This window comes from Mesorhizobium loti CJ3sym, assembly GCF_000472785.1.
In the GTDB taxonomy this organism is placed as follows: Bacteria; Pseudomonadota; Alphaproteobacteria; order Rhizobiales; family Rhizobiaceae; genus Mesorhizobium; species Mesorhizobium loti_E.
This window is the reverse complement of sequence record NZ_KI421462.1, coordinates 209,969-267,639: the sequence shown is the minus strand read 5'-3', so window position 1 is coordinate 267,639 and position 57,671 is coordinate 209,969. Positions and strand designations below refer to the sequence as shown.

The window sequence follows — 57,671 nt, the reverse complement described above, 5'->3', positions numbered from 1 at the left end:
TGAACCGAGCCCGCTTTTTCTTCGCCAGGCTCCGGCGGTCTCGGCCATCCGGCTTCGCCCCCTGGCGCGGGCAGCCTGTCGGCTGCTGACGGTCGCCGCCCTGTCGGCCGGCGCGGTTTGTTCGTTGGCCGTTCCCGGCGGCGCGGGGTGGGCGGCACTCCCTTCTAGGCCCGCCGCGGCATCCCGCAACCCTTCGCTTCGCTTCGGGTCCTCCTCTTCGTTCCGGTCCTTCGGATGCGGTCCGCCTCCGACGGCGGGCCTTTCCGGTCGCGTCTCGCCGCCCACCCCGCTTCCGGGGAAAGGCGCGGGATTGAAGAGCGGAGGACCAGACGATGCGTGCAAAACACCAGCGTTCCGGCAGCCGAGAGGCTGGCGCGGGCAGGGGCGGGCGCCCGGGCGCCAGCCTTTATCAGGAAATCACGGACCGCATCATTGCCGAACTGGAGCGCGGCACCGTGCCATGGGTCAAGCCATGGGGCAGCGCAAAGGCCGACCTCGGCCTGCCCAGCAACGCGGCCACCGGGCGCCGCTATTCCGGCATCAACATCCTCATCCTGTGGGGCGCCGTCATCGAGCGCAGCTATCCCGGCCAGAACTGGCTGACCTTCCGGCAGGCGCTTGCCCTTGGCGGCAATGTCAGGAAGGGCGAGCGCGGCACAACAATCGTGCATGCCGACCGCTTTGTCCCAAAGGGCGAGCAGGAGCGCGCCAGGACAGACGGCGACGAGCCGCAGGCGGTGCCTTTCTTGAAGCGCTTCACCGTCTTCAACGTCGCGCAGTGCGACGGCCTGCCCGCGCACCTTTACCGCAACGTCGAGCCGCTGCCCGAACGCGAGATCATCCCCCAAGCCGAGGCGCTTATTCGAGCAAGCGGCGCGGATTTCCGCATCGGCGGCGATCGCGCTTTCTACATGCCGGGCAGTGACACCATTCAGGTGCCGCCGCAGCCCGCATTCTTTCAGCAGATCGACTATTACCGCACCTGCTTCCACGAGCTTGGCCACTGGACGGGCCACCCGGCGCGGCTGGCGCGCGACCTCTCCAGCGCCTTCGGTTCCAAGGCCTATGCGCGCGAGGAACTGGTTGCCGAAATCACCGCAGCCTTTGTCTGTTCGACCCTCGGCATCGAGCCGAGCGTGCGCCATGCCGACTATATCGGCGCATGGCTGACGATGCTGCGCGAGGACAATCGCGCCATCTTCCGCGCCGCCAGCCTTGCCTCCAAGGCCGCCGATTTTCTTCTGGGCTTCAACGCCGAGGCCCAAGGCGCGCAACAAGACGAGATCGCGGCATGAGCGCGCGCGATCCCGACACCCTGCAGACCGAACCGAAACCGCGAGCAGACGCTCATTCCCGGTGTCCGGCCGCTCACCACGCGCGACCGCCTTGCCCTTTGGCGGACGCGCCGATGCGCCCGCGCGCGGCGCAAAAGCCGCTCGATATCGGGCTGTTCGATGACGCCAGAAATCAACTCGAACCGTTTTGAGAGGAGTTTCCCATGATCCTGATCACCGACGAGCTTTGCGCCCGGCTGCTCGCCAATGGCGCAACCGACACCGAAACCGACCATGTCCCGGTGGTCAAACTGTTCGATCCGACCGGGCCAGCAACCTGGCTTCTCACTGAACTCGACGCCGACGGCGACACCCTTTTCGGCCTTTGCGACCTCGGCTTCGGCTTCCCCGAACTCGGCAGCGTCAGCCTTGCCGAGCTTGCAAGCGTCAAGGGGCGGCTTGGCCTCGGCATCGAGCGCGACCTCGGCTTCAAGGCCGAGTTTCCGCTCTCCGTCTACGCCCAGGCAGCGTGCAGCGCCGGCCACATCACCGAAGCCGAGCGGTTGCTGCGACAGGCGGCAGAGGCCCTTGGCAACGCCCATTCCAAGCTTCCGCCCGACACGGCGGAACAGACGCGCCGCTAGGCGCGAAAACCGTCCCGCCGCGCCGGCTTGCAGCCTCTGCGGCGGGAAATCCCACCCCTCAACCAAGGAGACAAACCATGCAACTTGCCCACATTCCGCTTGATAAGCTCAACATTTCCGCGCTCAACATGCGCCATTCCAAACGCGCGCCCGACGTGTCGGATATCTTGCCATCGGTTCGCGCGCGCGGCGTCCTGGTGCCGCTTCTGGTGCGGCCCAACGGCACGCCGGAAAGCTTCGAGATCGTCGCCGGCCGGCGCCGCTATTTCGCCGCGAAGTCGCTCGCCGACGAGCGCGGCCAGCGCAATGCCTTGCCCTGCGCCATCATGGAGGACGGCGACGACGCCGACGCGCTCGAGGCCTCGCTGATCGAAAACTTCGCCCGGCTCGATCCCGACGAGGTGTCGCAGTGGGAGACGTTTTCGCGGCTGATCAGGGAAGGCCGCACCATTCCAGATATCGCCGCAACCTTCGGCGTCACCGAGCTTCTGGTCAAACGCATTCTGGCGCTCGGCGATCTTCTGCCCAAAATCCGCGAGGCCTATCGGCGCGAGGACATCGACGCCGAGACGGCGCGCCATCTGACCATGGCCTCCAAGGGGCAGCAGAAGGATTGGCTGGCGCTTTATGCCGACCCCGAGCAATACGCGCCGCAAGGCCACCAGTTGAAGCAATGGCTGTTCGGCGGCCAGTCGATTTCCACCAAGATGGCGCTGTTTGCCATCGAGGACTATCCGGGCCTGATCGTCTGCGACCTGTTCGGCGAGGACAGCTATTTCGCCGATGCCGACCTGTTCTGGCAAAAGCAGAACGAGGCCATCGCCGCCAAACGCGATGCCTATCTGGAAGCCGGCTGGCCCGAGGTGGCCGTGCTCGAACCGGGCCAGCATTTCCAGTCTTGGGACCACGAAAAGACGCCGAGGAAGAAGGGCGGCAAGGTCTTCATATCAGTCTCGCATCGCGGCGCGGTCGAGTGCCATGAGGGCTGGCTGTCGCGCAAGGAGGCCCGCCGCGCCCGCGCGCAAGGCGAGGGCGGCGAGCCCGACGAAACGCCAGCCAGGCCGTCGCGGCCGGAACTCACCGGGCCGATGCAGAACTATGTCGATCTGCACCGCCACGGAGCCGTGCGTACCGCCATGCTCGACCATCCGGATGTCGCGCTGCGCCTGATGGTGGCGCATGCCATCGCAGGCTCGGGCCTGTGGCAGGTTCGCCGCGAGCCGCAGCGCACCGCCAATGAAGCGGTGGCGGCAAGCATTGCCGCGTCCAGGGCCGAAGCTGTATTCGCCGAAAAACGGCGCGCGGTGCTTGCGCTGCTTGGGCAGCCCGACGAGGAGGGTGCGATAGCCGGCGGCAATGGCGACGCCTTTGCGCTTGCCGCCGTCTTCGCCCGTTTGCTGGCACTTTGCGACGATGACGTCATGCGCGTTCTCAGCCTTGCCATGGCCGAGACGCTCGAAGCCGGCAGCGCCATCGTCGAGGCCCTCGGCAACCATCTGGGCATCGACATGGGCGCGTGGTGGCAAGCGGACGACGCCTTCTTCGACCTGCTGCGCGACAGGGAGATCGCCAATGCAATGCTGGCCGACCTCGCCGGCAAGCCTGTCGCCGACGGCAATGTCGCCGAGAAGGTCAAGACGCAAAAGAAGATCATCCGCGATTGCCTGTCGGGCGAGAACGGCCGCGAGAAGATCGACAACTGGCTGCCCAACTGGATGAAATTCCCGGTCGAAAGCTACACGAAACGCGGCGGCTTCCGCACCGCCGATCAATGGGCGAGCGTCCAGCCGCTGTTCGTCCGCCAATAGCTGCCAAGCCGGGCGGCGGCTCTTTCTAAGTGCCGCCGCCCCGTTTGCCTGCCGCTGGAATATTGGCTGATGCGCACGGCGATCCGAACAGCTTTTGCCACGCACAAGGCTATTGTGCGTTGCACAAAATCCGACGCGCGCCTAAACGTCCTTCCGTTGCGGGAATCGGGCTTGGACCAGCGGCGAGGCAGTGAGAACCGATGCTTCGTCGATATCATATTGCATTCATAGCTGAGGACCTTCATGACCCTTTCGAGCCCTGACAAATCCGGCGCCGCCAGTCTCGAGGCCATCGCGCGAAACGGCGGCGTGCTGCGCCGCATCGCCGTGCGCATTCCGACCTATCTGTCGGACATTCGCGAGAACCCGGCATGGCTGCCGATGTTCGTGCTCGCCCGCACCATGCCGGCGCGCCGGATGCACTGGCGTGGGGCAAAGCCGGTTCGCGTGTCGCAAAATGCCCACGACACCATGTTTGCCGGCGTCGATCGCCAGGAAATTGTCGAGGCGCTGCGGTCGGACGGGTTGTTTTGCGGGCTCGTCCTGCCGACTTCCATCCATGAGGAGATCGCCGCCTTCGCCCGCTACACGCCTTGTTTCGGCAATTTCGATCGCCGTCTCGAATTCATGGCTGAGGACCATGCCGAGGCCGAGAAGCGTTTCGGCCGCTCGCTGCTCAGCGGCCACTTTTTCGAACACATCCTCGGCTGCAAGGCAGCGGTCGCCATCCAGAACGACCCGCTGCTGCTCGACATCGCCGCGCATTATCTGGGCGCTCAGGCGAAACTGATCACCACACGGGTGTGGTGGAGCTTCCCGACCGGCCAGGCCTCCGACGCCGACAAGAACCGTGCCTCGCTCGGCAAGTATCATTTCGATCTCGATGACTGGAGGATGCTGAAATTCTTCTTCTACCTGACGCCGGTCGACGAAGGCACCGGCCCGCATGTCTATGTGCGGGGCAGTCATAACCGCCGCGCCATCAAGCATCAGCTGACGCTGCTTGTCGGCCATCCGGCGCAGGAAGTTCTCAAGGTCTATGGCGATGACAGCCCCGTCACGCTGACCGGCGAAGCCGGCCTCGGCTTCGTCGAAGACCCGTTCGGCTTTCATATGGGCACCGTACCGTCGCGCACGCCACGGCTGATGATGGAAGTCGGCTTCGGCGTCTCGCCGCCCTCGCGCCGGCGCTTCCATGGCGAGCCGGTTATTCGCTGATCTCGCAAAAGTCCTGAAACAGCCTTCCCCAGATCAGACGCCTGGTTCTTCCTTGGGCTGGCTGGTGCCATGGCGTCGTCATGGGATCAGCTGGCGCATGACGGGACTGGACAGATACTTAAGGAAAATCAGCCAGTTACGGGCCTGGTGCAAAAATCGCACACGAAAGTTCTGCTTCTCTCGCTTTTTCGTTCCCACGATGAAGCAACCGACAGCCCTTTTCGGACGCTCTTCTGCCGACGATATTGACCGCTTCAATGCTGCCGGCGGCGCTCGCCAGTCGGACGACGACGTTTGAATGCTCTTTCGCTAGGGTGAGCGCCCTGAGCCAATCATCATGCTGCCGGCGAACCACGTACCGGCGGCTCAAAACGACGTATTTTGGGCTTTCCGCGGCGCCCTCCTAGCGTTCTCATTGACAGGAGAGACATCGAATGATGGAATGTCCTTGGTCCTAGGACAGAGGACAAGCTGCAATGATTGGAATGAAAAGTCAGGATATCGTGGTGCTTCTGAAGCTCGTGAGCTTGCAGGAGCAAGGAGAGTTCGCGGGCCATGGGGAACAGCGTAGGGGCTTTGCGGGCGAGGACCCCTTCTCTGTTCGCGGGCTGGAATCCCTAACAGGTATCAGCAAGACGGAGATCAACGCCTCCTTAAAGCGCAGTCTCTCATCGGGGTTGGCCATTAAAGACCGGGATACGGGACGGGCCAATCCTCACCGCCGCAATCTCTATGAATTTATCGTCCACGGCCTGAAGTTCGTGTTTCCCGCGAAGGCAGGCGCGATGACGCGCGGTATTCCGACGGCGTTCGCCGCGCCGATGCTGAAGGGGCTATTGGTCAGCGGAGGCGAGTACATACACATATGGCCCTATGCCCAAGGGCGGGACATGGGGCAGTCGGTTGCACCTTTGTTCAAGAGTGTGCCTGAAGCAGTCCAGAAAGATGAACGGCTCTACGAATATCTTGCTCTCGTTGATGCCATCCGGCTCGGCAATCAGCGCCAAGCGGGCCTGGCTGGACAGCGGCTTTCGGAGAGGTTCCTGAAAAAATGACGGTCCGAGGCCAATTGCTCCTGATGCTGCAGACGGTGGCGGAAGCTTTGGGGGAAGACTTCCGGGAACGGCTGGTCTTTGTCGGCGGGTGCACAACCGCTCTTTTTATAACAGACGAAGTGACCCTTGAGGATGTGAGGGCGACTGACGATGTCGACCTCATCGTCGATCTTGCCGGTTATGGAGAGTGGGCGCAGTTGCGGGAAGAATTGAGGCAGCGAGGTTTCGCTGAGTCCCCCGAGGACAACGTCATCTGCCGGATGCGGCTGCGGGACCTCAAGGTCGACTTTATGCCGGACGATGCCGGCATACTCGGCTTCACTAGCCACTGGTACGCAGCTGGGATCGAAACGGCAGTAACCCATGAATTGACCGATACGCTCAGGATCAAAAAGCTTTCCCCGGAACTATTTGTCGCGACAAAGCTGGAAGCTTATCTCGGGCGCGGCGCAGGTGATCTGTTCATGAGCCGTGACATGGAAGATATCCTCCTCATTGTCGACGGGCGGCCGGAGATCGTGGACGAGATTCTTGCTGCAGAGGCCGAAGTCCACCGGTTCATCGCCGAACAGTTCACAGTCCTGCTTCAGAACGGCGACTTCGAATATTTCCTTGAGGGAAATGTCCGCGGCCCGGCAGGGCGGACCGATATAGTGCGAGACCGGTTTGTCGCCATTAGTCGTGGCGCCGGTTGAAGAGGATGGTGGCAGCCAGTGCAGGAGCACGTGTGATGATTTCGTTGAGGTCGGCAGCAAGGGCGTGACGCTCGAATACGAACCGCACTTCGGTGGCAATGCCTGGGTGACGCGGGAGCTCAAGGCGGCGGGCAAGGTGACGCTGAGCCGGGTCTTCTTCTTCCGCAGTTCCGACCTCGTGGCGGAGACGGCGCACGGTGCCGCTCACGACGACGAGGCGGACGAGGACGATCGACCGCTCTATCGGTTTCGGTTCGCGACCACAAAAGACGGATATCACCGCATTCCCGGGCGGATCCTGGGGATCGACAACGATGTGCTGATCGTCGCGGAGGGGATCGCGCCGGACCGGAAGGTCTTTGTCGCCGAGCGCAATATCAGCATCTTTCGGCGCATTGCAAAGCTGAAGCCCGGCAGCGAAATCGTCGTTGGCGGCGACCGGGTCGACAGCATCGCCGTCGAGGCCTTCGGCGAGCTGCTCGAGATACGCCTGTATCGTGGCAACAGCGTTCCGACCAAGGAGCTGTCAGGCACCATCATGCAGGCCGAGAAATACCTGTTCCACCTCTCCAAATGGGGCGTTGAGGGGGAGCGCGAACTGTCGAAGCGATACGGGTCAGCACTTCCCGCCGGCCTCCAGATCCGGGTGACCAATCCCAAGGCGCTGCTTCTGCTCGGCCGCGATCGCCGAACGGACGGCACGGGCGGGCTCACCGAGAACCAATCGTTCGACCTGGAGGTGATCAAGCGGAAATATGTGAATATGATGGACATCGTCCCCTACGACGATCTGCTCCGCCGCCTCGACAGAATCATCGTCTCGCTGACGGAGCGCGCGGGCTCGGCCGGATTGGGGCAACGCGCTGACAAGCGTGGCACAGACCGGCGGGATTCAACCGACAGGTGCGCGGGCGGCGGGGATGCGTCGGGAGCTGATGCGTGCTGAAGGGCGTTTCGACCTCTTTTGCTCGGCGGAGTTGAGGCATGTTCGCGGGCACGAAAGGAGACCTCGTCCATGAATGCCCAGGAACTTCTCGACAAGATTAAGGAACTGCCCAACAAGCCGGTCGATGTGCCCACGCCGCCGGCGATCGAGCTCGTCGCCATGGTGGTGCGCTGGGGTCGCCATCTCAAGCAGTGGAAAGCCACCACGCTCGCCGACTTCGCGCGTGTCTCGCTGTCGACGGTCGAGCGCGTCGAACGCGCGAAGAAGGTAAGCGACGAGGCGCTCGACCGCATCGCCCAAGCGCTCGGCCACGCGCCGGGCGCGTTCACCACGCCGCGCCTGCCGATCGGTCCGGACAAGGCGGCCGAACAACACCTCGTCGAGGCGTTTGGCCATCTCGAACCGGTGGCGGTGTCGCCGATGAAGACGCACAAGGCCATCCGCGATGCCGCGAAGTGCGACGCCTATCTCATCCACCGTCCCGGCGTGCCCGACACCCATGACGACCACATCGCTAATCTCGGCGAATGGCTCGATCTCGCCTCGTTCATCCTCTCCGACATCGTCGAGGAGCCATTGTCGTCGGGGCGAGGGCGGCGCCAGCTCTACAATGACATTCTTGCCGCGGTGTCCGAGCTGGAGCGCCGCGGGCTGACGGTCCTGTCCGGTGTCATGGCCGCGCCCCAGCCGGGCATGCCTGACTGGAAGGTCGCCATTGTCTCGGTGACGCCGCGCCTCACCGATCCCGGCGCGCCGAGGCGTCGTCGCGTCCTGGTCGACCGCCGGACGGTCGCCGTGACGCCGGGCTGGCTCACCGACGATTAGGCGATGAGGGCGAGGCGCTCGGTGATGAACTGGGCGATCTCAGCGGGATTGAAGCGTCGCGCGTCGACGTAGCCGTCGGTGCGGAACACGCCATCGACGGCGCCGTCGTCGACGCGCACGTACATGACGCGCTGCTCGTCCCGAGCCATGATGATTTCGCGGATCGCGCGGAACTCGACGCCGCACCAGTCCTTGCGCTGATAGTCGGCGCCGATGAAGACTACGATGAGCTTGGAGCGGTTGCGATAGATGTCCTGCAGCAGGGTGTCGAGCGATGGCCGGGCAAGCTGGGAGACGTAGTTGTTGTCGTAGAAATAGGCGTTGGGGCCGAGACTCGCCTCGAGCTCGCGGGCCACCTGCTCGACCAGCCCGCGGGCTTCGCCGGGAAACGAGAGACCAACATCGAAATGGTGCTGGGTGATGTCGACGGCGCGGCTGGCCTGCCGCGTCCACGAGGGCAAGGCAATGCCCCGCGCAGCGTGCAGTTCTTTCGGCAGGTTGACGTCCTTGATCGCCCAGTGCGTGCGATTCATCTCCCATTTGCCGATGTCGAGCTCGAAGGCGAGGGCGTCGAAGTCGGCCGCGCTGAAGGACGATAAACGAGCGATCTTCGCCGCCGCCGCCGCGCACGCGCAACGCGCCGTAGACTATCTGTTGCGCTTCAGCGCCTCCGAAGCAGCCGCCGCGTGAGCGGCGGCCTTCTGGACCGAAGCGTCTACAGCATGCGACGGCTGGCCATCGTTGCCACGCCGAGTGTCACGTTACGCGTCGGCGTGGGTATCGGCGCGCAAGAGAACATCGTCAAAAATAACGCCGGCCTCATCGCTTATGGCTGACAGGGCGACTTGATAGCGTGCATACTCGCCGGGCGCGAATTCCACTCCGAACCGGTCGACGACATCCTTTTGGGAAAGCCTGAAGCCGTAGGTGCGTAGCGACCGGCGCCCATTGGTATCGCGCGTCGAGACCGCAACCACTTTCCAAAAGACAAGAGGATACTGCACCGGGCCGGTCCCGAAATCTTCGGATGGATCGTTCGGGTGCAAGATCGGACCCGCTATGATGCAGGCGCGCGTGTCACCTGATTGCAAGTCGCGTTGAATGTGGTTTTCGAAACCGCCCCACAAGCCTTGAACTCCCGGCCATTGCTTTCCCGGTTGGGAGCGATTGAAGGCCGCGTGCTGCGGCGTGCAATTTGAGAAGTGAAACGTGTCGGAATTGGCAAACTCGATTTCCGTCGGCGCATCACCCCAGGCATTGTCTTCCCTACGCACGATATGACCCCGGTCGATCTGTTTGGCGGGCGCGTAGATGTCGGGATCGCCCAACTGGTATTTCTGGGGAATTCGCGGGTCAAACACCCAACGATCTTGACCGAAGAAGGCGCGGCCGCTGGAGGTCCTTTTCGATGCATCGTAATCGACATTCACCGCCGACCACATCTGCATGCGCCGGGAAGCGTTCATCGCCAGGCTGAAGTGATGGTACTTGAGCACGACGATCTGGCCATTCTCCTTATACATCTCCTGGTCCCGCTCCTGCGAAATGCGAGGCAGCGGCACGGTGATATCGTTTTCGAGAAAGTCAGGGTTGTAGCCTTCTCGATCGTCGTAATTGGGGTCGAAGCGCAGTGCTTTCTCGAGCGCCTCGTCTGTCGCGACTGCGGCCGTCGCCTGTGGAAGCTGTGATGCCGGCACACCGCTACCAACGAAAATCGTCACTGGTCCGGAAAAATTCATGGTAACGCCGCCCATCACGTTTCCTTTCGTGTTTGCGAAAATTTTGGAGGGATCAGGTAACACAGGACTAAGGGCTTCTGGCGCGCGAGGCGTCGCTAGCTTCGCGACCTCATCGGTAGGATCGGTCGTGTTGGCCAGCAATTCGTCCAAAAGATGCTTGGAGGCGGGCGTGGTCGGTACAAGCCCGCCGAAGGCCTTTACCAACGCACTTATGCGCACACCCTCATTCGCGATCCAGTCTATCCCGTCATCCGGCTGGCCAGGTGACCATGCCGAACCGTCCTTATTGAGAATAGTATTGCCACGCATTTTTGGAATGGAGGCGTGGTGCAAACCGACGACCTCCCACATTTCCGAATAGCAGGCCGAGCCCGACGATCCTTCCTCGGTGTCGGTCTCGTACCGGAGGAAACCGTCCTCCCGCAGCTCGAGCAGCCGGCAATTCTCCATCGCATAGCGTTTTGGCCCGCCATCAGGATATTCGATCATCCGGATAGGCATTCCGGGCAGGATCTTTGACCGCGATCCGTTGATCGCCAGGAAGTTGACAGAGGAGAGAAGCTCGCCGGTGATTGCCTTCGGCTTCACCGCGACGAGCGCGAAATCGAGATCCTCCGCCGAGAAGAAAAGGGCGTCCGGATCAAACTCGAAAATGATGCCGCGGGCGACACCTGATGCCGTCTCATCATGAAGAAAATTTGCGCCGGTTCCTCGTACCGAGCCGGGATCCGGAAACACATGCCAGTTTGTCAGAAGAACGTTAGGTGAAACCATGAACCCGGTCGCAAACCCGACCGGGTCGACCTTCGGATCGACGTTGGCCACGATGCGGGCGACCGGCCGGCCAGCGGCTCGGGCAGCATCGTCTGGCGGCAAGGTGTACCAGTCAAGGGTAGGCCCCATCTTCCGCTCGACGAACACCGGAAGACGGCCTTGTGCCTTCAGTTCACTCGCCTGATCAAAGCTCGAACGGCGAGCGTCGTAGCGCGCCTGTTCCGAAGGCGTCACTTGCGTCGTCGCGGGCGTTGGGGGTTGCGCTTTCCATCGTTTTGCAGCCGCAATCATTACCGCGCGGCGGCGCTCGTCGAACAAATTAGTCGTAACCATGGGAGATTCCTTCCTCCAAGGAAATAGGGAAAGTCTAGCGGACTCTATTTGATGATAGTGATTAAGAGATTCTACGTTAAACGATTAAACTTCAACGGATGAATAGTTCAAACGATTTAATATTTAAGCGGCTAACAGATTTGCAAACGATGGTCATTATGAACTCGCTCTTCCTCTATAAATTTCTAAAAAAATCCAAACCTCCTCTTACGTCACTATGCAACAAAGAGTAATGTGCGGTCAATGTGAAGAATAGAGTTCTATGGCGGGATCGCTTGTTCGGCTGTCTTTGGCGGCAGGAGCTTCGGTGCCTGCCTGCGCATAGGGGGACCTGAAGGTCATTCGATCACGTAGAGATCACAAAGCGGTGACTTTCAGTGCCGCCGCTTCAACGGGTGCAGAGCATTCTTGGGGGAGATGTCCATGACAGCGCGTACCAGACCGGACACGAAGTTGCGTGTCGCTCACTTTGCCGCCGCCGCTCGTCGGTTCGCTCCGGGCCTTCTCATTTTGGTTGGCGTTTCGGGCTGCGAAAAAAATCTCTTCCAGGCGCCACCCCATGGTGGCACTGCCGATGTGCCACCGGCACCCGTGTCGGACAGCGTTCTCACGCTGTTGGCGCAAATCCCGTACGAGACGCTAGTGCAAGCAGCCCAATCGAAGATACCGCAATCCGTTCCAGTGCAAGGAGATGGTCAAATCGGATGTGTCGGTATTCCTCATATTAATCCCGGACACGTGGGACATCATACTGAGTGCCGTTGGATCGGTGTCCGTATTTGCGCTGAAGTACCAGATATTACCGCTCCGAGCCTTGGCACTACGAACCAATGCGCCGAATATCATTGGCACGCTGACATCAAAACGGATGGCCCTCTTGTCGTGGCCCAGGCGGGCAATGGCGTTCACGTCGAACAGCCGCTGTTTGTCAGCGGTCAGGCCGGCGTAGGCGGCGACCTTGCCAAACTGCTTTCGCTTTCCGGAAAGAACTTCGAGGCTCGGCTGGTCCCCGGCGTCGATCTGCAGCTCGACATGAACGATAAGTGGTGCCCCGTGCTCACGGGAACCCCGACCGGCAGATGGGTGAGCAGTGCTTCGGTGGAAGTCGTGGGCAAAAACTGTCTCGGCTTTGATTTTGGGAGCCTAGGCCACCCAGAGGTCTGCGCAGGGCCAATCAATCTTGGACTGGCTGACGTGTTGAACGGCCAGATCAATGACCACCGCGCCAAGATACAGGATGCCATCACCAAAGCTCTGCCTTGTGGTGCGCTTCGGTCAAAGGTTGAGGCCCAATGGCACGCCATTGCGATCAAGATCGACCGCCCGGATAGCACGCCCGTCTATCTCAACATCGTCCCCACAGCGGCGAGCTTTTCGGGCCTGGTCGGTGAAGCGCAAGGCATGAAGATGACCGTGCGTGTCGCAGCAAAGACCAGTCTTGCCGCAGAGCCAGTTGCCACACAGTCCCTGTCTCTGCCGCCATTGGGCAAAACATCAGCCGATCGAAGTCAAGCCGATATCACCGTGCAAGCAGCTGCTCCCTACGGATTGCTATTGGACGAGCTGTCAAAGAACCTTAAGGGTCGCGATTTTCAGCAGCAGACACCGGCCGGCGCCGTCGATGTGAAGGTCGAGGATGTTGACCTCTATCCTAGCGCCAGCTCTGTCGTGGTGGGCTTGAAGGTACAGGCAAAGCTGCCGGGCGAGTTCCTGAATACGACCGGCTGGGTTTACCTCTCAGGCCTACCCCGCGTCGAGAAAACTGGAACAGCGATCTCCATCAACGAATTGCATTTCGCGACCGTCCTGGACAACGCTTTCTGGAAGGCTGCACAATCCCTGTTCGAAACCCAGATCCTGGCAGATTTAGAGGCTCATTCGAGAGTCGATCTCAACAAGCAGTTCAACGACGCGTCCGATGAGATTTTGAAGGCCGTTCACAATACCAACGTTCCGGGATTGAAGATTTCCGCTGACACGCCGTCGATCGAACTACTCGATATCACTGTCGGGCCAAAAAATCTGATTGCCAGTGCGCGCCTCAAAATGAATTTCGATATGGCGCTATCAGCTGATTTAGTAGGTCAATAGCCCGTATGCCGAATGAGTTGCAATCTCACGAGTTGACGATGCATGGGTGCAAATAGGCTGTCGCTGACCAAGGCCAGGGACGGCCCACCAAACGAAAAAGGGGTGCAAATGACGCAATCGCAACTTAGCAAGGTTTGGTTTGTGTTCAGTGCGCTGCTTCTCTACTACACCCTGAATTCTTGGGTGGTAGCGCAAGGCGGGGAAGAGATTTTCGGTGCAAAGCTGGTCATGAAGGCGAGGGTGCCTGCAGTAATGATCGCAATCCCGATATGTTCGATTTTGCTCGCACTAACCTCACTTGTTGGACGCGTCTATGCCCCACGCGGCGGCTCGCACTGGCATGCGCGGATACCGGTTGTCGGCTTCGACGCGATCGAGACGGGCTCGCGAGAAGGCCGCGTCTATCAAGGCGCGATGATTGTGGTTTTCTCCGTGCTGCCCGCGATCGCGCTGGTCTATTTCTGGTGTACGTTTCTCTCCGCGACGGTAATGCTGAACGACGGCAAGAAGGACCCAGGCGCCAGCCTTTGGGATTGGTCGGAGCTCCGGACGCTGAACGATCCCGCTCGTATCTGCACTGAATTTGACAAGGGGCTCGACAAGCCGTGTATCGGCAGCGCGACGGTGCTGCCGGGCCTTGAGCCAACAATCTTTGGCGCGCTAACCCTCGCGGGCATTATTGCGCTCGCGATGCACTGGCGTGCTGTGGCGATGGGTCAACGGCATGAGGCCTCACCGATCACGACCCAAGGCAAGCAAGAGTCAGCGGATTGAAACTGTCAGTCAGTTGCGGGCGACGAAAGAGGCTTGCGGCTCAGCAATTCCAGCAAGGCGACCTGGCCGGTAACGGCAGATCCGGCAACCCACGCCAGCATCACCCACTCGGAAACGGACATGCCGCCGGTTTCTGTCCGACAAACTGTCCGCAGGCGTACATGGCGGCAATGGGGATGCTCACGGCGATGACAAGAAGTCCGATTGTTGCAAAGAACACCATCTCTCTCATCCCCGCCGCCTCTACGGCGTTTGCACTGTAGCCGCATCTTGCCCAGCGCCATCAACAGAGTGTCTCGCAAGCAATTCCGTCGCCATCGCGATCCAGCTTGCCGCCCCATGGACAGTTGTTGAGATACCATTGGGCTTCGTCGCAAGAGCTGATTTGCGAGCATGTCCGCCGCGGTTGGCATGAAAAGCTTTGCGCTACCTGTGGGCGGCTGCTGATGCCGAGTGGCTGGCTCGACGGCCTCGCATCACCGGCGTGCACAGCCCGCCATTCCCAGGGCGCCTGAAACGTTCCGAGCCAAAGACCGAGCTTCGCGGCCTCCGCCTTCGCCTGCTGCGCTGAATAGGCCCCGTGGCTGTAGCGGGGCCAATCCAGAGCCTGGCCGTGCTCGACCATCCAGGAGGCGACGCTGACGCCATCCGCGCGCTGGCAATCACCGACAAACCGGTGATATCGGTCCCAAGTTACGAAGGTGCAGTGCACCGGCCTGGAGGCCGCTAGAAATGCGTCCAGTGCGTCGGCTGAGCGGCGCCCGCAGGAATAGTCGAATCCCTTGGCGTCGCTGCAGTACTGCTTGCTCTCCGGCGCGTCGATGCCGTTAAAGCGGATCCGCTGGCCATGGACTTCGATCGTGTCCCCATCGATAACGGACGCGACGCCAGCGATCGGCTCCGGCTTCGACCCGAACCAGTTCGAAACGCCAATGTCTGGTATTCGGTCGGTGTGCTGCATGGCTGATTGCGTGGCTAAGGCGGTAGCGGCAGCCACTGTCAGAAAGACCAGTTTCAACGGCACGCTTGCGCGACGCCAGGCGCGTGATCGACCCACGCCATTGCCCTTGCGCCCCTGACCCGAGCGATTTTTGTAGCGAGATTTGTCCAAGCTATTCTCCCCATCACTAGAATGCTATCAAATTTGGCGCTGGTCTAGGTTTGGCGGGTGACAAGGGTTGAGAATCTTTCTGTATGGCCGGGCGCTGATCGATCGCGTTAACACAGTGTGTCAATAACTCTCTGGAGCAAACGGTAGCGGCCTCAAAGTACGCGGATGCGAAAGACCATGGCCGGCCCGCGCTGGTTGCAAGGAATCGCTCCGGGGACCGAACCACTACTTTAGTTTGCACGCAGCGCGTCGATGTACTATCGAGCACATTCAGAATGGGTTTTTTGCATTCTGCTGGGTGGGGCAAGCCGGATATGACAGACGCCGATTGCGGGATTGCTGCGCGCTGAAGCGCGCGGCGTGCCGCAAGCATGTGTTTTCCAGGGTTGGATCGTAGGGGTAAAGACGTTGGTTGCGAGGTTTGAAGCGCTCGAGAAGCTGCGCAATCGGATAATGGAAGCGAACCACGACTATAGGGTGGGGGCAGACATTTTCCCGAGTCTCAACGTCGACAAGATTGCCCGGGATATGGACCTCGACGATCAGGGAACGGCGCATGGCGAAAAAGACCAGCCATCGTCCTCGTCCAAGGCCCTCGACGAGGTCGAACATTCCATCGTCGAAAGGGTGCAGGACGAGAAAAAGGCGGCCCACCAGATCCTTGAGGATCAGCTTCACCTCTTCTCCGGCCGCGTTGCGAACCTGGGCCTTGAGGAGCAGTTCGGCCTCCTTCAGCAAGCCAATACTTCAAGCCTGTCCGACTTCAAGGGAGAAATAGCGGTCGGTTTGGATACCCTTCACGCCAAGCGAACCGACCTTCACGAGGCAACCACGGAGCTTTCCAGCTTCCGCAAGAACCACCGCTTGGAACGCGTTGCCAGGCTGCAGCAAGGAACAGCCCATCTTTTCAGGGTGGCACTCCTTATTTTCCTCCTGCTGGTCGAGACGTATCTCAACGGATCCTTTCTGGCCAAGGGCAACGACCAAGGCTTCCTCGGTGGTGCCACGGAAGCATTCGCCTTTTCCTTCGTGAATATCGTGTCCGCGTTGATTTTCGCCATCTTCTGCGTGCGCTGGGTGACCCATCGGTCTTGGGGAGGGAAGCTTGTCGGAACCGTTTTCATCCTGCTCTATGCCGCTATTGCACTCGGGATCAACTTGCTGCTTGCGCACTATCGTGAGGTCAGCGGAACGCTCGCCGACGGAGCTGGCAACATTGCGGTCCAGAGAATGCTCCATAACCCGCTCGGGCTTGAGGAGGTGAGATCGTGGATGCTCTTCCTGGTCGGTCTGCTCTTTTCTATCATCGCCTTCATCGACGGCTGGTTCGTTCTCGATCCATATCCAGGTTATGCCGGCGTGGAAAAAAGGCGCCGGGAGAGACGGCAGGATTACACCGATACCAAAGCCGACCTCATAGACCGCCTCATCGAATTGCGCGACGACCACAATACCAAGGTCGAAGACATCTTGAAGGGGCTAAGCAGCCGTAGGAGAGAACACGCTGCAATCCTATCCAGCCGTGCGCGGCTTTTGGCTCTGTTCAATGAACATCAAGAGCAGCTCGAGAGGAGTTGCAACCAGCTGCTTTCAAAATACCGCGAAGCAAACATTCGGGCGCGCAAAACTCCCGCTCCAAAACACTTCTCCCAGCCCTTTAAACTCCAAAAGACCAAGCCCATTGTCCAAAACGATGGTGAGATCAAGGATAGCGATCTTGCTTCATCAATTGCCGCGGCCCAGCAGGCGCTGAACGAGCAGATGCTGCAGGTGGGCAAGGAATGCGAGTCCGGGATCGAAAAGTATCGCGACCTCGACAAGCTGTATCCGGAGACGCTCGATGGCCAGGCCTAGAAGCCGTCGCAGGGCAGGGAGCTCGCGCGGGAAAGGCGTTGGAGCGATTGTCGGAGCAATCCTGCTTGGACTTGCCTCGCTCGCAATGTTTTCCGGCTACGTCTGGCTCAACGTAAAGGCCCGGGACGTGCTGGAAACAGACGCAAAGACGGGCTGCCCGACAAAGGCGGGACCGAACAGCGTCACCGCTGTTCTTTTTGACACCTCTGATCCCGTCCCGCAGGCGACCATGGAGGATCTTGCCAACAAATTCAGGCAGATTGCCGGCTCAATCAAGCAAGGCGGCTACCTCTGGGTTGGCACCTTGACAGCGGTGCCTGGCGACCTGAAAGAGCTGTACGCGCGATGCAATCCGGGAGACGGCTCAACGGTTGACGTCTGGACCAGCAATCCCGGAAAGCATCAGAGAATCTGGGAAGAGGCCTTCGACAAGCCCCTCAAGGAACTGCCGGAGCACTTGCCGGCGGATAGCCAGGCTGATCAGTCGCCGATCATGGCTGGCATCCAGAAACTGAAGCTCAGCCTGTTCGACAACGGCATGTTCGACAATGTTCCAAAACGGTTGGTCCTCGTGTCGGACATGATGGAGAACACGCCCGCCTATTCCCAATACAAAGCGGGCGCCGACTACAACGCCTTCAAGAAAAGCCCAGCGAATTCGCGCTTTAGGACCGATCTTCTCGGCGCCGACGTAACCATTCTCTATTTCAACAGGCCGGAAAGGAAGTTCCCGTCCGTCGACCACGCCAATTTTTGGACGCAGTGGTTTTCGGAGAACGGGGGCAATCTCAGCGACTTTACAAAGCTGGAAGGGATGTAACCCATGGCCGCGCGTAGACAATCCTTCCTCGATACGTGGATCTTCCCGCAGGCTTTCTATATCGCGCTGACGGTAGGCGGGTGCGTTTTCATCGCCGTCACAAAGACCGCCGGCATAAGCCCCGTTATCTCGTCAACGGTGCCGATCGGCATCATGATCGGCTACTTCGCGTTTTCCTGGTACGTCGGGAAGTTGCGCGTTCACGACGAGCAGACAGGTGACAACCTCTATTACATGGGCTTCCTGTTCACGCTCTCCAGCCTGGGCACCTCGCTTTACCAGTTCGGCACAGACGCATCGACCGACGAAATCGTCAGGAATTTCGGCATTGCCGTGACGTCGACCATCACAGGCATCGCGCTGCGCATCTTCCACAATCAGGTCCGACGCGACCCCGCCGACGTGGAACGGGCTGCCCGTCACGAGCTCGCGGACATGACACGTCGCGTGCGCACCGAGATGGAAAGCGTAGCGCGTGAGTTCGCCGACTTCCGCCGGGTTTGCAATCAGATGTTGGAAGAAGGCTTCGACGAAATAGCCCGACAGGCGGAGAAGAACGGCGATCAGGTCCGACAGGCCTTCGAGGGTATGGCCGCCAAAGCGATAAAGCCCGTCCAGGAGACTTCGGAGAAGATAGCCAAAAGCCTCGATGACACGTTCGGCCGTATCGAAAGCAGGTTTTCAGGTGTCGCTGAAAAGGTCGACACAGTCGCAGCGTCGCTCGACACGGCGAATGCCTCCATGGCTGGCACGATCTCGAAGTTCGAGGCGCAGGCCGACATAGTTGCCGGGAAGCTCGCCAACGTGGTTATTCCGGACGAGGTCCTCAAGACGGATGTCGTCACAGTTCTCAAGGTGCTTGCAGCGTCTGTCGGAAGGTTCACCGAGCGGGCTGAGGCGCTTTCCAAAGAGCAGGGGGAAAGGACCGACAAGCTTTCGGATACCGTCTTGAGGATGGCGGCGCATCAGAAGCTCCTCCTGGAGAGGCTTGAGAAGCAGGCTGAGCAAAACGCCAGTACGACGAACCTGCTATCCCGCATCCTCGATCGCGATCGTGTGTCCGTCCCGCACGAAATTCCTCCGGTTGCACCTTTGCACGCCAATGAACCGTCTGTTGAACCTCCCATCTTCATCCCCATTTCGGCGGCAACTGCGCAGGGTGAGAAGCCAGGCGCAACGGCAACAGCCAACGGCGCTGATGCCGGGCAGCAGGCCTCCCAGCCGATCGTGGAGAAAGTCCAGCCGAGGCCGAGATGGTGGCGCTGAACGAACCCGGCGGAGCTTCGGTCGGCTACGAAAAGAAAGGCTATGCCCGCGGCTTGATCCTCGGGCTCACCATGGCCGAAACGATGCTCCTGCTCGTCTTCTGCCTGCTGTTGGTTGCAGGCGCCATTGTCGCAAAGAAGAAGGCCGAATTGGAAACTGCCCTTGAAAGGGTATCCCGCAGCGAAGCAGTGGTTCAGCAACTCAAGCAGGAGAACAAGAACCTGCTGGCCCAGGTTGCCGAGCTCATGGAGCGGTTCACTGGGCACAAAGTGCCTGATGAGGAATGGCGAAAGCTCGTCCTCGCCAAAAAAGCGATCGAGCAGATCGAGCAAAAGGGACTGTCGGCCGACGAAGCAGTTCAGCTGGCGGAAGCCACAGTCGCGGTCCGAGACAACAATCTCTCAGCCGACGACGTACGCAAGCTAGTCTCAGCAGATCAGCGTGCGACCGAAGCCGAACGGAAGCTGGCTGAAGCCGAAAAGGAACTCGCTGAAACGACACGGCAGCCTAAGGATCTGCCACCGATCATCAATCTGAGCGAAGCCAAGGGCTATTCCTTCGAAGTCAGCAGTGCCGAACTCAAACCGGCCTTTAAGGCCAAGCTTGAGGGCGCTATTGCCGAGCAGATTGCCGATATCGTCGCAAAATACGATGTCGATGTCGTCGAGGTCATTGGCCACACTGACGAGCAGCGATTGTCGAGGCAGTCGAACATGGACTTCGTTCTGGGGCGCGTACTCTCTGGGGATGAGAGCGTCAGCGAAATGGAGCCGGGTGATAATGCCGGGCTAGGCCTCGCGCGAGCGATATCCGTCGCGTCCGTTCTGAAAAAGATACCGGCGTTTGATCATTTGAACATCCTACCCATGTCAGGCGGCCAACTGATCCTGCCGGATGATCGCCTCACGGATGGAGCTCAGTCAGGCGACGCTCCAGAAAGGCGTCGTATCGAGATCCGAGTACGCAAGAGCAAGCAGAAGCTGGCCGCCGAGGGGCATCACGAAGGCAATTAATAGGCAAACCATGTTGAGCCAAAGCGTGGGTTGCCATCCACCGGAACACGAGTAGAAGCCCGCAAACTGCCGCGGTCCAGTGCCAGCGCGCCGCGCTTTAATTAGTCGGGCGCTCGCTGACGCGTTTTTTCCGCGCCGGAAGTCGAATGGAAAGCGCTTCAGGAAACCAGGAAATGCACTCCAGTCGTGTGATCACCGCTGCCACAATGCATGGTGTCCCCTATTTCTGATGCTACACAATAATAGGTCAGGGCGAGGAAATTATTGATGCATCGGTGACTAATATTAACCAATAATCAGAGTTTTATTGGCAACCTCTTCTGCTGGGTCCGATGACTGTGTCGGAGGGGATGTGTAATGAGTCTGGGTGCCGCAGGGCTCACGCCCATAACGCCTGCTGCTTTCATCAAGAAGTGGAGGAAGTCGGAACTTGGCGAGCGGCAGGCAGCTCAAGAACACTTCCTCGATATCTGCTCGCTGGTCGGCCATCCGTCTCCGAGCGATGAGGACCCGACCGGCGCGTTCTTCGCGTTCGAGAAAGGTGCGAACAAGCTCGGAGGGGGTAAAGGTTTTGCTGACGTCTGGAAGAAGGGTCACTTCGCATGGGAGTACAAGCGTAAGAAGGGAAACCTCGACGAGGCCCTCCTCCAGTTGATGCGATACGCGCCGGCGCTTTTGAGCCCGCCGCTACACATCGTTTGCGACATCGAACGCCTTCGCATCCATACCGCTTGGACGAACACCGTTCCGTCCACATACGTGATCACCCTAGATGACCTCGCGGAACCTTCAGCGCGTGAGATGTTGCACAACGTCTTCTTCAGCCCGGAAAAGCTGAGGCCGACCCGAACACGCGCGGCGGTCACCAAGGAGGCAGCAGACAAGTTTTCCGCGATCGCACTCCGCGTTCAGGGGCGAGGCACACCAGATGAGATTGCTCATTTCGTAAATCAGCTGGTCTTTTGCTTTTTCGCCCAGAGTGTCAGCCTGCTGCCTGATGGCCTGTTCACGAAGCTCCTGAAGCGATCGGCCCGTGCTCCTGAACGAGCCATGAGCTACCTCGACAAGCTGTTTGAAGCAATGGAGCGCGGCGGCGAGTTCGACCTGACCGACATCACATGGTTCAACGGCGGCCTGTTTGATGGTCGCCGAGCGCTACGGCTCGATGACGGTGACATTGGTTTGCTTGTCGCCGCAGACAGCCTCGATTGGGGCCTCATCGATCCGACGATTTTCGGAACTCTGTTCGAGCGGTTTCTGGACCCGGAAAAACGCGCCCAGATCGGCGCGCACTACACCGATCCAGAAAAAATTATGCGTCTTGTCGATCCGGTCATCCTGAGGCCTCTGAGACAGGAATGGGAACAAGCAAGGCGGGAGATTGTCGAACTCCTGAATGGCAATCGCAAGCCGCCAATGCGCAGGCAGCAATCCCGCCGGATGAAGCGGGAGGAAGCGGCCGCCGAAGTACGGTCCCGGTTCACGGAACGGCTGCGAAAGCTCCGCATCCTGGATCCGGCATGCGGGTCTGGAAACTTCCTATACCTCGCTCTCCAGGGTGTGAAGGATATCGAACACCGCGCCAACCTCGACTGCGAGATGCTCGGCATGCCCGCTCAGCTTCCGCTCGTAGGGCCTGAAATCCTGCGCGGCATCGAAATCAACATGATGGCGGCCGAGCTTGCACGCACGACCATTTGGATCGGAGACATTCAGTGGCAGATCAAGAATGGGATACGCTCGAAATCGATACCAATCCTACGCAAGCTAGATGCAATCGAAAGGCGAGACGCCTTGGTCAGGCAGGCCCAAGACGTTGATACAGCTCGTGACGCACAAGGAGACCTTCTTGCTGCACTGCAACCAGTCTCGGAAGATGCTGAAGCAGAATGGCCAGAAGCAGAATTCATCGTAGGAAATCCGCCGTTTGTCGGCGTGCGTTTGATGCGGCAAGCCTTGGGCGATCCAACGGTTGATCGCCTTTTCGATGTGTACGATGGGCGCGTCTCTCGCGAGGCTGATCTCGTCTGCTATTGGGTGGAGAAATCCCGCGCCGCTGTCGCAGCAGATCGAACGCGTCGAGTGGGTCTGGTCACGACGAATTCCATACGCGGTGGAGCGAACAGAAGGGTGTTGGATCGGATCATCGCCGAAAGCCGGCTATTCGAAGCCTGGAGTGACGAGCCGTGGGTCGTCGATGGCGCAGCCGTACGAGTATCCCTAATCTGCTTCGGCCACGGCGAGGACCCGTTGTGCCTCGATGGGAGGACGGTTGCACAGATAAACGCAGATCTTACCGCCGGCGTAACCGACTTGACCAAGGCGCGCAGGCTGTCTGAAAACCAGAACGTAGCGTTCATGGGCGACACGAAGGGCGGTGCCTTCGACGTCCCGGGTAGCTTGGCGCGGGCCTGGCTCTCGATGCCGATGAATCCCAACGGTAGGCCAAACTCAGATGTGCTCCGTCCATGGCGCAATGGAATGGACGTCGCTCGCCGCGGCCGCGACATGTGGATTGTGGATTTCGGCTGGGAGATGTCCGAGCAGGAGGCTGCCCTCTACGAGGCGCCGTTCCAGCACATTAGAGAGCATGTGTTTCCGGAGCGCTCAAAGAACAGGCGTGATGCCTACCGCGAGCGTTGGTGGCGACACGTGGAGCCGAGACCGGCTTTTCACGCTTCCTTGCAGGGCCACTCGCGTTACATGGCAACACCTCGCGTCGCAAAGCATCGGACATTCGTGTGGCTTGATCAAGCGATAGTGCCCGACTCCCGCATCTTCGCGTTTTCTCGCTCAGACGATGTCTTTTTCGGGATTCTTCACTCCCGATTTCATGAGGCTTGGAGCTTCGGAACTTGCTCGTGGCACGGCGTCGGCAATGATCCAACCTACAATAGTGCGGGGGTATTCGAGACCTTCCCGTTCCCCGAGGGCCTCACGCCGGATATCCCAGCTGTCCGATATGAAAAGGATTCACGAGCCATCGCCATATCAAAGGCGGCCAAGAGACTTGATGACATACGAAACGCGTGGCTCAATCCGAGCGACCTTGTCCAGATCAAGCCCGAGGTCGTGCCCGGCTATCCGGATCGAATCCTTCCGAAGGACATCGCGTCGGACGCAATCCTGCGTGACCGTACCCTGACCAACCTCTACAACCGGCGTCCGCAGTGGCTGGTCGACGCCCACTCGGACCTGGATGCCGCCGTTGCCGGAGCCTACGGTTGGCCTGCGGATATCTCTGAAGATGAAGCCCTGGCAAATCTCCTAGAACTCAATCTGGCGCGTGAGGCATTCAACGAGCACGCCAAATCCGGTCTGAAGACAAGAAAGCCACGTCGTCGTCCGACGCCGGAAGAGGTTCGACGTGCCCCGCAGATGAAGTTGCCCATTGCAGGTGGCCGCAAGTCCGTTGTCGGTCCGCAGCAATTGACCACCAAGGATCGCGAAAACCAGCCGACGTCAGCAGAGCGTCCGCGAAACACCAAACGCCGAACAAGCTGACCCAGGTCAGCCAAATTGTGCGAGACGCCCTTGCTCCAAGACCGATGATAGACCCATTCCAGTCATTTCCGTTACACCTCATCAAAAGCAGATCGAAGCCGGCCGCGCCTATGACCGCCTTCTCAAGCGCGGCACCCGGCCGAAGGCGCTCAAGGCCATCGTCGCATGGTTCAAGCGCCTGTGGATCAAGTTCATCGGTTAATCAGTGTGCGGCCGACGGCATCGCCTTTGCAAGCATGGATCAGGTTGACGACGCCGTCGGGAAGGCCGGCCGCGCACATTGCGCCTGCAACGAGCGGCGTCTGTTCGGCAGGTTTCAAGATCACGGTGCAGCCCGCCGCCAGAGCCGGTGAGATCTTGCGCGCCACCATTGAAGCCGGGAAATTCCATAGCGTGATCGTGCCAACAACGCCGATTGGCTGCTTGATCACCCAGCATGCCCCGGTCAGTCGAGGGCGGGGAGATCGTCTCGCCAAAGATGCGGTTGGCCTCTTTGGCTTACCATTGCAGATATGCCGCCGCATGCGAGACCTCCGACTTGGCTTCGCCAAGCGGCTTGCCAATCTCTGCCGTAAGAATGGCAGCAAGGTCGTCGGTATGGTCTTGATCAGCTGATGCCAGCGCCAGAGCATGTCCCTGCGATCCCGGGCGGTAAACGCCGCCCATCAGCCTGCGCGGTATAAGGCCTCGTCGATCGCCGAGCGCGTCTCCTCAGCGCCCATGTCGGGTAGCTCTGCCAACACTTCGCTAGTGGATGGATAAAAACCCTCGAACTTTCGCTAACCCAACAACGTGCCAGGCGTCGGCATGCGGTCGATAGCGCCGAACAGGTCGGGGAGTTTCAGATTCGCATCAGCGGCTGGCACCGAGGCATCCCGGCTTTCTCTTCAAACCGGCGGATGTTTTCTATTGGCTGCGTCAGGATGTGTAACCGCACTTCGCATCGGACCTCGAGCGACGGGGCCCTGGCGACCTGCCGACCGCGTTATGGAATAGGAACGACCGTTCCTGGAACGAGAATTCCTGTTCAGCGCCTTTCTCGCCCGCACGCCTGGCGGGGGCACCGAGCGTTGAGCCCTGCGACCTGATAACCGCAGCGCAGGCATGGCATCCACGCATCCGCGGAAAGCGGCAATTTGGCCTAAGCTTTGACGGCGCCCGCGCGCCTGACGGCGCGTGCCGGGTGCTCGTGAACCGAGCCCGCTTTTTCTTCGCCAGGCTCAGGCGGTCTCGGCCATCCGGCTTCGCCCCCTGGCGCGGGCAGCCTGTCGGCTGCTGACGGTCGCCGCCCTGTCGGCCGGCGCGGTTTGTCTGTTGGCCGAGCCCTGACAAATCTGGCGCCGCCAGTCTCGAGGCCATCGCGCGAAACGGCGGCGTGCTGCGCCGCATCGCCGTGCGCATTCCGACCTATCTGTCGGACATTCGCGAGAACCCCGCCTGGCTGCCGATGTTCGTGCTCGCCCGCACCATGCCGGCCCGCCGGATGCACTGGCGTGGGGCAAAGCCGGTTCGCGTGTCGCAAAAAGCCCACGACACGATGTTTGCCGGCGTCGATCGCCAGGAAATTGTCGAGGCGCTGCGGTCGGACGGGCTGTTTTGCGGGCTCGTCCTGCCGACTTTCATCCATGAGGAGATCGCCGCCTTCGCCCGCTATGTCATCCGACGCCGGTTGGGCCTCGACTGACCCAGATCAAGGCCACGCCCTTGTCGGCGTGGTTTGATCGATCAGTCCTACAAGGGAAAAACACATGGGCTGACCGACAGCCTGGTCGTCCCTCCATCATCTTGACAATCCAGATCATACGGCAGGCAAATGACGCTTCACCAGCCAGGAACCGACGTGAGAAACGCGCTTGAGGCGATGCGGGCAATAGATCACAGCGCAATCAATGCACGACATGCGGCTCGACTCCCCCAACATATCACCAAGAGAACCGACGCGCTGGCGGCACGCTGATGGCCGGCCGTGACGACAGCTTCGACATCATTGTCGTGGGCGCCGGGCCGGTCGGACTTTCCTTCGCCGCATCGCTTGCTCATAGCCAGCTCAAACTGGCGGTTGTCGAAGGGCAATCCCTGGAAAGACTGGCAAGTCCGGCTTTCGACGGCCGCGAGATCGCGCTCACCCACGCCTCGATTGGAATCCTTCGCGAGCTCGGCGCCTGGGATGTTATCTCCGCTTCGGACAAGTCACCGCTTCAAGGCGCACGCGTCCTCAACGGATCGAGCCCGTTTGCGTTGTGTTTCGATTCCCCCGGCGGATCCGCGGAACCGCTGGGCGTTCTGGTCCCGAATTGCCAGATCCGCGATGCCCTGTTCAAGATCATCCGCTTGCAGGGCCATGCCCGGCTGCTGTGCGGCCACTCGGTCGTGCGTGCAACAAACAGCCGTCAAGGAGCAATGATAACGCTCTCCACTGGCAGGCAGCTGAGCGCTCGGCTTCTCGTTGCAGCCGATTCGCGTTTTTCCGCCACCCGCAATCTGCTCGGCATCGGCGCCGATATCAATCGGCTTGGCAACTCGATGCTGATTTGCCGGGTGAGGCACGAGCGCCCCCACCACCAGATCGCGATCGAATGGTTCGATCACCATCAGACGGTGGCGATGTTGCCTCTCGCGCCAGGCGTGTCGTCGCTGCTTCTAACTTTGCCCTCAAACGAGGCCGACGGACTGCTTGCCCTCGACGACGAGTTGTTCCTGAGGGAGTTGACAAAGCGCTGTCGAGGGCGCCTCGGCAACATGAGCCTGGCAAGCCAACGCTACATCTATCCGCTGGTCACGACCTGGGCGCACAGGTTCCGGGCGCCGAGCGCCGCATTGATCGGCGACGCGGCCATTGGCATGCACCCGGTGACCGCGCATGGCTTCAACATCGGCCTCGGCGGCCAGAAGCAGCTCGCCCGCGGTATAGAGACCGCATGGCGCGACCGTCGCGACATTGCCGACCCCGACATGCTCCACAGATATGAAAGCCGACTGCGCCTGTCGGCGGCGCCGCTCTACCATGCTACGAATATCCTCGTCGGACTCTACTTAAGCGAGCATCCGGCGGCACGGCTTGCAAGGCATGTAGGACTGCGCCTCGGCCAACATCTTCCCTTTGTCCGTCATGGCATTGCGGCCATGCTGAGGCGGTGAACCGCAGTCGTCATAGGATCATCGTCAGCGTGCTGGCGTCTGGCGAGTTTGGTTCGATGTGAGCGGTCGCGGCTGCGCGGGATCATGCTTGATGAAGACGCGGCCGCTGAATGCCGCGAGCCTCTTCCATCGCAGATCGTCAGCGTGTCAATCGCCGTGTGTGTGCAGAATTCCCGACCGCCGCAAAGCGTTTGTCGGCCGGCGCCACACAGAAGTGGACCCAGCCACGTCCAATCCCGCCTTCGATGTGTTCAGCGCGTGGATGGTTGTCATCCAAACAATCAATTTTGCCAATCCTGCGGACCCTATTAGGAGCGTGACCGAAATCAAGTGCCTCGGCCCGCAGTACGCCCGACGAAAAAGCCTGAGCACCAACCACCTGGGCCTTAAGGAGCAACAGAATGCAACGACCCGAAGGCAGTGGAAATTGCTGCCGGGACGTTCTTCCTCATCGGGGTCTATGTCGCGCGTCAAGCGGACTCGTGTTTTGACATCGGGTCTCACGAAGGACCCCGCTTCTCGGAATGAGCGTGCCCCGACCCTACCGACGTCAGACGGCATTTGCAGCGCCGGTGATTGCTGCCTTAGCTAGGTGCGAATTTGACCCATAAAATCGATCATGAACTGCTGAATCGAGAAATGGCCGCAGACGACCCATGGCGGCTTGATGGCAACCCGTTCGAGCGGGAGCGCCACACCCAAATTCTCCGGTTGTCACTTGCGCAAGGTCGAGTCGCAAATGCGCTCGAAGTCGGCTGCGCTGCCGGCGCTTTTACGGAGCGGCTAGCCCCCATTTGCCAGCGGCTCACTGTGATCGATGTCGTCGAGCCAGCGATTACGCGAGCACGTTTACGCATGAAGGAGACGCCGCACATCAGCTGGATAATTTCCGATGTTCAACAGTTTTCGAGTGATGAGCTGTTCGACCTGATCGTCGTTGCGGAGGTTCTTTACTACGTCGGAGACCTCGATCAGATCCGCGCGGCAGTCCGCAACCTGGTAAGTCTGCTTGCGCCAGGCGGGCAGCTGGTTTTCGGATCGGCACGTGACGCCAATTGCCAACGCTGGGGGCACGCTGCTGGTGCAGAGACCACCATCGCCATGCTGAACGAATCGTTGACCGAGATCGAGTGCATCGAGTGCCGGGGCGCGTCGATCAATGAAGACTGCCTGCTGGCTCTCTTCCGAAAGCCGATTTCCGCTTCCTGATAAAACACTTGGAAACTGTGTGGGCTTCTGTGGTGTCAAGCTGACCCAATATGCGGACGTATAGAGCGCCCAATTGCAACAAGTAGCTGGATCCAGTTGATGGTAACAACTGCTGACTACATCCGGCTTCTTCATGCGGCTCGATGTTCTGCGCCGCGAGCCTCGAGGGGTTTTCGCCCGCTTCCACCTCAACGGCCCCAGACGTCGGCCGAAGCCTTTCCGGTCCAGACATCAGGTTCGGAAGCGGCGGGGTGACCGTTCCCCCACCTCTGCCATTTTGCGTAACGGCTTTACCCAATAAATGACCCATAGATACCCAGATGAAGCGAAGTCCTTATTTTGCATGGCTCCCTATGCGGGACGGGCTCTACGGCTGCCGCCACCGAACCTCAAAGGTGATCCCTAGCCGGGAAAGCGGCACTCCTCGTCGGGGGCCGTCGGTCCCGTGTCCCGCCTTATGCGGCGCTATGCTGACACTCCTACGGCTGCCCTTTTAACCGATCTCGTCGTTGCAGTCAGTCCCGCGTCCCGGCCCTTCGGCCGGCGCAAGTGCTGACGCTCCTTAGGCTGCCTTTCTGTGTGCGGCGATCTTTGATCCCTCGCACGGAATGAAGACTTAGGGGCCAGCTCCTTTGCGCACTTCAGGCCTCAGGTGCTCAAGCTGTGTGTTCCAGTCGGCCAAAACCTCAAACAATTCGTTCGAAGTAGCGCCATCCGGGCGCGCTCCTTCCCGCTCTCCAGGTGCTTTCACCGACAGTCCGGTTGACCGGCAACACTCGAAAGCATTGACCAGACGATTCCTGTTGGCGAGCGCGATAGAGCTTCGCGGAACCTGTTTGCCGCCGGCGATCCAGAGCTGCGCGATCGCCATGCATCATCGCGTGCGCCAACGGTCGCCGCGTTTGCTGACGCCTAACAGTCGGGCCGTCCTCCACTTGATCGCTGCTTCGGCACGGGCGCAGCCACGCGCTGGCGGCCGCTCTTGAATCAGGTTGTGTCACCGACAGCTGCCATCGGTGCCGCCGCTTATCGGGCCAATCGAGCACGACCAGAAGGTTCAGATCAGGGCCTTTGAAAGGCATGGTTTTAATATCCATAGCGTGGATGCTCGCGATCTAAACAATCAATTTTACCAATCCGGGAGGGTCGTTCATAGACCCATGACATGCACCGCCATTGCTCTACCGCGTGAGGTGCACAAAAGAACCCGAAAAAGAGGAAGTCTTCGCATGCGCCCTGACGTGCAGTGGAGGTTATGCTGGGAAAATGAGTTGCAGCTTCCCGATCACCTCGAACTCTCTGAGTTCTTCCGGAAGACCTATGAGCCGACCGGAGCCTTCAATGGAAAGCAATTCGAAGGCGGTCGAAGTTGGGCCGGTGCAAGGCCGGAACTCCGCGCAATCGGCTATGATGTGCACGGGGTAGCGGCTCACATGGGCGTGCTGCGCCGATACATCAAAGTTGGCGACGTTGATCTGCTGGTCGCTGAACTCGGTCTATACGGGGTGCGTCCGGATCTTGAGGGGCTGGGAATCGCCCATTCGATTAGCGTCATGTATCCAGTGCTGCAGCAGCTTGGCGTTCCATTCGCTTTCGGCACGGTTCGGCAGGCGCTCCGGAACCATGTTTCGAGGTTCTGCCGCAAAGGCTTGGCGAACATTCTGACGGGCGTTCGCGTGCGTTCAACCCTCCCGGACGTGTACTCCGATCTGCCTTCCACGACGCGAGTCGACGACGACGTACTCCTCATGGTGCTCCCAATTGGACGCTCGATGAGCGAGTGGCCGGCCGGCACTTTGATCGATCGGAACGGTCCAGAGCTATGACCGCGGATCTGGTATCCGCTCGCTTCCTCAAATTCACAGAAAAATCTGACATCTCATGACCCTGTTTGCCACAGCCAGTACTGTTGCCATCTGCTCTTATGCGCTACTGTCGACCGTCTACAAAACCGCGCAGGTGTTTTATACCCTGCCTACAAACGTACCGCCGACCTCGGGCGACCCGCCCGGCGGTGAGCCTTGGCCGAGCGTCGATGTCATTATCCCGTGCTACAACGAGGCGCCTCGCACCCTCTCGGACTGCCTGGCTTCCATTGCAAGTCAGGAATACGCCGGTAAACTGCAGGTCTATGTTGTTGATGACGGTTCTGCAAACCGCGATGCCCTCGTAGGTGTACACGAGGAATACGCGGGCGACCCGAGGTTCAACTTCATTGCGCTCCCAAAGAATGTCGGAAAGCGCAAGGCGCAGATTGCCGCCATTCGCCGCTCGTGCGGAGATTTGGTGCTGAATGTAGATTCGGACACGATACTCGCCCCGGACGTCATCACCAGGCTTGCGCTAAAGATGCAAGATCAAGCGGTCGGCGCCGCCATGGGCCAGTTGGCGGCTAGCAATCGCAGTGAAACTTGGCTGACGCGGTTGATCGACATGGAATACTGGCTCGCCTGCAACGAAGAGCGGGCAGCGCAGGCTCGGTTCGGTGCCGTCATGTGTTGCTGCGGTCCGTGTGCCATGTACCGGCGATCCGCGCTTGTTTCGTTGCTGGATCAGTACGAGACGCAGCGCTTTCGAGGGAAGCCGAGCGACTTCGGCGAGGACCGCCACCTTACGATCCTGATGCTGAAAGCAGGCTTTCGAACAGAGTATGTCCCGGAGGCCGTCGCGGCAACAGTCGTTCCCAACAGCATGGGTCCCTATCTGCGCCAACAGCTTCGCTGGGCCCGGAGCACTTTCCGTGACACGTTGCTGGCGTTCCAACTGCTGCGCGGCCTTAACATTTATCTCACATTGGACGTGATTGGCCAGAATATTGGCCCATTATTGCTCTCTTTGTCGATTCTGGCGGGGCTCGCGCAATTGGTAACGACAGGTACTGCGCCTTGGACGGCATGCCTGATGATTGCAGCCATGACTATAGTTCGCTGCAGCGTGGCAGCGTTTCGTGCGCGCCAACTTCGATTTCTCGGATTCTCGCTCCACACACTCATCAACATCTTTCTCTTGCTCCCGTTGAAAGCATACGCGCTGTGCACATTGAGCAACAGCGATTGGTTGTCGCGCAGCTCTGCGGCCAATGTGACAGACACTGGCGGCACCAGTTCAAAGCCGAACTTGGTGGGATCTGACGCAGCTTACAGCGAACAGCAATAGTCACGTGATCTCAGGTGGAAGAGTTTTGAGCCAGGACCAGAAACATCAAGTGTTGAAGCGTAAGTTGGGCCCAGAGGATTTGCGGCGATTCGAGACTCCTGCGATCGAACGGGAGTTTCACGGGCAGACAAGCGCGAAAAGCTCCGTGCCTGACTCTCTGTCGACCGTGGCAGTCGATTTTGCCGGCGTAACCAAGTCGTATGGGAACAAGATCGTTGTCGACGAACTGTCGTTCTCCGTTGCGTCGGGAGAGTGTTTCGGCCTCCTCGGACCAAACGGGGCGGGCAAAAGCACGATTGCGCGTATGCTCCTCGGCATGACATGCCCTGACGCGGGCACGATCACGGTGCTCGGCGTCCCGGTGCCGGCGCGCGCTCGGCTGGCACGCAGGGGCATTGGCGTGGTCCCGCAATTCGACAATCTTGACCAGGAATTCACCGTACGCGAGAACCTGCTGGTGTTCGGACGCTACTTCGGCATGAGCACACGTCAGAGCGAAGCGGTCATCCCGTCGCTTCTCGAGTTCGCTCGCCTCGAGCGCAAGGCGGATGCGCGCGTCTCGGAACTGTCCGGCGGCATGAAGCGATGCCTGACAATGGCGCGGGCGTTGATCAACGACCCCCAGCTCATTGTGATGGACGAGCCGACCACCGGCCTCGATCCGCATGCGCGCCACCTGATCTGGGAGCGGCTGCGCGCCCTGTTGGCACGTGGCAAGACGATTATCCTAACGACGCATTTCATGGAAGAGGCTGAGCGATTATGCGATCGGCTGTGCGTGCTCGAAAAGGGCCGCAACATCGCCGAAGGCGGCCCGCAGGCGCTGATCGACGAGCATATCGGATGCCAGGTCATGGAGATTTATGGTGGCGATCCGCACGAGTTGCTTTCGCTGGTCAAGCCACATTCCCAGCGCATCGAGGTCAGCGGCGAAACCCTTTATTGCTATGCGCCAGACCCTGACCAGGTGCGCACGCAACTGCAGGGGCGAGCAGGTCTGCGTCTTCTTCTGCGTCCAGCCAATCTCGAGGATGTTTTCTTGCGGCTGACCGGGCGCGAGATGGAGGAGTGAACGATGATTGAAGGTTTTGCGGCGGCGCTGCCGGCCAATGCGTGGAACTGGGTTGCGGTATGGCGACGCAACTATCTGGCATGGAAGAAAGTCGCACTCGTGTCGCTTCTCGGTAACCTCGCCGATCCTATGATCTACCTTTTCGGCCTAGGCACCGGCCTCGGCATAATGGTCGGCCGCGTCGACGGTGCGTCGTATATCGCCTTTTTGGCGGCCGGCATGGTCGCGGTAAGTGCGATGACCGCCTCTACCCTGGAAACATTGTACGCGGCTTTCGCTCGCATGCATTCTCAACGCACATGGGAAGCCATGCTGTATACGCACATTACCCTCGGCGACATCGTTCTGGGTGAACTGGCGTGGGCAGCCACCAAGGCCTTCATGGCCGGTACGGCTATTACCATCGTCACCGCAACCTTGGGCTATGCCGCCTGGCCGTCCGTCCTCTATGCGCTGCCAATCATTGCTCTGACAGGGTGCGTATTTGCGAGCCTCGCGATGATCGTCACCGCACTTTCGCCCAGCTACGATTACTTCGTGTTTTACCAGACGCTTGTCCTCACACCTATGCTGTTCCTGTCGGGCGCCGTTTTCCCATTGAACCAGCTGCCTGGCGCCTTTCAGCAGATAGCGCGATGCATGCCGCTGTCACATGCGATCGACCTCATTCGTCCGGTTATGCTTGATCACCCGATCAGCGGCATCGCCCTGCACGTCGGTGTGCTCGGCCTGTACGCGCTGTTGCCATTCTTCCTCTCGATGGCGCTGTTGCGCCGCCGACTAATGCGCTGACGAAAGAGAGTGAGATAAACAATGCGCTACGGACTTCGTGCTGCAAATAAAAACGACATCGCCAACGCAAATCGGCATCCAACCCAGGGTCTTCGTGGCATCCACTCAATCTCTCAACGTTATGGAACGCCCCGGGACCTCGATCACAGGATCTCATGTTGATCCAGGCGTAAGAGAATTTCTTTGAGGTTGGTGATGTCTGACTGGCGTTCGCGGCGGCGAACGACAACGCAGCCTGTGTTTTTGATCAAACGGCCTTGAGACAGGCCAATTCAGTCTTCCTGTACGATAAACGGAGAGCGAGATGCTGTGTCTAGGATTGAGCGGCGGATTAGACAAAGTCTATGAAAACCGATTCCAGATTGCGAATACATTCATGCACGATGGCGCTGCGGTGCTCGTCCGAGACGGACAGGTCATCGCGGCCGTAGAAGAGGAGCGCCTCAATCGGATCAAACACTCCAACAAGCTCCCAATCAGTTCGGTTCAATACTGTCTTTCAGCCGCTGGGGTTCAGCTCAGCGAAATCGATCATGTGGCGTACTACGCTACCGAAACCTATTGCAACGCCATGCTCGAAAACATGCTTGCTTCCGAGCCGAACGCCTCCATTCCGTTGGATGCCAAATTTTTGGTGCAGCAGCTGTTGGCGCAGGAGTTCGGTAGCGAGCTCGACCCTTCGCGTATCTCATTCGTAAGTCATCATCAGGCGCACGCCGTGAGTGCTTTTGCAATGTCGGGCTTCGAGCAAAGTCTGATTTTCGCGATTGATGGCTCTGGTGATTTCCAGTCGGGTCTTGTGGCGGTAGGATCTGGTGCTGAAATTTCGCAACTCGCGACTTTCCCAGAGAACAATTCCCTTGGGCTATTTTATCTCGAGGTGATCCGGTATCTCGGCTACGGCTTGTTCGATGAATATAAGGTAATGGGGCTTGCCCCCTACGGCGATCCCGTTCCCTATCGCGAGCTTTTCGAGCAGTTCTATGAACTGTCTGCAAACGGCGAGTATCGCGTCCACCTGGACCGCATCGGTCCGACTTTGCTTCGCACCATTCAGGTCCGGCAAAAGGGAATGCCATTCACCCAGCAGCACAAAGATGTGAGTGCGTCGTTACAGGAAGCGCTCGAACGCATCGTGTTTCACATTCTTCGGCATCATCGTGAGGCCACCGGGATGACGCGGCTGTGCCTGGCCGGCGGCGTTGCGCACAATTGCTCCATGAACGGCAAGCTGCTCTATTCAGGCCTTTTCGAAGACATCTTCGTGCAGCCCGCGTCGCATGACGCTGGCTGCGCATTGGGCGCTGCATTAATCGTGTCTGGTGAGCTGGGCCGCCCCGCGCCGCGTGCGCGACTGCAGGAGGTTTATTGGGGGCCGGATCTCGCGAGCGATCACGCTGTCGAAGAGGAACTAAAAGCATGGGCGGGGCACCTGGAGTTTGAACGCACTGAGGCGGTGGCGGATAGGGCAGCCGAGTGGATGGCCGGTGGCGCCGTGATCGGCTGGGTGCAAGGTCGTTCGGAGTTCGGGCCGCGCGCGCTCGGAAATCGCAGCATTCTTGCCGACCCCAGGCCCGCCACAAACAAGGACCGGATCAACGCCATGGTCAAGAAGCGGGAAGGGTATCGCCCGTTCGCCCCATCAGTGCTGGAGGAGGATGCGCGCGAATTTTTCGACCTCCCAGGCAGTGCGTGCGAATTTCCCTTCATGAATTTCGTGGTCCGTGTGCGCGACTCCAAGCGTGGTTTGCTCGGCGCCATCACGCACGTCGACGGTACGGCTCGGCTGCAAACAGTATCGCGCAAGGCCAGTCCGGCCTACTGGGACGTCATCAATGCCTTCAAGCAGCGCACTGGCATCCCAATTCTGCTCAATACGTCCTTTAACAACAATGCCGAGCCGATCGTGGATTCAGTTGCAGACTCGATTGCCACGTTCCTGACGACAGGGTTGGATGGACTTGTGGTCGGGCCGTTCCTCGTCAAAAAACGGGCCACAACGCTGGAGGATTGGACTGCGCTCGCGGTTTCATTGCCGCCTTATGTATCCCTGTATAAGGTCCGCGCTCACACGGCGCTGGATCGCCAGGAGACCGTCTGCGAAATCCGAACGGATCACTCCAGCCGTGACGGTGTGCGTATTTCACATGACTTGTTCGATCTGCTGACGCGGATCGAAGGCGAAGCCGTGCTCGCGGATCTCCTCGATACAATTACGCTGGATCAGGCCCAGCGCGAGGCTCTCACAGGAGAACTGCGACGGTTGTGGGAGCAGCGCCGCGTTCGCATGCGTCCCTCGCAAGCTGCTCGCGTCGATCAAAACTGATGCCAATCGCTGGACGACAGATAGCAGTTGCCGAAACACCGGTCCTTGTCGTTTCTCGACGGCGGACCCGGTTCGGTGACTGCCTATGTGTCCGGCATCAGCCTGGTGTTACGCATAGCGGACGGGACGTGCGAGCGGGCTGCGCCGCTCGCGGGATAAGGCGGCGGCCCTACGGCGCGCCAAGCCGGCATATTCGTCGTTGAGATGCTTTTTGGCCAAATGCGTTGGTGGGGCGACGATCATGTCTTAGCGCGGCTTGACCCTTCGCCTTCCAATTATGACGCCATTGCGGATTTCGCCGGCGCTTTCTTCAGGACTCGAGATCTGTTGGTCAAGGCCACCCGCGCGGTTAGCGTTGGCGATGCCCGACATCTGCTTTCGGGCAATCGCCTGATCGGGATGCGAGTCGAGGAAGGGGAGCTCACCCAACCCACGGCCGAATGCCCGTCGCGCGCCTGCGCGATTGCAAGCGCCGTGGTGCTGTGCCATTCCATGCGAAGCGTGAGAGTCCTTTTCAGCCCGCGCAGAACCAGGAAGGCCGACATAGTCGGGAGCGCCGCGCCGGTGATGTAGCGCACGGCGGTTTCGTACAGCGTGTGGAGGGGTTCCGCGTCGCCGAGGATTGCGCCGCCAAGGCTGCGACCTCATTCGCCGCGACACTTTCAATCGTGGGTCGAGTTCAGGAAGGCGCGTGGTTGAACGGCATTGGGAAAACCAGCCGGATCGTAGCCGGTGATGGATCGCGCGGGTAGCGAAGCCGAATTTGGCATCGTTCGCAGATGTGCCACTTTCCGGTCTTGGATTGCGGTCTCGGGCATCGGCTTCAGACGTGCTCTTGGCTTTCGGAAGGAGTGGCTGCAAACTGGTTGATATGGAATGTCCAGTTGGCAGGAAAAGAAATGGTCCAGTCTCCAGGTCCCGGTGCTTCAACCCGCTCGCATGGCATGGGGGCGCGCCAGATCTACGAAGCGCTTCGCGAGCAGATCCTCAGAGGCGTTTACGGCACCGGCAGCCAGCTGCCGTCCTCCCGTGGTCTCGCCGAGGAACTTGGAGTCTCGCGAACGACCGTCACCGTCGCCTACGAGCAGCTGGCCGCGGAAGGTTTCATCGACATCCGTCAAGGCGCGCGCCCTCGTGTCGCATCCTCACTCCTGGGACATGAGCTGACCGCCAATCCCCCAAAACGGTTCGGCCCGGTTCACTTGTCAAGCTATGGCGAACGGCTGCGTGGTACTCCGCGCTGGCCGGATTACCTGCCGAACACGCTGAAGGTTGATTTCCGATATGGCGTCCTGGCGCCCTCAGATTTCCCCGCATCGGTTTGGAAGCGCGCGATGAACGCGGCGATGGCGCAGCGGCCGGCACGGCTCGCCTATGACGATCCGTGCGGTTCGAGCCGGCTCCGCCAAGCGCTTCAGGGCTATCTCTGGCGCGCCCGTACTGTGCGCTGCGACCCCGAGCAGATCGTCATCGTCAATGGTTCGCAGCAGGGCCTCGATCTCTGCGCGCGCCTGCTGCTCGACCCCGGGGACAGCTTCGTCATCGAGGACCCCTGCTACAGGATGGCGCGCCAGGTCTTTGCCAGTACAGGTGCCACGCCCGTTCCCGTCGAGGTTGACGATCACGGCATGCAAACGGAGCAACTGGCGGGGGTCGCGGCCCGGCTGGCCTATGTGACGCCCTCGCATCAGTTTCCGCTCGGCGGCGTCATGCCGATCCCGCGGCGGCATCAGCTTCTGGAATGGGCGCGGGAGCAGGGCGCCTATGTCATCGAGGACGACTACGACAGCGAATATCGCTACGATATCAGCCCCGTTCCCCCGCTGCATAGCCTCGAGGATCATGGGGCCGTCATCTACCTCGGCACCATCTCAAAGACGCTCTCGCCGATGCTGCGGATCGGTTATCTCGTCGTCCCGGCGGAATTCCTGCAGGTTTTCGAAACCGCCAAGCAGCTTGCCGACCGGCATTCTCCGATGGCGGGGCAGGAGTCATTGGCCTCTCTGATCGAGAGCGGTGGCTATGAAAGCCATGTGCGCCGCGTGCGCCGCATCAACGGCGAGCGCCGGGAGGCATTGCTGACCGCCCTGAAGCGGAGTTTTCAAGGTCGGATCGCCGTCCAGGGGGCAGAGGCTGGACTGCACGTCGTCATATGGTTCAACGACCTGCCGCGATCGCGTGAAACGGCGTTGGTCGAAGCTGCCCAATACGCGGGTCTGGGTCTGCACCCGATTTCGCCGCTTTATCATCGGCAGTCGGGAGCAGGCGAAGCCGACCGCGTCGGGCTTGTCATGGGCTATTCCGCCCTGAGCATCCGGCAGATCGAAAAAGGCGTCGAGATGCTGCGCGACGTCGTCGCTCGACTCTGAGACGCTGACGGTTCCGCACGCGGGTTAGAACGCATTCGCGGCCGCTCATCATAAACAGTTCATCGTTGAAATAGTCGCGCGACCGGGCGACGGCCGCGCTCATGGCCGGCTGACTAAGGTTGATGCTGCTGCCGCCGTGAGGTTGCGCGCGATCCAAGCCTTTGTCTCATCTATCCGCAACGTGGATGCTTGTCATCGAAACAATCGATTTTGCCGATTCGACAGAACGTCCCATAGGAAGAATTCAAGGATGCAGCCCTAAGGAGATTGTCGATGCATGCGTTGGCTCCGAGGAGCATTTTCTGGTGTGGTCTGCGCCGAACATCAAGCGAGCCGATCCCCTTTTCGACCAGGTACATCGGTGATCGGGGCAAGCTGCATCGCGTCGGCTCTTCGCGACAAGCTCCCTCCGATAGCGTAGGCCCCTACCTCAAGGATCGGGGTTATGCCGATTGCGAATGGCCGACCGGTACAACAATTGACCGCAAGGGTTCGCAGCTATGAGACGTCTCGATGACAGATGGGAGGTGCAGAGTGAATGCGCTGACGGCACCGGGCGTCGAAGCGTCTATCTGACGTTTGACGACGGTCCAAATCCATGTTTCACACCACAGATACTCGATGTGCTGGCGCAAAATCGGGTGCCAGCGACATTCTTCGTCATTGGTGCTTACGCCGCAGAGCATCCGGATCTCATCCAGCGAATGATCGCAGAAGGGCATGAGGTAGGCAACCACACGATGTCTCATCCGGACCTGTCCAAGTGCGGCTTGGGCGAAGTGCAACGTGAGGTATTTGAGGCGAACCAGGCCATCATGCTAGCATGCCCGCAGGCCTCGATCCGCTACATTCGCGCGCCATACGGCGCCTGGAGCGAAGAAGTGCTCACTGCCTCAGAGATCGCAGGGCTGGCGGCCCTTCATTGGTCGATCGACCCAAGAGACTGGTCGCGCCCCGGCACCGACGCGATCGTCGATGCAGTGCTCGCCTCGGTACGCCCCGGCGCAATCGTGCTCTTGCACGACGGATGCCCTCCCGACGAGTCGACACGGAGCACTCAAGCCAGTCTGCGCAACCAGACCGTTATGGCGCTGTCCAATCTGATTCCTGCATTAGATGCCTGCGGATATGAAATTCGCTCGCTTCCAGAACATCACTGAAATGCGAGATCGCATGGACCTGCTTTCCCAGCCAGTACCTGTGTGGTCTCGCTTATGAAGGCTTACAGGCCGTTTACGCCCTGCGAACAAGCACTTCGTTGACATCGGACGAACTGGTCGGCTCCGACAGTTGGCTAAGCGTAGACGTCTGTTGTCAGCTGCTACGATGAGGACCCGCGCACGCCCTCGGCATGGCCCAGCACCGCCGGTAGGTTCACTCTTCGACGATTGTTTGAATGTATGGTTCACTTCGCGTTGGATCGATTTCATTGGGCTTGCCGCAGGCTCACATAGCGCGACCCTGCGGGATCGCTGGCTGCGTCGAAAAGGTTTGGCAAGCAATTCGCATACCGTGGACCGGCACCGGGGATTCCGGTGCTCTGATCCGGCGCGCGATGCCATCTTTCATCAACTGGACTACCTCAATAGCTTCTGACTGGCTGTTTCCAGCAGGCCAGCTTGCCGATACCTGACTTGGTAACGCAAGGAGTTTCGCGATGTACATCCCTCCCGCTTTCCGCGACGACGACAAGGAATGCCTGCGCGCGACCATTCGCGCGGCGCTGCTGGCGAACTTCGTTACCGTCACGGCGGAAGGGCCGCTCGCAACGCCACTGCCCCTCTTCCTTAACGAGAACGAGGGCGAGCACGGCGTGATCTACGGGCACCTGGCGAAGGCCAATCCCCAGTGCCGTGTTCCGCCGCTGGGCGACGGCTTGGCCATCTTCATGGGGCCGGACGCTTACGTGACGCCGGCATGGTATGCGACCAAGCGGGAAACCGGGAAGGTCGTCCCGACCTGGAATTACGTCGCCGTCCACGCCTATGGCCCGGTCGAGTTCTTCGAGGATGCGGGAAGACTGCTGGACGTCGTGAATCGGCTGACCGACCACCACGAGGGCGAGCGCGCCTCGCCTTGGGCCGTGTCGGACGCGCCGCCGGATTTTGTACAGGCGCAACTCCGCGGAATCGTCGGCCTGCGCATGCCAATCACGAGGTTGGAGGGCAAGCGCAAAATGAGCCAGAACCGGAACGCGGCCGACCGCGCTGGCGTGGCGGCGGGCCTTGCGGCGAGCGAGCGGGCATCTGACCGCGACGTCGCCGCTCTCATCCCAAAATAATCATGAACTTCGTCGGAATCGACCATCATGCCAGAACTGACCCCACTCGCCCTGTACCTCGCCGCGGCCTCCGTGCTCGCCATCACCCCCGGTCCGGGCATCTTCTACGTTGCCGCGCGCACGCTCGCCGGTGGTCGTCGGGAAGGTATCGCTTCCAGCTTCGGCACGGGGTTGGGGGGCATGATCCACGTCCTCGCCGCAAGCTTAGGTGTTTCCGCGATCGTGCTCGAGAGCTCGGAACTGTTCTCCGCATTAAAGCTGTTCGGCGCGGTCTACCTCGTCTGGCTCGGCTTTCGCACCTTTCAAGCCGCCCGCCTCAAGGGAGCGACTGGCGGCGATGACGGCGCCGCAGTGGGTCCAGTCGGACCCCGGCGGGCGTTTCGTGAAGGGGTACTGGTCGAGGCGCTCAACCCGAAGACGGCAGTCTTCTTCCTCGCCTTCATTCCGCAGTTCGTGAATCCGAGCGCAGGGCTCGTAGCTCTGCAATTCGCGGTGCTTGGCTCCGTGTCCATTGCGCTCAACACGCTCGCCGACATCGTGGTTGCCGTCGTGGCCAGCGGCATTCAAGACGGCGCGGCAGCGCGTCCCGGGTTGATCCGCCGCCTGAGGGAGGCGTCAGGCGGCGCGATGATCGCGCTGGGCGTCGGCCTCGCTCTGGCGAAACACCCTGCTGCCTGACTTTGAATCTGATCGATTGGGCATCTTTCAGGGTTGGCGGGTACCTTGCGAAAGCAGTTGGATGGCTGCGAGCCAGTTCGGTCATTGCACCTATTCAAGCCATGTCTCAGGAGGCGCGGCACCGCCGTTTGGGTGAACGTCGGCTCATAAATGAGAGAAAAACATAGCGTGAGAGAAACGTGAGTACGACTGCCTCGCCTCGCTCATGCCCATCATATCGGCCCTCGCTAATCAACGCACGGTAGAAGCCAGTCAGCCGAGAATGACGCCCGTTTCATGGAAGGAAAGCCAAGCCATGCGCCAAGCATCGCCCCGCTTTGCACTCGATTATATGGCGACGCCCGGACTTGACGTCAGGGCACTTTTCGCTTTTGCCCGCGACCAGGGCCTAACCGATGTCCAGATCCGCGGCCAACCGGGCAGCAATGCTATGGCACGCGGCGAGCCGGCGGCGGACGTCCGGTCTGCGGCCGCCGACACAGGCGTTGGGATTATTTCCGTCAATGCCCTCCAGCGCTTCAATGAGTGGACGCCCGCCCGCAGGGCCGAGGCGAGCAAGCTCGCCGATTATGCAGCGGCCTGCGGAGCCACGGCGCTCATGCTGGTGCCGGTCAACGGCGGCTCCTGGCCCGCCAATGTCGAGCGCCGGGGCGATCTCCGCGTCGCCTTGAAGGCGCTCAAGCCGATCCTCCAGTCGCGCGGTCTGATCGGTCTCATCGAGCCGCTGGGCTTCCGGACCTGCTCGCTTCGATCGAAGAACGAAGCGGCTAAGGCCATTGCCGCCATTGATGGCCAATCCGTCTTCCGCCTCGTGCACGACACGTTCCACCACACGCTTGCCGGGGAGGCGTTCTTCTCCTCCGAGCTGACCGGTCTCGTCCACATTTCAAGCGTGAACGATCCGATCCACTGGATTTACCCGGATCGCGTCCTAGTCGGTTCCGACAATGGCAGCCAGATCCGGGCGCTGCTTGATGGCGGCTATGGGGGGCCCTTCTCATTCGCACCGTTTGTCGACGCAGCCCACCCGCTGGACGACCTCGCAGGCGCAATTGCCGCGAGCATCGCTCTCTTCCGACACGGGCTATTGACGCGAGTGCCGGCGTGAGACGCGGGAGTAAATTAGGGCTGCTTAGGGCGCCTTTTGGCGTCCCCCGGAGAAGTCATTCGAGACGCCTCCTGTAGCAATATCTCTCGCAGCCAGATGCTTGCCGGATCACTGTTGTGAAGGGCGGGCCATTGAACGGCCTCGGTGAATGCGGGAAGCGGCAGCGGAAGGTGGATGATCCGCAGGGGGAAGGTTTTTTTGAAATGCTGAACCAGCCGGAAGGGCATGGTCGCTATACGAGCTGTGCCTGAGACCATCGGCGGGATCATGCTAAAGGCCTGCACAACGATCTCGACACGTCTCTTGAGACCATGCTCAAGAAAAAACTGTTCCTCGATGGAGGGCTTCAGCGTCCGCCCGAACTTGACCGCAACGTGCCTCATCGACATGTATCTCTCGAATGTAAGCTGCCGTGGTAGCTGCTTGTTCGTGGAGCAGCCCACGCACACGAGCGTGTCGTCGAACAGCGCCGCTCTTGGATGGGCACTTGACATGAACAATTCTGGAAAAATCAGAAAATCGACGTCACCGCGCCGGAGAAGCTCATCGGGGTCGTCGTCGATAGGCAACAATTCGAAGCTGACGGCGGGTGCTTCGCTTGCAACCCGCTCCACGACCTTTTCAAAAAACACGAGTGTGGCGAAATCGGAAAGAATGATCCTGAAACGGCGATCGGATTGAGCCGGATTAAACGGATCCCAAGAGATAATCGAGCACTGGATTTGCAAGAGTGCGCTGCGAACTGCGGGGGCGAGTGTTTCCGCACGCGGGGTTAGAACACGTTCGCGGCCGCTCGTCGTAAACAGTTCATCGTTGAAATAGTCGCGCAGCCGGGCGACGGCCGCGCTCATGGCCGGCTGACTAAGGTTGATGCTGCTTGCCGCCGCCGTGAGGGTCCGCTCGGTCAGCAGTGCGTCGAGCACGACGAGAAGATTCAGATCAAGGCCTTTGAAGCGCATGGCTTTCACTTATCCATAGCGTGGATGCTCGCGATCTAAACAATCGATTTTACCAAACTTCCAGGGCGCTGCATAGATGACCGCACTTGGCATGCGCCCGACCACGCCACTGCTTCTGCAGCGTGTGCTGGGAAATGACTTGCAAGTAGCCGGTCATGTCGAACTCTCCGCCTTCTTCCAAAAGGCCCATGGGCGACAGGGGCTTTCAGGCGGTAGTAGCTGGGCCGGTGCAGGGCCGAAGGTTCGCGCAATCGGCTCTGATGTGCACGGCGTAGCAGCTCACTAGGACCTGCTGCGCCATTTCTTCACGGTTGGCGAGGTTGATTTCTTGGTAGGCAAACTCGGATCGTACAGGATGCACCCCGATCTTGAGAGACTCGGAATGAGCCATTCTATCCGCGTCATGCGTCCGGTGCTGCAGCAGCGTGGCATTCCATTCGCTTTTGGCATGGTTCGGCACCCGCTGCGAAACCATCTTGAGAGGTTCTGCAGAGACGGCCAGACGACCATAGTGCCGGGCGTTCGCATCGCCACACATGATCGCGACCGCCAATGCGCTCGAGGTTTGCGATCAGGCACTGGGATTTTGTCCGCTCGGTTGCAGCCAATCGGCCCTCCATACCACGCCGCGATCCGCGTGATTTTCGATCCTTTGCACCGCGCTCGCCGTGCCCAGAAACGGCAAGTAGCAACTGCAACAGATAGGCTGGAGTCTGATGCTTGATCACATAAGAGCCGGAGCGAAGGGACACGGCTCGTGCCCAGCAGGGACAAACAACCGAGACCTAAGCTTTGATTTCGCCAAAGGCATACTCATTACTTTGGTGATAATTGGGCACTTGTTACAGTATTTAATCTACCAGGGCACCGACGCTTTCTGGCTGTCGCCGTATTTCAAGTCGATCTACATGTTTCATATGCCTCTATTTATGGCGATAAGCGGATACCTTTCTTCTGGGGCAATTTTGCGAAAATCGTTCACCCAGGGTGTCGGTGAGCGGGCAATGCAGCTACTACTGCCAATGCTATTTTGGTGTACGTTGATTTGGACGTTAAAGTCCGCCGTTATTTTTCCAACGAAGAGTTTGACTGATACTCTGTTAGATTTGTCGACGGAAGTTATTGGAACTTACTGGTTCATATGGGCCGCATTTATTTCGTTCGTTCTGATTAGAGTTCTTACAACGTTCAACCGTCTATCGATGTGGATCATAAGCGCATCTGCAATTGCGGTCGCATTCGCACCCATCACGTTATCAATAACCCCGTTGTTAAAATACACTTACCCATTTTATTGTTTAGGGTTCCTGTTTGCCCAGCCGATCGGATGGCAGAATGGCGTCATCTGGCGTTACAAATCGATTTTTGTTGTCTTATTTTCGATAGCGGCTTTCATATGCTTCCTCGGGTGGGGCAAGGAGACTTATGCCTACAACAATCTCGTTTTAATTCATGATGAACAGTCAGCTAAACAAGTTTTTCTGATGTTCTCTGGATCTTTGGCGGCTTCTGCGGTAGCAATGCAGTCTATGTTCCAATGCTGGAGACTTGTCTATTCGACTAGAGTAGCTCGCTTTGTCGCGGTGCAGCTTGGTCAGAGCACGCTGCTGCTTTACCTGGTCCAGGGTGCCGTGTTTCGTCTCATGGATTTGATACAGTTTGGAGAAGTCTGGAATCTCGCGACCAGAATCGCCTTCGCAACTGTGCTTGGAGTGGCGATTGTCGTCATAGCGATGGCAATTCGCAGTATTGCGCGCAACCTCGGATATGTGTCGCGGATCGTTGTCGGAGCGCCGCCACGCCCAAGTCTGCTCAAATCTCAATCTGTAATCAATTAGCCACGTGAAAAATTCGCATCTGTAATCGACATGTTTCATAGCTCCGGACCTATCCGATCGACTGTTGTACCGGTCGGCCATTCGCTCATCGGCCGCGCCTCCACGCGCGCGGGCGGCAGGTCGGGACACAACACCTCTGAGTGGGACCGTAAACGAGCGCCCATAATGGTCACGATGACAAACAACCACGTTACGGACAGATGAGGCATGCGTTTCAAAGGCCTTGATCTGAACCTTCTCGTCGTGCTCGACGCACTGCTAACCGCGCGCAACCTCACGGCCGCGGCAAGCAGCATCAACCTTAGTCAGCCGGCCATGAGCGCGGCCGTCGCCCGGCTGCGCAACTATTTCAACGATGAACTGTTTACGATGAGCGGCCGCGAACGTGTTCTAACCCCGCGTGCGGAAACACTCGCCCCCGCAGTTCGTGGCGCACTCTTGCACATCCAATGCTCGATTATTTCTTGGGATCCGTTTAATCCGGCTCAATCCAATCGCCGCTTCAGGATCATTCTTTCCGATTTCGCCACACTCGTGTTTTTTGAAAAGGTCGTGGAGCGGGTTGCACGCGAAGCACCCGCCGTCAGCTTCGAATTGCGGCCGCTCGACAACGACCCCGATGAGCTTCTCCGGCGCGGTGACGTCGATTTTGTGATTCTTCCGGAATTTTTCATGTCGAGCGCCCATCCAAGAGCGGCGCTGTTCGACGAGACATTCGTGTGCGTGGGCTGCCCCACGAACAAGCAGTTGCCACGTCAGCTTACATTCGAGAGATACGTGTCGATGAAACACATTGCGTTCAGGGTCGGCGGTGCCCAGATGCCATCCATCGAGGAACAGTTTTTGCTTGAGCATGGTCTCAAGAGACGTGTTGAGATCGTCGTACAGGCCTTTAGCATGATCCCGCCGATGGTCTCAGGCACAGCTCGGATAGCGACCATGCCCTTCCGGCTGGTTCAGCATTTCAAAAAAACCTTCCCCTTGCGGATCATCGAACTTCCGCGGCCACTTCCCACGTTCACCGAGGCCGTCCAATGGCCCACCCTCCACAACAGTGATCCGGCAAGCATCTGGATGCGGCAGATAATGTTGCAGGAGGCATCCCGCATGTGAAGTCGCGGGCACTCCTGGTCTCAGTCTCGATTTACTCAGCGCCTCATACGGGTGCGAACCGGCGTGCAAAATTGGGTCTGACGCACATTCGATGATTTTGCATGACGGCGTGCCACGTGTTTCCCCATGCTGGCAGCCGGCAACACCAAAAACATGAAGTGGAAGAAGTACTTTTACCGCAAGCTATGCGAGGCTGAAGGTTTTCGCCATGCGCCGCACCGAATTGCGGGGATACTGAGCGTGAGATAACTCGTCTCGTCGTCCTGCCGAATTCCGGTAAGCCGCCTTACCAAGGGCAGGCGGCGCATGAGGTTCCGCCGCTGGAAATCCGCCGCGCGGGGCTGTCGACGTTCAATCGCGGCTGGATCACAGTTGGTGAATACAACTACGATATCGCCGAACGATCCTCTATTTCGGGCCGAATCAGAAGCCGCGGGGCATGTTCGGCCCCGAGCTTCATGTAAGAGATCAGGCGCGCGATCCGCCCGATGCTCGCCGCAAGACAGAGCCGCATAGACCGCGTCGCCATGCCAGAGCGGTCGACGGACGAGGCGGTCCGGTTCGGTCCCGCACTCTTAGGTTCTCTCGTCGGCACCATCATTCGAAACGCCCCCGCCGGTCGAAATCGACCGGACAACAGCGTCCGATCACCCGGAGACGAGGCCTGCAACCGCCAAAAATCGTGCGTAGGATCGCACCGCGCGGCTGATGATTGCATCTTTCCCGCGCTGCACTGATGGCCTCTCTGTCAGGTGGTCTGAGGTTCGCGCTTCGGGCCGAGCAAGAACACTGTCAGGGCGCCGAGGAACGAGGCAACGGCGCTGTAGGCAAGGGAACTGGCGACGCCGGCATTGTCCATCAGTAGTCCGCCGAAAATCGCGCCCGCTGCGATGGCTACCTGGAACGTTGCGGCCATCAGCCCACCGGCGCTTTCGGCCTGCTCGGGAGCGGCGTGCAGCACCATCCATGTCTGCAGTCCCACCGGCACCGCGCCGAAGGCAAAGCCCCATACTGTAACCGCAATCGCCGTGGCCCAAGCCGATGCTCCCAGCGTCAGCAGCGAGACAGTGGCCATCGCTATGAGCAGGGGCGGCAGGGCCGCGGCTGCCTTGAGGCTGTGCTCGGCCAGGAATCCGCCGGCCAAATTGCCGAAGAAGCCGCCGATGCCAAAGACGAGCAACACCAGCGAGATCGTCTCGATATCAAGCGCGGGAAACTTCTCAAGGAAGGCGCGGATATAGGTGAAGCCGGCGAAGTGCCCGGAAGCGACCAGCAGGACGACCAACATCGCGACTTTGATCATCGGATTCTTGGCCACATCCAGCAGACTGCGGAAGCTGGCCACTCCAATCGGAGGCAGCCTCGGAATGGTTATGAGTTGCGCTACCAGCGTAACGGCGCCGACGACCGCAGCGATCATGAAGGCGGTTCGCCATCCCCAGATATCGCCGACATAGGCGCCGATTGGAGCCGCGCAAACGGTAGCGCAGGTAACGCCGGTGAGGATGATCGACATGGCGCGCCGCAGGAGGTGACTTGGAACGAGCCGCATCGCCAGCGCTGCCGAAATCGACCAGAACCCTCCGAGTGCTATGCCGAGCACGACGCGGGCGGCCAGGAGAACCGGCAGCGACCCCGCGACGGCCGATAGAACGTTCGACAGGATCAGCAGCAGCGTCATCGCCCATATGACGATCCTGCGGTCCAGGGGCCTTGTGATGACGGCCATCGTGGGCGCCGAGATCGCCCCCACGATGGCGGTCGTTGTCAGCGCCTGTCCAACTGCACCCTCGGTGATAGAGAGATCATGCGCGAGCGGCGTCAGCACGCTGGCAGGCAGAAACTCTGCCGTCACAAGCCCAAAGGTGCCTAAGGCAAGCGAAATGACTGCACCCCATGCGGGACCAGACCGTTGATCTGGCTGTTTTGGGTCATGCAGAACTCCGTCCATGAAGCCCGTAGCGGATTCGGTCATCAACAGGGTCTCCAGTTTGGATGTGCTGCAAACTCGGGTTGCTGCGTTGACCCGGATTAACGCCAGAAGCGCCATTCCCTGCGGCATTGCACGGACGAGGGGATGTTCATCGCTTCGCGATATTTTGTGACGGTGCGGCGCGCAAATCGATGGCCCTTTCCTTGGGCCGGACGACGATGTCGTCGTCGGAAAGCACGTCATCTTGCGATTCGTCGGCGATTGTCGCCTTGATCCGATGGCGGACAGCTTCGGGGGGGACCGCGCGTCGCCACCTTGGGAGGACGCGCTCGCGACGGTGAAAAAATACTTCAGTTCGAACACTTCGCGCGGGGTCTGCATGTATGTGTTCGACGTCACCCGGCTTACCGTCGCCTGATGCACTTTGATCGCGTCGACGACAGTCCTGGGCCCGGGAGGCCGCACTTGGTCGATGCCGTGTTCCAAAAAAGGCATCCTCCTGGCGGAGGCGGGTAAGCGACAATTGGGCGAGCGCCACGGCTCCGTCAGTCTCGAACCAGCCATAGCAAATCAGATACCGGAGGAGGGACGTCTGGAGGGGACGTTCGGCGCAAACGTGCACGGTCTCCTTGGGCGCTTGTATGGAACTTCGCGTTTTTGCCATGGTTCTGTTCATAGCTTTCTACGTGCTTTGGTGGGCTCTAACGGATAACAGCAAGCGCTATGCCATTTCACTTGGGGGCACCGAATCGGACTATCTTTTGCCGAAGCCCTGTCGGCTTGAGCAGGGGCGCCGTGCCTTGACCGAGACCGAGCGCGCCGCACAATCGCGTGGTCACCCGGACCGAGCAAAGGTGCTGTACTGTCGGAGTAGTCAGAACTTCCGCACCGGCAAGGGAAGGCGAAAACCGTTCCGGACGGGCCGAGCCGATGCATTGCCGCACGCCGGCATCGACCGCGTAAGGCTTTGTCTCTTGCGTGTAATTGCGTGCGCGGGCTGCGATCTGCGAAGACGCGGCCGTCGCGCCTACGATCGCGCTGTTGCTGCTCCCCCTGTCGAGGAAGGCCTTTGACACCTTCGAGCTCTTCAGCACGGCGCGCCGGTCTCCACGCCGTGAGGATCGAGTCCGGCTGGGCGTCACGGCGTTTGCATGATTGAGATTCCTTGATTTGCTCCCTCGTGCGCGCCTATCCGAAAACATTGTTGTGTCGCGAAGGCTGACAAGAATGTCGCAAGCGCGACCAAAAGATCGCCACGGCCCACAGGGGCAATTGCGACCAGTGGCCTTCTTCGGAAATCGGGGGAGCAATACCCTTTCCTCGTCGACTTCGGACGCGGGCTCAGCCGTGCCCGCCGCGCCGCTAGGAACGACCTAACCTTGGCGGATGGCGGCTGGCCGATCACCCGGGTATGTCCGCGTCGATAAAAGAAAAGCGTCTGGTCTCAGCCAGGCGGACCTCGCGAAGGCCATCGGTATCAATGTGGTCGAATTCCTCGATCACGCCGAGACGATCGGTTTCGCTCCAATGGAACCTGCTGGCGCGGATTCGACCAAGTTCCCAACCGAAAACACACGAAACGCGGCGGCTTCCGACCGCCGATCAATGGGCCAAGGCCCGGTCGCTGTTACCCTCGAATGAGTCCGCCATGCCGAGGCGGCTCGTCGATAGCCGCGGGTTGGCGCCTCTCCGGGGCGCGTTGGCTGCACGTTCCGCCCCTTGGACCCCGCTTCCGGCAACAACATCCGGCCGCCAAAGCTCGCCTTTGTCAGTGCTCGATTACCACGCCGAGATGCCTGCTGGGGCTCCGGTGCACGGGCACATTTATCGATCCGGCACGGTGTTGAGCGCGCGGAACCCGCCGCACGCGTTCCGATCGCTTGTTGTGCTCACCCGATCACGCGACCTGTCCCCACACGTCTTGAGGACTATTCCCCTGCGGCTGGCTCATTGACCTATGGGCGGTTCCAGCCCGCCCGAAACCCTCGCCACCAGCTTTTTTCCCCGCCGCATGACGCGGCTTCCTCGCGCCCGCTTCGCTTCAAAAAAGCTGCCCGCTCGGGTCCTTCGCTGCCGCTGCGGCCCTGCCGGGTTCGGGTGGTCCGGACGCGCCCATCACGGTCCGCCATCGCAGGGGAATGGTCCCCGGCGACAGCAAAAGGAGACAGGAAAATGACCGCGATCGGTTACGTCAACAAGCAGGAAAACGGCAGCTACAAAGGCCAGCTCAGGACACTCAGCGTCCGCGCCGACATCGACATCGTGCCCAATCGGAGCAAGTCCGCCGACAACCATCCCGACTTCCGGGTGCTGACGCAGGGCGTGGAGGTCGGCGCCGGCTGGGTCCGAACCGGGGAGACTTCCGGCAACGACTATGTGAGCTTGTCCATCGCCGCACCGGAGTTCGGTCCGCGCAAGCTCTACGCCAATCTCGGCCGCGCCGCCGGCCAAGACGATCAAGACACCTACGCCGTCATCTGGAACCCGGCCGACTGACCGGCCGGCTCAAGCCCTCGCGCCGCAACTCGGCGCGGGGGTTCCCGCCGACGCTCGCCCGAAGGGGCGGCGAAAACTCCCACCCGACTCTTCGCCCGTCCCCACGACGACCTCGTTCGCCGATCCTCGCGGTTGCTTGTCCGAAGCGAAACGAGGACCATCATGGACGACGAAAACGACCGCGCGGCCCGCGCCAAGAAGGGCAGTCCGTTTCTGAACACCGCGCAGGCTGCCTTCTATATCGGCCTGTCCCAGCGCACCCTGGAAAAGATGCGGCTGACCGGCGGCGGCCCGAAATACCGCAAGCATGGCCGCTATGTCCGCTACCACATCGACGAACTCGACGACTGGTCGAAAGGCCGCCCGCCAGAACCCGGCTCCGACGATGACAAGGGCGGGTCCGGCTCAGCCGACGAGGGAGCCCGCTCATGAGCCAGCGGCCTTCCATCCATCTGATCGGCAGCCGTTTGCGGCGCGTTCGGGCGCGCAAGGCAATCGCCATCGCCGCGATTGGCCTGAGCCTGACAGGCTTCACGGCGCTCCCAAAGCCGTCTCCCTTGCTGGTCTGGAACGCCTCGGCTAGCGCGCCGGTCGGTCTCTATCGCGTTGGGTCTGGCACGCCTGCGCGCGGCGATCTTGTGCTCGCCCGCCCGCCTGGCTTCGTTGCCTATCTCGCCGACCAACGCGGTTATCTGCCTCGCAATACACCGCTGGTGAAGCGTCTCGCCGCGCTGCCGGACGAGCATGTCTGCGCCTTTAGTAATGCCATCATCATAGGCGGCGAGATCGTCGCCCGTCGGCTCAAAATCGACACGCAAGGCCGTCCGCTGCCCTGGTGGAACGGCTGCCGAGCGCTCGCCCATGACGAGGTTTTCCTGCTCGGCAACGAAAAAAATCACTCCTTCGACAGTCGCTATTTCGGGCCGGTGCCGGCCGAAAACATCATCGGGAGGCTGGTGCCGCTATGGACCGAGTGACCCTCCTGATGCTCGGCATGATCGCCGTCGCGCCATGCGCCTGTTCCGCCTCGACCGGCGCTGAGCCAGCCGTCATCTCCCAAAGTCCGCAGCTGCAACGATGGCAGCACTTCGTATCGGAAGCAAGCGCACGCTTCCACATTCCCCAGGCCTGGATTTGCGCCGTCATCGATGCCGAAAGCCGCGGCAAGACCGTCCTCGATGGCCGTCCCATCACCTCCCGCGCCGGCGCCATGGGTCTTATGCAGGTGATGCCCGGCACCTATCAGGAGATGCGCGTCGAGCACGGTCTGGGAGCCGACCCGCACGATCCGCGCGACAACATCTTGGCCGGAACCGCCTATCTCAGCGCCATGTATAAGCGTTTCGGATTCCCCGGCCTGTTTGCCGCCTACAACGCTGGACCCGAGCGCTATGAAGGCCATTTGAAGCTTCGAAGGCCGCTGCCGAAAGAGACCGTTGCCTATCTGAAACAGCTTGAGGCGACGGGGATTTCGGCGGCCGACATGAACGAATTCAAAGGCCAATCCACAACTTCAAAGGGGCGGAACGCTCCCTCCGGACGCTCTTTGTTCTTCCTTCGCGACGGTGTTCGCGCCGGTGAAACGAATGGCGGCCTTTTCGTGCCGCTCGGCAGGGATCTCGCGCGGCCAAAGAAGCACAATGGCTAGCGATGTTGAGGGCATCCGGGAGGGGCCAGGGACGCTTAAGGCGAGGGGCGCGTAAGGCAAGATAAAGGCACCGCCTCCATGAGGCGGCGAAGCCTTTGTCTGCACATCGTTTTTGCCGGAGGCTGCCGGCGGCGCCAGGAGGGTGGGCCAGCGAGACTCAGGTTTCGCTTGAATTTGCCCGGAGGCTGGTATGCAGGACGATGAGTTCAGGCCGAAGCTCGGCAAGATCGGCTCGCGCGGCTCGAAAGCAGGCAAGCGCTATGCCGGCCAGGTCAAGGCAGCGATCAACCGAGCCGGCGGCCGCCTCCAGCGCGGCGGTCGCTTCACGGGGAGCCGGACAGGCCGGGGCGGGGCGGCGGCCGCGCTGCTCAAGTCACGCGACCGGTATGCCGCCTTCCGGCAGCGGCGGGTGATGGTCAAGGCGCGGATTGTGAAGCTGGCCGGCAAGGGTTCGGACCGAGCGCGTGCGCATCTGCGCTACATCCAGCGCGATGGCGTCACCAGGGAAGGCGAACCCGGCAAACTCTATGGCCCCGGCAGTGATCGCATCGACAGTAAGGCCTTCGTCGATCGCGCGGATAGCGACCGGCATCAATTCCGCTTCATCGTCGCTCCCGAGGATGGTATCGACTATGACGACCTCAAGCCGCTCGCCCGCCGTCTCATGGCGCAGATGCAAGAGGACCTCGGTACGAAGCTCGACTGGGTTGCCGTCGACCATTTCAACACCGGCCATCCGCACACCCATATCATTGTCCGCGGCAAGGATGATCGCGGCGAAAACCTCGTCATCGCGCGGGAGTATATTTCGAGCGGCATTCGCGAGCGGGCGGCCGAACTGGTGAGCCTCGACCTCGGTCCCCGCACCGACCGCGAGATTGAACAGCGCTTGCGCCAGGAAATGGAGCAGGAACGCTTCACCAGCATCGACCGGCAGCTGCTGCGCATGCGCGATGAGGACCGACTTGTTTCTACGGACGGCCGCGACGCCTTTCGCCAGACGCTGCATCAAGGCCGTCTGCGCAAGCTCGAGCGGATGGGCTTAGCCGAGGAGGTCGACCCGGTCCGCTGGCGCCTGGATGATGAGCTGGAAGCCACGCTGCGCCGCACCGGCGAACGCGGCGACATCATCAAGACCATGCACCGCGAGCTGACTGGCAAGGGGCTCGCTCGCAGTGCCGCCGATTACCTTGTCCACGATCGACGTGAAGAGCCCTCCCCACCGGTCGTCGGCCGCCTCGCCGCGCGCGGGCTCGCCGACGAAATCAACGATCGGCATTACCTCATCGTCGACGGCGTTGACGGCAAAAGCCATTGGATAGACATCGGCAAAGGCGAGTTGACAGAACCGACGCCCGACGGCTGCATCGTGCGTGTCACGTCGAGGGATACCAAGCCCAGGCAAGTCGACCGTACAATCGCCGACATCGCTACCGCACACGGCGGCCGTTACAGCGTCGATATGCACCTCAAGCATGATGCGTTCGCCACCGAAAGCTTTGCCGAGACGCATATCCGCCGGCTGGAGGCGATCCGGCGCTCCACCGGCGGCGTGGAGCGCGAGCCGAATGGCACTTGGATCATCGCGCCGGATCATCTCGATCGTGTCGCGGAATACGAGCGCCTGCGGGCCAGGGTCGAGCCTGTGATAGTCGAGAAGCTCTCATCAATGCCGCTGGAACGCCAAGTCAGCTTCGAAGGCGCCACCTGGCTCGACCGGAACCTGGTTGCCGAGAGACCGGAGCCGTTGCGCAACTCAGGCTTCGGGCATGAGGTGCGGGAGGCGCATGCCCGTCGGCGGCAGTGGCTGATCGCGCAAGGCCTCGCGCACGAAGAACAGGACCGGGTCGTCTATCGTGCCAACATGATTTCGATCCTGCGCCAGCGCGAGCTGAACCGTGTCGCCGGCCAGCTGTCGGATCAGCTCGGTCTCTCGTATGCCGAAGCGCAGCCTGGAGAACGAATAGAAGGCACGCTGCGCCGATCGGTCGAGCTTGCCAGCGGCAAATATGCCGTGATCGAGAAGTCGCGCGAGTTCACGCTCGTGCCATGGAGGCCGGTGCTTGATCGGTACATCGGAAAGGAGGTTTCCGGTGTGGCGCGTGGGGAGGCTATCTCATGGACCCTCGGACGGCAGAGGAGCGGACATAGCGTTTCGTAGTGGCGCGCACATCGCCGCTCGGCGGCAACGGAGACATTCGCGCGTCTGCTTAGGCGGCGGAGACATCGCTTAGCTGTACGACGCTCTTGCCGTATTTGCGCCTGTAAGCGGCAATGAAATCGTCATCGCTACAGATGCAGCGGCCGCTGGAATCCTTGGCCTTCGGATCGTGCAAGTGGGAGCCAAGTGGGCGCAGAAGATTCACCCGAGTGCTCGTCGTTGGGCCCACGGGAAAACCCGCGCTATGTTTGACGAGCTCGGCGGCAAGCATAATCCCGGCAAGCGCTGACTGGAAGGCCATCGGAACCACGGTTCGAACGCGGCGACTTCCATCACTGAGCTGGAACACCAGACCGCCGCAGATAGCCTGCTGATAAAAGGAACGCAGGGGCTGGCCAACAAACGGGGCTAGCGGTTCAAACGGCACAGCCATCGCTGTAGCCACCCGAACTACAAAGTCGTTGGGAACTCCGGCATTGGTCTGCAGGAGCGTTTTCACCTGCTCGTGTGCTTCCGGTATTCCGAGTTCCTCGGCAATCAGCTGGTGCTCGTCCTTGGATTTCCCGGACGGCAGGTACATGCAACAAAGGCAAGCTTGGCCGTCATCGAACCCGTGCCGCGAGATGCCGAGGTCGTGCTCCTGCGTCCAGGCATTCGCGATCCATCGGGGCAGAGCACCTTGGACCGCCAGACGGTCGGCGGCGGTGTCAAGCGCCACACCCACTCGGTCGAAGACCCAGTCGCCGTGGCGCGCAACATATTCTGCCCACGTCAGCGGGTGCGCCTCGACCCCAAGGGCCGTCGATCTAAGGGCGGTGGCTGCAAGAACCGCCTTGGACATGCCAATCTCCGCCTGGCCGGCCAAGGCGTAGCGCTGCAGGTTTGAGAGTTCGATTGCTTCGTGATCGATTACATGCAGACGACCAGTGAGACCGGGTTGTCTCGCTAGCGCCCAAAGCGAGCCATGGCCTATCGCACCGAGCCCAACGAGGTGCGTTTCGCCAAGGTCGACAGGTATGTCGATCGGGCCTGCCTCGCCGGCTCTGGTCTTGTCGTAGCTGTATAACGAGAGGTCGATGGTTTCGTCTAACTCGGCGCCGGTCAGCTGGGCGGCGAAGATGGTTCGAAAGACGTTGGCGGCGCCGAAGCAACTGGCGGCGCCAGCTCCATAGGGCAGCAAACTCGAGCCGGAGCCCACCGGGTCCGTACGCGACAGCTTTGCCGCCCAACCGTCCGATCCCATGAAAAAGGTCGGGCACCGGAGTGGTGGGCGCGTCACCCCTGCAACTACGCAGATGGTGGCAGACTTGCCGGAACGCCGGATGCCAACTTTTGGATTTATCGACTTTGCCAAGCGCTCCAGCGCTTGGGCTTGAGAGCTTGCCGCGCTGCCCAGCGGGAGTATCGCCAGAACTGGATAGAGCCTGGCGAGCAACCTCACCGCAAGATCTAGTGTCGCCTGGCCTTCGGCGCAGGAAGCGGCTTGATCGTCAAAGGCGACGGCCACGACCTGCTTTTCAAGAGCTGCTTTAAAGTCCTCCAGATGAAAATCGGCTAGGACCTAGATGCCGCCGTGGCGGCGCGGCCGATAAAGTTAGCGAGTGCCATTGTTCAACTCGTTATTGTGATCATTCGCGACAGTGCCGCGGAAGGGAGCGCATTCCAGTTGGCTTTTCCGTCGAGCCGATAGGCGGCGACTCGAGCAAAATCGAAAGGCTCGCGGGCGAAATTCGGCACTACCAGCGACAGACACCCAACCGTGGTAGCAACCGCATAAGCATCGTCGGTCGTCGAATGGTAGGCTCGGCCCGGATGGCTATGGATCTGGGCCAAGAGTTTCAGGCCGCTATTGTAGAGCCAGACATTAAGCCGGTGCAGTTCCTCGGCCGGAACCATCACGCAAACACCATCGCCCGTCCGAATGTGACGCTGCGCCGGGATAACGGTCTCTGTTACGGCAAAATGCTGGTCTTGCTGAACGCCGACCCAGAGCGCCATCCCCTCATTGCCTTCGCGACCAACCGAGCGCAGATGCGCATGCACAGTCGAGATGCAGTGGCGCGGGAGCGTCACGGTCGTTACATCCATCAAAACGCTCATTCCGGGATGGCGGATGGGGGTACTACCATCGCTCCCACTGAGATTTGGAACTGATACTGTATCTGCTCCACGGGGCCGGTCCCGTACTTGATGATCTTGTCCAGGATAAAGGCCAAACAGCCTTCGCCAGAACCCCGGTGGAGAAGCCATGAGTCACCTGAATGGGCTGGATTGTCGTGGTATTCCCGGACGCCTGCCATGCACAGGAATGGCGTATGTTCCGCACTGTTGGCCTGGAGGAAGTCCGATAGCGACAGAGCTTTCTGCTGCATGAGGACCGAAATCATACCCGGTGGGGTTCCGGGTAGATGCGGTCGTCTGAGCATACTTAGCAGTAAATCCTTGCGGGCAACCGGCCGGCGGGTAAAGGGGTCGACGAAGACTACCGACGGAGGTCGGAGGTCGTAATTGGAGAAGTCGATCTCGACAGCTGCACCGATTATCTGTGGCCTTATCTTGGGCGGTGCGAAGATGAAGAAGGCAGTAGGGAATCTCGCCTCGATCAGGAAACAACCCTGAGCCCGGTAAGCGCCCGCTTGCGTTTGGAACCAGCCGATCTGCCGATCGAATTTCGCTCGCGAGACCGCAGGGTCCACAGTCTGGATTTCAGGCACCTGCTACACCCGCCTTCAGGCTGAGGAACAGGGTCACAATGTTCGCGAAACCGAAATCGCCAACTTTTTTGTCCACGTCGAGCAGGTTGCCGGCCTCATCCTTGAATTCCCAATTCTCGGCCGGCTGGGCGACGTTCTGCGTGTTCTCAAGGGCTTTGGCACGAACGACGTGAAGCGGCTGGTTGGGATTGGCTTCGACCTGCGTGGGCTGGCCGTTCACCACCACCGTGATCTCGATCTTGCCTGGCCCGCCGCCGTGATCGCCCTTACCCGAATCCTTCGACATTTGTCCTACTCCTGTGGCTTGCCAACCGGCCCCAGGCGCTTGTGCCCACCCGCTAGTGAGACCGGCGATCTTCAATCGTCCACTCGGCGCCACGGGCCGCGAGTACGCAAAAGACAGGGGATAAGCTACCGAATCGGTGCTACCTTCTTTTATGCGTGACTTGAGCGGCAAGTAAACGGGCTGAAATTGCGCTTCACAACTATAATCGATTAGAGCAATACGAAAATATTGGCGATACACCTATTTCATGTGCTCTTTCACGCGCCTGCTCCACTGACGGCCCCCGTGCAAGTCCGCCGGCCGGTATGATTTCAGGTTCGATTGGGCGGGCGCTGTGACGGTTTGGCTGCGGCGGCTCCTAGCCGCTGCAATCTTGACGGAGGGTTTATCGAATAGGCAATCACGCGGAGCTTTAGAGTTGGTGATCCGAGCTCGGCCTATTCGAAAGGTGGCTCGGAAGCAGGTCGCCGTGACCAACACCGGGTACCGGGATAGTCGCGACGAGAAGACGGGACTGTCCGGATTGACGTGAGTGGCTGCACCAAACCGTCGTCCGGGTGTGCCCGAAGAGTGATGTTATCCAGCTAACTTGTTGCGAGTGGAAAGAGTAGAGTTAAGCGACTGATAATGCAACATTATCATTCGTTGTT

General features: G+C 60.1%; 46 protein-coding genes and 6 pseudogenes. 38 read left to right on the top strand and 14 right to left on the bottom strand.

Going from position 1 to position 57,671, the window contains the following annotated elements; genetic code table 11:
- The first annotated feature begins 332 nt into the window (after positions 1-332).
- The 9 genes from A3A9_RS0137655 to A3A9_RS0137610 all read left to right on the top strand — a co-directional run bounded on the left by A3A9_RS0137655 (position 333) and on the right by A3A9_RS0137610 (position 8,465).
- A complete protein-coding gene (locus A3A9_RS0137655; protein WP_027033346.1) occupies positions 333-1,295 on the top strand; it encodes an ArdC family protein in 963 nt (320 codons plus the stop codon).
- Positions 1,292-1,486, top strand: coding sequence for a hypothetical protein (locus A3A9_RS44720; RefSeq protein ID WP_152536317.1), 195 nt, complete (start codon positions 1,292-1,294; stop codon positions 1,484-1,486). Before A3A9_RS0137655 ends, A3A9_RS44720 begins: the two co-directional genes overlap by 4 nt.
- A gap of 12 nt (positions 1,487-1,498) precedes the next feature.
- Positions 1,499-1,918, top strand: a complete 420-nt coding sequence (locus A3A9_RS0137645) for a DUF2958 domain-containing protein (protein WP_027033347.1) — start codon at positions 1,499-1,501, stop codon at positions 1,916-1,918.
- Positions 1,919-1,995: 77 nt separating this feature from the next.
- Positions 1,996-3,726, top strand: a complete 1,731-nt coding sequence (locus A3A9_RS0137640) for a ParB/RepB/Spo0J family partition protein (protein ID WP_027033348.1) — start codon at positions 1,996-1,998, stop codon at positions 3,724-3,726.
- A 243-nt stretch (positions 3,727-3,969) separates the two neighbouring features.
- Positions 3,970-4,944: a hypothetical protein gene (locus A3A9_RS0137635; protein ID WP_027033349.1), complete on the top strand. Its 975-nt coding sequence runs from the start codon at positions 3,970-3,972 to the stop codon at positions 4,942-4,944.
- 485 nt (positions 4,945-5,429) lie between these two features.
- Positions 5,430-5,999 (top strand): hypothetical protein, encoded by a 570-nt coding sequence (locus tag A3A9_RS0137625; RefSeq protein WP_027033350.1) that lies wholly within the window; start codon positions 5,430-5,432, stop codon positions 5,997-5,999.
- A 23-nt stretch (positions 6,000-6,022) separates the two neighbouring features.
- Positions 6,023-6,694, top strand: a complete 672-nt coding sequence (locus tag A3A9_RS0137620) for a hypothetical protein (RefSeq protein ID WP_318013386.1) — start codon at positions 6,023-6,025, stop codon at positions 6,692-6,694.
- The gene (locus A3A9_RS0137615; RefSeq protein ID WP_245279234.1) at positions 6,666-7,640 is read left to right on the top strand and encodes a Shedu immune nuclease family protein; all 975 of its coding nucleotides are present in this window, start codon (positions 6,666-6,668) and stop codon (positions 7,638-7,640) included. The genes A3A9_RS0137620 and A3A9_RS0137615 overlap by 29 nt, the downstream gene beginning before the upstream one ends.
- Positions 7,641-7,709: 69 nt before the next feature.
- A complete protein-coding gene (locus tag A3A9_RS0137610) occupies positions 7,710-8,465 on the top strand; it encodes a helix-turn-helix domain-containing protein (RefSeq protein WP_027033353.1) in 756 nt (251 codons plus the stop codon).
- On the opposite strand, the pseudogene A3A9_RS44715 reads toward A3A9_RS0137610, so the two are convergent.
- Together A3A9_RS44715 and A3A9_RS0137595 are read right to left on the bottom strand one after the other, a co-directional pair.
- Positions 8,462-9,052, bottom strand: a pseudogene (locus A3A9_RS44715) (toll/interleukin-1 receptor domain-containing protein); the annotation flags it as partial. The gene A3A9_RS0137610 and the pseudogene A3A9_RS44715 sit on opposite strands and share 4 nt — an antisense overlap.
- A 174-nt stretch (positions 9,053-9,226) precedes the next feature.
- Complete coding sequence (locus A3A9_RS0137595; RefSeq protein WP_032933002.1) at positions 9,227-11,311, bottom strand: DNA/RNA non-specific endonuclease; 2,085 nt, start codon at positions 11,309-11,311, stop codon at positions 9,227-9,229.
- 423 nt (positions 11,312-11,734) lie between these two features.
- Here A3A9_RS0137595 and A3A9_RS0137590 point away from each other — a divergent pair, with 423 nt between their 5' ends.
- Both A3A9_RS0137590 and A3A9_RS0137585 read left to right on the top strand, forming a co-directional pair.
- Positions 11,735-13,402 carry a DUF4403 family protein gene (locus A3A9_RS0137590; RefSeq protein ID WP_157279973.1) on the top strand — a complete coding sequence of 556 codons (1,668 nt, stop codon included), beginning with the start codon at positions 11,735-11,737 and terminating at the stop codon, positions 13,400-13,402.
- Positions 13,403-13,510: 108 nt separating this feature from the next.
- Complete coding sequence (locus tag A3A9_RS0137585) at positions 13,511-14,176, top strand: hypothetical protein (protein WP_152536316.1); 666 nt, start codon at positions 13,511-13,513, stop codon at positions 14,174-14,176.
- A 283-nt stretch (positions 14,177-14,459) separates the two neighbouring features.
- Here the strand turns inward: A3A9_RS0137585 and A3A9_RS40990 are convergent, their stop codons facing one another.
- A complete protein-coding gene (locus A3A9_RS40990; RefSeq protein ID WP_173424400.1) occupies positions 14,460-15,287 on the bottom strand; it encodes an excalibur calcium-binding domain-containing protein in 828 nt (275 codons plus the stop codon).
- Between the two features lie 336 nt (positions 15,288-15,623).
- Here A3A9_RS40990 and A3A9_RS0137575 point away from each other — a divergent pair, with 336 nt between their 5' ends.
- From A3A9_RS0137575 to A3A9_RS40980, 5 genes are all read left to right on the top strand, one after another.
- Positions 15,624-17,141, top strand: coding sequence for a hypothetical protein (locus A3A9_RS0137575; protein WP_224713143.1), 1,518 nt, complete (start codon positions 15,624-15,626; stop codon positions 17,139-17,141).
- Between the two features lie 85 nt (positions 17,142-17,226).
- Entirely contained in the window at positions 17,227-17,961 is a 735-nt protein-coding gene (locus A3A9_RS0137570; protein ID WP_051371559.1) for a hypothetical protein, read from the top strand.
- A gap of 3 nt (positions 17,962-17,964) precedes the next feature.
- Entirely contained in the window at positions 17,965-19,227 is a 1,263-nt protein-coding gene (locus A3A9_RS42145) for a hypothetical protein (protein ID WP_051371558.1), read from the top strand.
- The gene (locus tag A3A9_RS0137560; RefSeq protein ID WP_027033359.1) at positions 19,215-20,240 is read left to right on the top strand and encodes an OmpA family protein; all 1,026 of its coding nucleotides are present in this window, start codon (positions 19,215-19,217) and stop codon (positions 20,238-20,240) included. The genes A3A9_RS42145 and A3A9_RS0137560 overlap by 13 nt, the downstream gene beginning before the upstream one ends.
- 357 nt (positions 20,241-20,597) lie before the next feature.
- Positions 20,598-23,744: a class I SAM-dependent DNA methyltransferase gene (locus tag A3A9_RS40980; protein WP_063827839.1), complete on the top strand. Its 3,147-nt coding sequence runs from the start codon at positions 20,598-20,600 to the stop codon at positions 23,742-23,744.
- 191 nt (positions 23,745-23,935) lie between these two features.
- Here A3A9_RS40980 and A3A9_RS41655 read toward each other — a convergent pair whose 3' ends face one another.
- A complete protein-coding gene (locus A3A9_RS41655) occupies positions 23,936-24,376 on the bottom strand; it encodes an aldehyde dehydrogenase family protein (protein WP_318013387.1) in 441 nt (146 codons plus the stop codon).
- Between the two features lie 725 nt (positions 24,377-25,101).
- On the opposite strand from A3A9_RS41655, the pseudogene A3A9_RS0137540 reads away from it, so the two are divergent.
- The 3 genes and pseudogenes from A3A9_RS0137540 to nodS form a co-directional block, all read left to right on the top strand.
- Positions 25,102-25,395, top strand: a pseudogene (locus A3A9_RS0137540) (hypothetical protein); the annotation flags it as partial.
- A 305-nt stretch (positions 25,396-25,700) separates the two neighbouring features.
- Positions 25,701-26,882 carry a 5-demethoxyubiquinol-8 5-hydroxylase UbiM gene (gene ubiM, locus A3A9_RS0137535; protein ID WP_027033362.1) on the top strand — a complete coding sequence of 394 codons (1,182 nt, stop codon included), beginning with the start codon at positions 25,701-25,703 and terminating at the stop codon, positions 26,880-26,882.
- 600 nt (positions 26,883-27,482) lie between these two features.
- Positions 27,483-28,091, top strand: a complete 609-nt coding sequence (gene nodS, locus A3A9_RS0137530; RefSeq protein WP_032925915.1) for a nodulation methyltransferase NodS — start codon at positions 27,483-27,485, stop codon at positions 28,089-28,091.
- Between the two features lie 616 nt (positions 28,092-28,707).
- On the opposite strand, the gene A3A9_RS44705 is transcribed toward nodS, so the two are convergent.
- Positions 28,708-28,962: a hypothetical protein gene (locus A3A9_RS44705; RefSeq protein ID WP_152536315.1), complete on the bottom strand. Its 255-nt coding sequence runs from the start codon at positions 28,960-28,962 to the stop codon at positions 28,708-28,710.
- 358 nt (positions 28,963-29,320) lie between these two features.
- Between A3A9_RS44705 and A3A9_RS0137525 the strand changes: the two genes are divergently transcribed.
- From A3A9_RS0137525 to A3A9_RS0137505, 5 genes are all read left to right on the top strand, one after another.
- On the top strand, positions 29,321-29,917 hold the full coding sequence (locus A3A9_RS0137525; protein WP_027033364.1) for a NodA family N-acyltransferase: 597 nt from the start codon (positions 29,321-29,323) through the stop codon (positions 29,915-29,917).
- A gap of 55 nt (positions 29,918-29,972) precedes the next feature.
- Positions 29,973-31,247, top strand: coding sequence for a chitooligosaccharide synthase NodC (nodC, locus tag A3A9_RS0137520; RefSeq protein WP_027033365.1), 1,275 nt, complete (start codon positions 29,973-29,975; stop codon positions 31,245-31,247).
- Positions 31,248-31,296: 49 nt separating this feature from the next.
- On the top strand, positions 31,297-32,319 hold the full coding sequence (nodI, locus tag A3A9_RS0137515; RefSeq protein WP_080680526.1) for a nodulation factor ABC transporter ATP-binding protein NodI: 1,023 nt from the start codon (positions 31,297-31,299) through the stop codon (positions 32,317-32,319).
- A gap of 3 nt (positions 32,320-32,322) precedes the next feature.
- On the top strand, positions 32,323-33,111 hold the full coding sequence (locus A3A9_RS0137510) for an ABC transporter permease (protein WP_027033367.1): 789 nt from the start codon (positions 32,323-32,325) through the stop codon (positions 33,109-33,111).
- A 304-nt stretch (positions 33,112-33,415) separates the two neighbouring features.
- Positions 33,416-35,437 (top strand): carbamoyltransferase family protein, encoded by a 2,022-nt coding sequence (locus tag A3A9_RS0137505; RefSeq protein ID WP_027033368.1) that lies wholly within the window; start codon positions 33,416-33,418, stop codon positions 35,435-35,437.
- A gap of 275 nt (positions 35,438-35,712) precedes the next feature.
- Here the strand turns inward: A3A9_RS0137505 and A3A9_RS43710 are convergent, their stop codons facing one another.
- Positions 35,713-36,015 carry a PLP-dependent transferase gene (locus tag A3A9_RS43710; protein WP_244966435.1) on the bottom strand — a complete coding sequence of 101 codons (303 nt, stop codon included), beginning with the start codon at positions 36,013-36,015 and terminating at the stop codon, positions 35,713-35,715.
- Positions 36,016-36,336: 321 nt separating this feature from the next.
- Here A3A9_RS43710 and A3A9_RS0137495 point away from each other — a divergent pair, with 321 nt between their 5' ends.
- The gene (locus A3A9_RS0137495; RefSeq protein WP_010913827.1) at positions 36,337-37,806 is read left to right on the top strand and encodes a PLP-dependent aminotransferase family protein; all 1,470 of its coding nucleotides are present in this window, start codon (positions 36,337-36,339) and stop codon (positions 37,804-37,806) included.
- 22 nt (positions 37,807-37,828) lie between these two features.
- On the opposite strand, the pseudogene A3A9_RS44700 reads toward A3A9_RS0137495, so the two are convergent.
- Positions 37,829-37,933: pseudogene (locus A3A9_RS44700) on the bottom strand (LysR family transcriptional regulator); the annotation flags it as partial.
- Between the two features lie 373 nt (positions 37,934-38,306).
- On the opposite strand from A3A9_RS44700, the gene nodB reads away from it, so the two are divergent.
- From nodB to A3A9_RS0137475, 4 genes are all read left to right on the top strand, one after another.
- Positions 38,307-38,966 carry a chitooligosaccharide deacetylase NodB gene (gene nodB, locus A3A9_RS0137490; protein ID WP_027033370.1) on the top strand — a complete coding sequence of 220 codons (660 nt, stop codon included), beginning with the start codon at positions 38,307-38,309 and terminating at the stop codon, positions 38,964-38,966.
- A gap of 497 nt (positions 38,967-39,463) precedes the next feature.
- Positions 39,464-40,087 carry an FMN-binding negative transcriptional regulator gene (locus tag A3A9_RS0137485; RefSeq protein ID WP_027033371.1) on the top strand — a complete coding sequence of 208 codons (624 nt, stop codon included), beginning with the start codon at positions 39,464-39,466 and terminating at the stop codon, positions 40,085-40,087.
- Positions 40,088-40,114: 27 nt separating this feature from the next.
- Positions 40,115-40,765 carry a LysE family translocator gene (locus A3A9_RS0137480; RefSeq protein ID WP_027033372.1) on the top strand — a complete coding sequence of 217 codons (651 nt, stop codon included), beginning with the start codon at positions 40,115-40,117 and terminating at the stop codon, positions 40,763-40,765.
- A 262-nt stretch (positions 40,766-41,027) separates the two neighbouring features.
- On the top strand, positions 41,028-41,873 hold the full coding sequence (locus A3A9_RS0137475) for a TIM barrel protein (protein ID WP_032925919.1): 846 nt from the start codon (positions 41,028-41,030) through the stop codon (positions 41,871-41,873).
- A 14-nt stretch (positions 41,874-41,887) separates the two neighbouring features.
- Here the strand turns inward: A3A9_RS0137475 and A3A9_RS0137470 are convergent, their stop codons facing one another.
- Complete coding sequence (locus tag A3A9_RS0137470; protein WP_027033374.1) at positions 41,888-42,832, bottom strand: LysR family transcriptional regulator; 945 nt, start codon at positions 42,830-42,832, stop codon at positions 41,888-41,890.
- A 76-nt stretch (positions 42,833-42,908) separates the two neighbouring features.
- Here A3A9_RS0137470 and A3A9_RS43700 point away from each other — a divergent pair.
- From A3A9_RS43700 to A3A9_RS43695, 4 genes and pseudogenes are all read left to right on the top strand, one after another.
- A pseudogene (locus tag A3A9_RS43700) lies at positions 42,909-43,556 on the top strand (hypothetical protein).
- Entirely contained in the window at positions 43,549-44,670 is a 1,122-nt protein-coding gene (nolL, locus tag A3A9_RS0137460) for a nodulation factor fucose acetyltransferase NolL (protein WP_027033376.1), read from the top strand. The pseudogene A3A9_RS43700 and the gene nolL overlap by 8 nt, the downstream one beginning before the upstream one ends.
- A gap of 207 nt (positions 44,671-44,877) precedes the next feature.
- Positions 44,878-45,783: a LysR family transcriptional regulator gene (locus A3A9_RS0137455; protein ID WP_027033377.1), complete on the top strand. Its 906-nt coding sequence runs from the start codon at positions 44,878-44,880 to the stop codon at positions 45,781-45,783.
- A 120-nt stretch (positions 45,784-45,903) separates the two neighbouring features.
- Positions 45,904-46,010, top strand: a pseudogene (locus A3A9_RS43695) (nitrogen fixation protein NifQ); the annotation flags it as partial.
- Between the two features lie 521 nt (positions 46,011-46,531).
- Here A3A9_RS43695 and A3A9_RS0137440 read toward each other — a convergent pair.
- Positions 46,532-47,758, bottom strand: a complete 1,227-nt coding sequence (locus A3A9_RS0137440) for an MFS transporter (protein WP_027033379.1) — start codon at positions 47,756-47,758, stop codon at positions 46,532-46,534.
- 56 nt (positions 47,759-47,814) lie between these two features.
- Positions 47,815-48,205: pseudogene (locus tag A3A9_RS43690) on the bottom strand (RNA polymerase factor sigma-54); the annotation flags it as partial.
- Between the two features lie 1,683 nt (positions 48,206-49,888).
- On the opposite strand from A3A9_RS43690, the gene A3A9_RS0137415 reads away from it, so the two are divergent.
- The 5 genes from A3A9_RS0137415 (at position 49,889) to rlxS (ending at position 54,021) form a co-directional block, all read left to right on the top strand.
- Positions 49,889-50,212: a DUF736 domain-containing protein gene (locus A3A9_RS0137415; protein WP_027033381.1), complete on the top strand. Its 324-nt coding sequence runs from the start codon at positions 49,889-49,891 to the stop codon at positions 50,210-50,212.
- 162 nt (positions 50,213-50,374) lie between these two features.
- Positions 50,375-50,644: a helix-turn-helix transcriptional regulator gene (locus A3A9_RS0137410; protein ID WP_006328932.1), complete on the top strand. Its 270-nt coding sequence runs from the start codon at positions 50,375-50,377 to the stop codon at positions 50,642-50,644.
- On the top strand, positions 50,641-51,189 hold the full coding sequence (locus A3A9_RS0137405) for a S26 family signal peptidase (RefSeq protein WP_027033382.1): 549 nt from the start codon (positions 50,641-50,643) through the stop codon (positions 51,187-51,189). The genes A3A9_RS0137410 and A3A9_RS0137405 overlap by 4 nt, the downstream gene beginning before the upstream one ends.
- Positions 51,177-51,860: a lytic transglycosylase domain-containing protein gene (locus tag A3A9_RS0137400; protein WP_027033383.1), complete on the top strand. Its 684-nt coding sequence runs from the start codon at positions 51,177-51,179 to the stop codon at positions 51,858-51,860. Before A3A9_RS0137405 ends, A3A9_RS0137400 begins: the two co-directional genes overlap by 13 nt.
- Before the next feature lie 190 nt (positions 51,861-52,050).
- Positions 52,051-54,021 (top strand): relaxase/mobilization nuclease RlxS, encoded by a 1,971-nt coding sequence (rlxS, locus tag A3A9_RS0137395; protein WP_027033384.1) that lies wholly within the window; start codon positions 52,051-52,053, stop codon positions 54,019-54,021.
- Positions 54,022-54,070: 49 nt separating this feature from the next.
- Here rlxS and A3A9_RS41650 read toward each other — a convergent pair whose 3' ends face one another.
- From A3A9_RS41650 to A3A9_RS0137375, 4 genes are all read right to left on the bottom strand, one after another.
- Positions 54,071-55,528, bottom strand: a complete 1,458-nt coding sequence (locus A3A9_RS41650; protein WP_224713147.1) for an E2 ligase fold family C protein — start codon at positions 55,526-55,528, stop codon at positions 54,071-54,073.
- Positions 55,529-55,632: 104 nt separating this feature from the next.
- Positions 55,633-56,109: a Mov34/MPN/PAD-1 family protein gene (locus tag A3A9_RS0137385; protein ID WP_224713146.1), complete on the bottom strand. Its 477-nt coding sequence runs from the start codon at positions 56,107-56,109 to the stop codon at positions 55,633-55,635.
- An 8-nt stretch (positions 56,110-56,117) separates the two neighbouring features.
- Complete coding sequence (locus tag A3A9_RS0137380; RefSeq protein WP_027033386.1) at positions 56,118-56,735, bottom strand: putative metal-binding protein; 618 nt, start codon at positions 56,733-56,735, stop codon at positions 56,118-56,120.
- Positions 56,728-57,021 carry a DUF2604 domain-containing protein gene (locus tag A3A9_RS0137375; protein WP_027033387.1) on the bottom strand — a complete coding sequence of 98 codons (294 nt, stop codon included), beginning with the start codon at positions 57,019-57,021 and terminating at the stop codon, positions 56,728-56,730. Before A3A9_RS0137375 ends, A3A9_RS0137380 begins: the two co-directional genes overlap by 8 nt.
- Positions 57,022-57,671: the final 650 nt, after the last annotated feature.

Excerpts from the sequence above, each read along its gene's own strand:
- A3A9_RS0137655 (WP_027033346.1), top strand. The coding sequence starts at position 333 with ATGCGTGCAAAACACCAGCGTTCCGGCAGCCGAGAGGCTGGCGCGGGC.
- A3A9_RS44720 (WP_152536317.1), top strand. The coding sequence starts at position 1,292 with ATGAGCGCGCGCGATCCCGACACCCTGCAGACCGAACCGAAACCGCGA.
- A3A9_RS0137645 (WP_027033347.1), top strand. The coding sequence starts at position 1,499 with ATGATCCTGATCACCGACGAGCTTTGCGCCCGGCTGCTCGCCAATGGC.
- A3A9_RS0137640 (WP_027033348.1), top strand. The coding sequence starts at position 1,996 with ATGCAACTTGCCCACATTCCGCTTGATAAGCTCAACATTTCCGCGCTC.
- A3A9_RS0137635 (WP_027033349.1), top strand. The coding sequence starts at position 3,970 with ATGACCCTTTCGAGCCCTGACAAATCCGGCGCCGCCAGTCTCGAGGCC.
- A3A9_RS0137625 (WP_027033350.1), top strand. The coding sequence starts at position 5,430 with ATGAAAAGTCAGGATATCGTGGTGCTTCTGAAGCTCGTGAGCTTGCAG.
- A3A9_RS0137620 (WP_318013386.1), top strand. The coding sequence starts at position 6,023 with ATGCTGCAGACGGTGGCGGAAGCTTTGGGGGAAGACTTCCGGGAACGG.
- A3A9_RS0137610 (WP_027033353.1), top strand. The coding sequence starts at position 7,710 with ATGAATGCCCAGGAACTTCTCGACAAGATTAAGGAACTGCCCAACAAG.
- A3A9_RS0137595 (WP_032933002.1), bottom strand. The coding sequence starts at position 11,311 with ATGGTTACGACTAATTTGTTCGACGAGCGCCGCCGCGCGGTAATGATT.
- A3A9_RS0137590 (WP_157279973.1), top strand. The coding sequence starts at position 11,735 with ATGACAGCGCGTACCAGACCGGACACGAAGTTGCGTGTCGCTCACTTT.
- A3A9_RS0137585 (WP_152536316.1), top strand. The coding sequence starts at position 13,511 with ATGACGCAATCGCAACTTAGCAAGGTTTGGTTTGTGTTCAGTGCGCTG.
- A3A9_RS0137570 (WP_051371559.1), top strand. The coding sequence starts at position 17,227 with ATGTTTTCCGGCTACGTCTGGCTCAACGTAAAGGCCCGGGACGTGCTG.
- A3A9_RS42145 (WP_051371558.1), top strand. The coding sequence starts at position 17,965 with ATGGCCGCGCGTAGACAATCCTTCCTCGATACGTGGATCTTCCCGCAG.
- A3A9_RS0137560 (WP_027033359.1), top strand. The coding sequence starts at position 19,215 with ATGGTGGCGCTGAACGAACCCGGCGGAGCTTCGGTCGGCTACGAAAAG.
- A3A9_RS40980 (WP_063827839.1), top strand. The coding sequence starts at position 20,598 with ATGAGTCTGGGTGCCGCAGGGCTCACGCCCATAACGCCTGCTGCTTTC.
- A3A9_RS41655 (WP_318013387.1), bottom strand. The coding sequence starts at position 24,376 with ATGCTCTGGCGCTGGCATCAGCTGATCAAGACCATACCGACGACCTTG.
- ubiM (WP_027033362.1), top strand. The coding sequence starts at position 25,701 with ATGGCCGGCCGTGACGACAGCTTCGACATCATTGTCGTGGGCGCCGGG.
- A3A9_RS44705 (WP_152536315.1), bottom strand. The coding sequence starts at position 28,962 with ATGGCGATCGCGCAGCTCTGGATCGCCGGCGGCAAACAGGTTCCGCGA.
- A3A9_RS0137525 (WP_027033364.1), top strand. The coding sequence starts at position 29,321 with ATGCGCCCTGACGTGCAGTGGAGGTTATGCTGGGAAAATGAGTTGCAG.
- nodC (WP_027033365.1), top strand. The coding sequence starts at position 29,973 with ATGACCCTGTTTGCCACAGCCAGTACTGTTGCCATCTGCTCTTATGCG.
- A3A9_RS0137510 (WP_027033367.1), top strand. The coding sequence starts at position 32,323 with ATGATTGAAGGTTTTGCGGCGGCGCTGCCGGCCAATGCGTGGAACTGG.
- A3A9_RS0137505 (WP_027033368.1), top strand. The coding sequence starts at position 33,416 with ATGCTGTGTCTAGGATTGAGCGGCGGATTAGACAAAGTCTATGAAAAC.
- A3A9_RS0137495 (WP_010913827.1), top strand. The coding sequence starts at position 36,337 with ATGGTCCAGTCTCCAGGTCCCGGTGCTTCAACCCGCTCGCATGGCATG.
- nodB (WP_027033370.1), top strand. The coding sequence starts at position 38,307 with ATGAGACGTCTCGATGACAGATGGGAGGTGCAGAGTGAATGCGCTGAC.
- A3A9_RS0137485 (WP_027033371.1), top strand. The coding sequence starts at position 39,464 with ATGTACATCCCTCCCGCTTTCCGCGACGACGACAAGGAATGCCTGCGC.
- A3A9_RS0137480 (WP_027033372.1), top strand. The coding sequence starts at position 40,115 with ATGCCAGAACTGACCCCACTCGCCCTGTACCTCGCCGCGGCCTCCGTG.
- A3A9_RS0137475 (WP_032925919.1), top strand. The coding sequence starts at position 41,028 with ATGACGCCCGTTTCATGGAAGGAAAGCCAAGCCATGCGCCAAGCATCG.
- A3A9_RS0137470 (WP_027033374.1), bottom strand. The coding sequence starts at position 42,832 with ATGCGCTTCAAAGGCCTTGATCTGAATCTTCTCGTCGTGCTCGACGCA.
- nolL (WP_027033376.1), top strand. The coding sequence starts at position 43,549 with ATGCTTGATCACATAAGAGCCGGAGCGAAGGGACACGGCTCGTGCCCA.
- A3A9_RS0137455 (WP_027033377.1), top strand. The coding sequence starts at position 44,878 with ATGCGTTTCAAAGGCCTTGATCTGAACCTTCTCGTCGTGCTCGACGCA.
- A3A9_RS0137440 (WP_027033379.1), bottom strand. The coding sequence starts at position 47,758 with ATGACCGAATCCGCTACGGGCTTCATGGACGGAGTTCTGCATGACCCA.
- A3A9_RS0137415 (WP_027033381.1), top strand. The coding sequence starts at position 49,889 with ATGACCGCGATCGGTTACGTCAACAAGCAGGAAAACGGCAGCTACAAA.
- A3A9_RS0137410 (WP_006328932.1), top strand. The coding sequence starts at position 50,375 with ATGGACGACGAAAACGACCGCGCGGCCCGCGCCAAGAAGGGCAGTCCG.
- A3A9_RS0137405 (WP_027033382.1), top strand. The coding sequence starts at position 50,641 with ATGAGCCAGCGGCCTTCCATCCATCTGATCGGCAGCCGTTTGCGGCGC.
- A3A9_RS0137400 (WP_027033383.1), top strand. The coding sequence starts at position 51,177 with ATGGACCGAGTGACCCTCCTGATGCTCGGCATGATCGCCGTCGCGCCA.
- rlxS (WP_027033384.1), top strand. The coding sequence starts at position 52,051 with ATGCAGGACGATGAGTTCAGGCCGAAGCTCGGCAAGATCGGCTCGCGC.
- A3A9_RS0137385 (WP_224713146.1), bottom strand. The coding sequence starts at position 56,109 with ATGGATGTAACGACCGTGACGCTCCCGCGCCACTGCATCTCGACTGTG.
- A3A9_RS0137375 (WP_027033387.1), bottom strand. The coding sequence starts at position 57,021 with ATGTCGAAGGATTCGGGTAAGGGCGATCACGGCGGCGGGCCAGGCAAG.